This window comes from Streptomyces sp. NPDC006134 (assembly GCF_040628835.1).
Classification (GTDB): Bacteria; Actinomycetota; Actinomycetes; order Streptomycetales; family Streptomycetaceae; genus Streptomyces.
On the sequence record NZ_JBEXTV010000052.1, the window covers coordinates 1 to 57192 of the forward strand.

Annotated in this window: 51 protein-coding genes and 1 riboswitch (1 of these 52 only partly in view); of the genes, 31 read left to right on the forward strand and 20 right to left on the reverse strand. The window is 74.0% G+C overall.

Annotated elements, in window-relative coordinates; all coding sequences use genetic code 11:
• Positions 1 to 116 precede the first annotated feature (116 nt).
• Positions 117 to 884, reverse strand: a complete 768-nt coding sequence (fabI, locus tag ABZ340_RS28035) for an enoyl-ACP reductase FabI (protein ID WP_358784614.1) — start codon at positions 882 to 884, stop codon at positions 117 to 119.
• Positions 885 to 889: 5 nt separating this feature from the next.
• Positions 890 to 1609: a 3-oxoacyl-[acyl-carrier-protein] reductase gene (gene fabG / locus ABZ340_RS28040; protein ID WP_358784615.1), complete on the reverse strand. Its 720-nt coding sequence runs from the start codon at positions 1607 to 1609 to the stop codon at positions 890 to 892.
• Positions 1610 to 1876: 267 nt separating this feature from the next.
• Between fabG and ABZ340_RS28045 the strand changes: the two genes are divergently transcribed.
• From ABZ340_RS28045 to tyrS, 3 genes are all read left to right on the forward strand, one after another.
• Positions 1877 to 3400, forward strand: coding sequence for a TldD/PmbA family protein (locus ABZ340_RS28045; RefSeq protein ID WP_358784616.1), 1524 nt, complete (start codon positions 1877 to 1879; stop codon positions 3398 to 3400).
• On the forward strand, positions 3397 to 4791 hold the full coding sequence (locus ABZ340_RS28050; RefSeq protein WP_358784617.1) for a metallopeptidase TldD-related protein: 1395 nt from the start codon (positions 3397 to 3399) through the stop codon (positions 4789 to 4791). Before ABZ340_RS28045 ends, ABZ340_RS28050 begins: the two co-directional genes overlap by 4 nt.
• Before the next feature lie 78 nt (positions 4792 to 4869).
• The gene (gene tyrS, locus ABZ340_RS28055) at positions 4870 to 6141 is read left to right on the forward strand and encodes a tyrosine--tRNA ligase (RefSeq protein ID WP_358784618.1); all 1272 of its coding nucleotides are present in this window, start codon (positions 4870 to 4872) and stop codon (positions 6139 to 6141) included.
• A gap of 156 nt (positions 6142 to 6297) precedes the next feature.
• On the opposite strand, the gene ABZ340_RS28060 is transcribed toward tyrS, so the two are convergent.
• Positions 6298 to 6576, reverse strand: a complete 279-nt coding sequence (locus ABZ340_RS28060) for a GlsB/YeaQ/YmgE family stress response membrane protein (RefSeq protein WP_358784619.1) — start codon at positions 6574 to 6576, stop codon at positions 6298 to 6300.
• Between the two features lie 246 nt (positions 6577 to 6822).
• On the opposite strand from ABZ340_RS28060, the gene ABZ340_RS28065 reads away from it, so the two are divergent.
• Together ABZ340_RS28065 and ABZ340_RS28070 are read left to right on the forward strand one after the other, a co-directional pair.
• The gene (locus ABZ340_RS28065; RefSeq protein ID WP_358784620.1) at positions 6823 to 7233 is read left to right on the forward strand and encodes a DUF3099 domain-containing protein; all 411 of its coding nucleotides are present in this window, start codon (positions 6823 to 6825) and stop codon (positions 7231 to 7233) included.
• Positions 7234 to 7494: 261 nt separating this feature from the next.
• On the forward strand, positions 7495 to 7725 hold the full coding sequence (locus ABZ340_RS28070) for a hypothetical protein (RefSeq protein ID WP_358784621.1): 231 nt from the start codon (positions 7495 to 7497) through the stop codon (positions 7723 to 7725).
• Here ABZ340_RS28070 and moaA read toward each other — a convergent pair whose 3' ends face one another.
• From moaA to ABZ340_RS28085, 3 genes are all read right to left on the reverse strand, one after another.
• Positions 7726 to 8715: a GTP 3',8-cyclase MoaA gene (moaA, locus tag ABZ340_RS28075; protein ID WP_358784622.1), complete on the reverse strand. Its 990-nt coding sequence runs from the start codon at positions 8713 to 8715 to the stop codon at positions 7726 to 7728. It abuts the gene before it with no gap.
• A 170-nt stretch (positions 8716 to 8885) separates the two neighbouring features.
• A complete protein-coding gene (locus tag ABZ340_RS28080; RefSeq protein WP_358784623.1) occupies positions 8886 to 10505 on the reverse strand; it encodes a cation acetate symporter in 1620 nt (539 codons plus the stop codon).
• The gene (locus ABZ340_RS28085; protein ID WP_358784624.1) at positions 10502 to 10858 is read right to left on the reverse strand and encodes a DUF485 domain-containing protein; all 357 of its coding nucleotides are present in this window, start codon (positions 10856 to 10858) and stop codon (positions 10502 to 10504) included. Before ABZ340_RS28085 ends, ABZ340_RS28080 begins: the two co-directional genes overlap by 4 nt.
• Before the next feature lie 324 nt (positions 10859 to 11182).
• On the opposite strand from ABZ340_RS28085, the gene ABZ340_RS28090 reads away from it, so the two are divergent.
• From ABZ340_RS28090 to ABZ340_RS28120, 7 genes are all read left to right on the forward strand, one after another.
• Positions 11183 to 12715, forward strand: a complete 1533-nt coding sequence (locus ABZ340_RS28090) for a S8 family serine peptidase (RefSeq protein WP_358784625.1) — start codon at positions 11183 to 11185, stop codon at positions 12713 to 12715.
• Positions 12716 to 13129: 414 nt separating this feature from the next.
• Complete coding sequence (locus ABZ340_RS28095) at positions 13130 to 14137, forward strand: CopD family protein (protein ID WP_358784626.1); 1008 nt, start codon at positions 13130 to 13132, stop codon at positions 14135 to 14137.
• 197 nt (positions 14138 to 14334) lie between these two features.
• A complete protein-coding gene (locus tag ABZ340_RS28100) occupies positions 14335 to 15321 on the forward strand; it encodes a DEDDh family exonuclease (RefSeq protein ID WP_358784627.1) in 987 nt (328 codons plus the stop codon).
• 91 nt (positions 15322 to 15412) lie between these two features.
• Complete coding sequence (locus ABZ340_RS28105) at positions 15413 to 15646, forward strand: hypothetical protein (RefSeq protein ID WP_358784628.1); 234 nt, start codon at positions 15413 to 15415, stop codon at positions 15644 to 15646.
• A 48-nt stretch (positions 15647 to 15694) separates the two neighbouring features.
• Entirely contained in the window at positions 15695 to 16489 is a 795-nt protein-coding gene (locus ABZ340_RS28110; RefSeq protein WP_358784629.1) for an SURF1 family protein, read from the forward strand.
• Between the two features lie 189 nt (positions 16490 to 16678).
• Complete coding sequence (locus tag ABZ340_RS28115; protein ID WP_358784630.1) at positions 16679 to 18460, forward strand: glycoside hydrolase family 15 protein; 1782 nt, start codon at positions 16679 to 16681, stop codon at positions 18458 to 18460.
• A gap of 5 nt (positions 18461 to 18465) precedes the next feature.
• Complete coding sequence (locus ABZ340_RS28120) at positions 18466 to 19221, forward strand: SDR family oxidoreductase (RefSeq protein WP_358784631.1); 756 nt, start codon at positions 18466 to 18468, stop codon at positions 19219 to 19221.
• Positions 19222 to 19327: 106 nt separating this feature from the next.
• Here ABZ340_RS28120 and amaP read toward each other — a convergent pair whose 3' ends face one another.
• The 5 genes from amaP to ABZ340_RS28145 all read right to left on the reverse strand — a co-directional run bounded on the left by amaP (position 19328) and on the right by ABZ340_RS28145 (position 21760).
• Positions 19328 to 19915, reverse strand: a complete 588-nt coding sequence (gene amaP / locus ABZ340_RS28125) for an alkaline shock response membrane anchor protein AmaP (protein WP_358784632.1) — start codon at positions 19913 to 19915, stop codon at positions 19328 to 19330.
• Positions 19912 to 20631: a DUF6286 domain-containing protein gene (locus ABZ340_RS28130; protein WP_358784633.1), complete on the reverse strand. Its 720-nt coding sequence runs from the start codon at positions 20629 to 20631 to the stop codon at positions 19912 to 19914. The genes amaP and ABZ340_RS28130 overlap by 4 nt, the downstream gene beginning before the upstream one ends.
• A complete protein-coding gene (locus ABZ340_RS28135) occupies positions 20628 to 21011 on the reverse strand; it encodes a hypothetical protein (RefSeq protein WP_358784634.1) in 384 nt (127 codons plus the stop codon). Before ABZ340_RS28135 ends, ABZ340_RS28130 begins: the two co-directional genes overlap by 4 nt.
• Positions 21008 to 21193, reverse strand: coding sequence for a hypothetical protein (locus ABZ340_RS28140; protein ID WP_358784635.1), 186 nt, complete (start codon positions 21191 to 21193; stop codon positions 21008 to 21010). Before ABZ340_RS28140 ends, ABZ340_RS28135 begins: the two co-directional genes overlap by 4 nt.
• Before the next feature lie 99 nt (positions 21194 to 21292).
• Positions 21293 to 21760 (reverse strand): Asp23/Gls24 family envelope stress response protein, encoded by a 468-nt coding sequence (locus ABZ340_RS28145; protein WP_358784636.1) that lies wholly within the window; start codon positions 21758 to 21760, stop codon positions 21293 to 21295.
• A gap of 87 nt (positions 21761 to 21847) precedes the next feature.
• On the opposite strand from ABZ340_RS28145, the gene ABZ340_RS28150 reads away from it, so the two are divergent.
• Positions 21848 to 22582 (forward strand): nucleopolyhedrovirus P10 family protein, encoded by a 735-nt coding sequence (locus ABZ340_RS28150; RefSeq protein WP_358784637.1) that lies wholly within the window; start codon positions 21848 to 21850, stop codon positions 22580 to 22582.
• Between the two features lie 181 nt (positions 22583 to 22763).
• On the opposite strand, the gene ABZ340_RS28155 is transcribed toward ABZ340_RS28150, so the two are convergent.
• The 6 genes from ABZ340_RS28155 to ABZ340_RS28180 all read right to left on the reverse strand — a co-directional run bounded on the left by ABZ340_RS28155 (position 22764) and on the right by ABZ340_RS28180 (position 30343).
• The gene (locus ABZ340_RS28155) at positions 22764 to 23576 is read right to left on the reverse strand and encodes an enoyl-CoA hydratase/isomerase family protein (protein ID WP_358784638.1); all 813 of its coding nucleotides are present in this window, start codon (positions 23574 to 23576) and stop codon (positions 22764 to 22766) included.
• 144 nt (positions 23577 to 23720) lie between these two features.
• On the reverse strand, positions 23721 to 23942 hold the full coding sequence (locus ABZ340_RS28160; protein WP_029385158.1) for a helix-turn-helix domain-containing protein: 222 nt from the start codon (positions 23940 to 23942) through the stop codon (positions 23721 to 23723).
• A gap of 335 nt (positions 23943 to 24277) precedes the next feature.
• Positions 24278 to 25876 (reverse strand): ABC-F family ATP-binding cassette domain-containing protein, encoded by a 1599-nt coding sequence (locus tag ABZ340_RS28165; RefSeq protein ID WP_358784639.1) that lies wholly within the window; start codon positions 25874 to 25876, stop codon positions 24278 to 24280.
• 358 nt (positions 25877 to 26234) lie between these two features.
• Positions 26235 to 27485, reverse strand: a complete 1251-nt coding sequence (locus ABZ340_RS28170; RefSeq protein WP_358784640.1) for a hypothetical protein — start codon at positions 27483 to 27485, stop codon at positions 26235 to 26237.
• Positions 27486 to 28282: 797 nt separating this feature from the next.
• On the reverse strand, positions 28283 to 29407 hold the full coding sequence (locus ABZ340_RS28175) for an alpha/beta fold hydrolase (protein WP_358784641.1): 1125 nt from the start codon (positions 29405 to 29407) through the stop codon (positions 28283 to 28285).
• A 204-nt stretch (positions 29408 to 29611) separates the two neighbouring features.
• Entirely contained in the window at positions 29612 to 30343 is a 732-nt protein-coding gene (locus ABZ340_RS28180) for a class II aldolase/adducin family protein (RefSeq protein WP_358784642.1), read from the reverse strand.
• Positions 30344 to 30704: 361 nt separating this feature from the next.
• On the opposite strand from ABZ340_RS28180, the gene ABZ340_RS28185 reads away from it, so the two are divergent.
• The 9 genes from ABZ340_RS28185 to cobI all read left to right on the forward strand — a co-directional run bounded on the left by ABZ340_RS28185 (position 30705) and on the right by cobI (position 43641).
• Complete coding sequence (locus ABZ340_RS28185) at positions 30705 to 31973, forward strand: inorganic phosphate transporter (protein WP_358784643.1); 1269 nt, start codon at positions 30705 to 30707, stop codon at positions 31971 to 31973.
• Positions 31974 to 32023: 50 nt separating this feature from the next.
• Positions 32024 to 32245, forward strand: a complete 222-nt coding sequence (locus ABZ340_RS28190; RefSeq protein ID WP_358784644.1) for a hypothetical protein — start codon at positions 32024 to 32026, stop codon at positions 32243 to 32245.
• Between the two features lie 147 nt (positions 32246 to 32392).
• A riboswitch (cobalamin riboswitch) is annotated at positions 32393 to 32535 on the forward strand.
• Between the two features lie 109 nt (positions 32536 to 32644).
• On the forward strand, positions 32645 to 33634 hold the full coding sequence (locus tag ABZ340_RS28195; RefSeq protein ID WP_358784645.1) for a cobalamin biosynthesis protein: 990 nt from the start codon (positions 32645 to 32647) through the stop codon (positions 33632 to 33634).
• On the forward strand, positions 33631 to 35142 hold the full coding sequence (locus tag ABZ340_RS28200) for a cobyric acid synthase (RefSeq protein ID WP_358784646.1): 1512 nt from the start codon (positions 33631 to 33633) through the stop codon (positions 35140 to 35142). The genes ABZ340_RS28195 and ABZ340_RS28200 overlap by 4 nt, the downstream gene beginning before the upstream one ends.
• Positions 35139 to 38789 carry a cobaltochelatase subunit CobN gene (gene cobN / locus ABZ340_RS28205; RefSeq protein ID WP_358784647.1) on the forward strand — a complete coding sequence of 1217 codons (3651 nt, stop codon included), beginning with the start codon at positions 35139 to 35141 and terminating at the stop codon, positions 38787 to 38789. Before ABZ340_RS28200 ends, cobN begins: the two co-directional genes overlap by 4 nt.
• A 169-nt stretch (positions 38790 to 38958) precedes the next feature.
• Complete coding sequence (locus ABZ340_RS28210; protein WP_358784648.1) at positions 38959 to 40953, forward strand: putative cobaltochelatase; 1995 nt, start codon at positions 38959 to 38961, stop codon at positions 40951 to 40953.
• Positions 40953 to 41552 (forward strand): cob(I)yrinic acid a,c-diamide adenosyltransferase, encoded by a 600-nt coding sequence (gene cobO, locus ABZ340_RS28215; protein WP_358784649.1) that lies wholly within the window; start codon positions 40953 to 40955, stop codon positions 41550 to 41552. Before ABZ340_RS28210 ends, cobO begins: the two co-directional genes overlap by 1 nt.
• Complete coding sequence (locus ABZ340_RS28220) at positions 41549 to 42904, forward strand: cobyrinate a,c-diamide synthase (protein WP_358784663.1); 1356 nt, start codon at positions 41549 to 41551, stop codon at positions 42902 to 42904. The genes cobO and ABZ340_RS28220 overlap by 4 nt, the downstream gene beginning before the upstream one ends.
• Entirely contained in the window at positions 42889 to 43641 is a 753-nt protein-coding gene (gene cobI / locus ABZ340_RS28225) for a precorrin-2 C(20)-methyltransferase (protein WP_358784650.1), read from the forward strand. The genes ABZ340_RS28220 and cobI overlap by 16 nt, the downstream gene beginning before the upstream one ends.
• A 23-nt stretch (positions 43642 to 43664) precedes the next feature.
• Here the strand turns inward: cobI and ABZ340_RS28230 are convergent, their stop codons facing one another.
• Entirely contained in the window at positions 43665 to 44393 is a 729-nt protein-coding gene (locus ABZ340_RS28230) for a ZIP family metal transporter (protein WP_358784651.1), read from the reverse strand.
• Between the two features lie 235 nt (positions 44394 to 44628).
• Here ABZ340_RS28230 and cobM point away from each other — a divergent pair, with 235 nt between their 5' ends.
• Genes cobM through cobC form a run of 6 tightly spaced genes read left to right on the forward strand, consistent with a single transcriptional unit; the run spans position 44629 to position 51087 of the window.
• A complete protein-coding gene (cobM, locus tag ABZ340_RS28235) occupies positions 44629 to 45447 on the forward strand; it encodes a precorrin-4 C(11)-methyltransferase (protein WP_358784652.1) in 819 nt (272 codons plus the stop codon).
• Between the two features lie 5 nt (positions 45448 to 45452).
• Positions 45453 to 46694, forward strand: coding sequence for a precorrin-6y C5,15-methyltransferase (decarboxylating) subunit CbiE (cbiE, locus tag ABZ340_RS28240; RefSeq protein ID WP_358784664.1), 1242 nt, complete (start codon positions 45453 to 45455; stop codon positions 46692 to 46694).
• The gene (gene cobJ / locus ABZ340_RS28245) at positions 46691 to 48376 is read left to right on the forward strand and encodes a precorrin-3B C(17)-methyltransferase (protein WP_358784653.1); all 1686 of its coding nucleotides are present in this window, start codon (positions 46691 to 46693) and stop codon (positions 48374 to 48376) included. The genes cbiE and cobJ overlap by 4 nt, the downstream gene beginning before the upstream one ends.
• Entirely contained in the window at positions 48373 to 48996 is a 624-nt protein-coding gene (locus ABZ340_RS28250; RefSeq protein WP_358784654.1) for a precorrin-8X methylmutase, read from the forward strand. The genes cobJ and ABZ340_RS28250 overlap by 4 nt, the downstream gene beginning before the upstream one ends.
• Complete coding sequence (locus tag ABZ340_RS28255) at positions 48993 to 49937, forward strand: sirohydrochlorin chelatase (RefSeq protein ID WP_358784655.1); 945 nt, start codon at positions 48993 to 48995, stop codon at positions 49935 to 49937. The genes ABZ340_RS28250 and ABZ340_RS28255 overlap by 4 nt, the downstream gene beginning before the upstream one ends.
• Positions 49927 to 51087 (forward strand): Rv2231c family pyridoxal phosphate-dependent protein CobC, encoded by a 1161-nt coding sequence (gene cobC / locus ABZ340_RS28260; RefSeq protein WP_358784656.1) that lies wholly within the window; start codon positions 49927 to 49929, stop codon positions 51085 to 51087. The genes ABZ340_RS28255 and cobC overlap by 11 nt, the downstream gene beginning before the upstream one ends.
• Positions 51088 to 51461: 374 nt before the next feature.
• Here cobC and ABZ340_RS28265 read toward each other — a convergent pair whose 3' ends face one another.
• Both ABZ340_RS28265 and ABZ340_RS28270 read right to left on the reverse strand, forming a co-directional pair.
• Complete coding sequence (locus ABZ340_RS28265) at positions 51462 to 52445, reverse strand: SCO1860 family LAETG-anchored protein (RefSeq protein ID WP_358784657.1); 984 nt, start codon at positions 52443 to 52445, stop codon at positions 51462 to 51464.
• Positions 52446 to 52675: 230 nt separating this feature from the next.
• Positions 52676 to 53767, reverse strand: coding sequence for an amidohydrolase family protein (locus tag ABZ340_RS28270; RefSeq protein ID WP_358784658.1), 1092 nt, complete (start codon positions 53765 to 53767; stop codon positions 52676 to 52678).
• 173 nt (positions 53768 to 53940) lie between these two features.
• On the opposite strand from ABZ340_RS28270, the gene ABZ340_RS28275 reads away from it, so the two are divergent.
• The 3 genes from ABZ340_RS28275 to ectB all read left to right on the forward strand — a co-directional run.
• On the forward strand, positions 53941 to 55041 hold the full coding sequence (locus ABZ340_RS28275) for an aminotransferase class V-fold PLP-dependent enzyme (protein WP_358784665.1): 1101 nt from the start codon (positions 53941 to 53943) through the stop codon (positions 55039 to 55041).
• Between the two features lie 344 nt (positions 55042 to 55385).
• Positions 55386 to 55913 carry a diaminobutyrate acetyltransferase gene (gene ectA, locus ABZ340_RS28280; RefSeq protein WP_358784659.1) on the forward strand — a complete coding sequence of 176 codons (528 nt, stop codon included), beginning with the start codon at positions 55386 to 55388 and terminating at the stop codon, positions 55911 to 55913.
• 123 nt (positions 55914 to 56036) lie between these two features.
• Positions 56037 to 57192, forward strand: partial view of a diaminobutyrate--2-oxoglutarate transaminase gene (gene ectB / locus ABZ340_RS28285; protein ID WP_358784660.1) — the 5' portion only. It continues 116 nt past the right edge of the window; the window shows 1156 of its 1272 coding nt (coding positions 1–1156); the start codon lies at positions 56037 to 56039; its stop codon lies off the right edge, out of view.

A 57192-nucleotide genomic window follows, 5' to 3' on the forward strand; every position in this document is an offset into this window, starting at 1 on the left:
GGGCCCCCGGCCCCCGCCCCCCCCCCCCCGCCCGCCGCCGCGCCCGGTGTGCCCCCCCGCGCCCCCCCCCCGGGGGGGGGGCGGGCCCTCGGCGGCAGGCCGGGCGGCGTGTGCGGTCAGGCGCCGATGGCGTGCAGACCGCCGTCCACGTGGATGATCTCGCCGGTGGTCTTCGGGAACCAGTCGCTCAGCAGGGCGACGACACCGCGGCCGGCCGGCTCCGGGTCCTTCAGGTCCCACTCCAGCGGGGAGCGGGAGTCCCACACGGAGGCCAGCTCGCCGAAGCCCGGGATGGACTTGGCGGCCATGGAGCCGATCGGGCCCGCCGAGATCAGGTTGCAGCGGATGTTCTGCTTGCCCAGGTCACGCGCCAGGTAGCGGCTGGTGGCCTCCAGGGCGGCCTTGGCCGGGCCCATCCAGTCGTACTGCGGCCAGGCGTACTGGGCGTCGAAGGTGAGGCCGACGACGGAGCCGCCGTTCTGCATCAGCGGCAGGCAGGCCATGGTCAGCGACTTCAGGGAGTACGCCGAGACGTGCATGGCGGTGGCGACCGACTCGAACGGCGTGTTGAGGAAGTTGCCGCCGAGGGCGTCCTGCGGTGCGAAGCCGATGGAGTGCACGACGCCGTCCAGGCCGCCCAGCTCCTCGCCGACGAGGTCCGCGAGGCGCCCCAGGTGCTCGTCGTTGGTGACGTCGAGCTCGATGACCTTGGTGGGCTTGGGGAGCTTCTTGGCGATGCGCTCGGTCAGCGTGGGCCGCGGGAACGCGGTCAGGATGATCTCGGCGCCCTGCTCCTGGGCCAGCTTGGCCGTGTGGAAGGCGATGGAGGACTCCATCAGCACGCCGGTGATCAGGACGCGCTTGCCCTCGAGAATTCCACTCATGGTGATCAGTGACCCATTCCCAGTCCGCCGTCAACGGGGATGACGGCTCCAGTGATGTACGAGGCGTCGTCCGAGGCGAGGAACCGCACCGTCGCGGCGATCTCCTCCGGCTGCGCGTACCGGCCGAGCGGGACCTGCGACACGATGTTCGCGCGCTGCTCCTCGCTGAGCACCTTGGTCATGTCGGTGTCGACGAAGCCGGGCGCGACGACGTTGAAGGTGATGTTGCGCGAGCCCAGCTCCCGGGCGAGCGAGCGCGCGAAGCCGACCAGACCTGCCTTGGAGGCGGCGTAGTTCGCCTGCCCCGCCGAGCCGAGCAGCCCGACCACCGACGAGATGAGGACGACGCGGCCCTTCTTGGCGCGCAGCATGCCGCGGTTGGCGCGCTTGACGACGCGGAAGGTGCCGGTGAGGTTGGTGTCGAGGACGGACGTGAAGTCCTCCTCCGACATGCGCATCAGGAGCTGGTCCTTGGTGATGCCGGCGTTGGCGACGAGGACCTCGACGGGGCCGTGCGCGTCCTCGATCTCCTTGTAGGCCTGCTCCACCTGCTCGGCGTCGGTGATGTCGCACTTGACGGCGAGGACGCCCAGGTCCGTCAGAGCCGCGGGCGGCTCGCCCGAGCGGTACGTGATCGCGACCTTGTCGCCGGCCTCGGCGAACGTGCGGGCGATGGCGAGGCCGATGCCCCGGTTGCCTCCGGTGACGAGAACCGAGCGGCTCAACGGATCACCCTTTCCCTAGCGGTTTGGTACTCCGCCCGAACACCTGGACGACAGGCGGCGATGACAGGCGGCTTCCCCGAAAACCTATCGGTCGCCGCGCCGCGGCGGACAATCGGGCGCCCACAGTGGCTTACGGGGCTCACTGTCGGGTCCCTACAGAAAAGGCCGGGGTCATCGGGGAAAGGTGTGGTCCGCGGACCGGCCCGCGCGACATGATCGGGGTGTCCGTCAGGTCACGACAGCCCACGACAGCAGGGAGAGACCTCGGTGCCCCATACCATCGACGAAGCCTTCACGGCCCTTCCCCTCCGCGCCCTCGCCGACGCCGCCCTCGCCCGCGCGCGGGCGCTCGGCGCCGAGCACGCCGACTTCCGGCTGGAGCGGGTGCGCAGCGCCTCCTGGCGGCTGCGGGACGCCCGGCCCGCCGGGTCCTCGGACACCACCGACCTCGGCTACGCGGTGCGCGTCGTGCACGGCGGCACCTGGGGGTTCGCCTCCGGTGTCGACCTGACGATGGACGCCGCCGCCAAGGTCGCCTCGCAGGCGGTGGCGATGGCGAAGCTGTCCGCGCAGGTGATCAAGGCGGCGGGGTCGGACGAGCACGTGGAGCTGGCCGACGAGCCCGTGCACGCCGACAAGACGTGGATCTCGTCGTACGAGATCGATCCGTTCACCGTGCCCGACCGGGACAAGGCCGGGCTGCTGGCCGAGTGGAGCGCGCGGCTGCTGGCGGCCGACGGGGTCGACCACGTGGACGCCTCGCTGCTGACCGTCCACGAGAACAAGTTCTACGCCGACACGGCCGGGACCGTGACCACGCAGCAGCGGGTGCGGCTGCACCCGGCGCTCACCGCGGTGTCGGTGGACGCCTCCAGCGGGGAGTTCGACTCCCTGCGCACCCTCGCGCCGCCCGCCGGGCGCGGCTGGGAGTACCTGACCGGCACCGGCTGGGACTGGGACGCGGAGCTGGCCGAGATGCCGGAACTGCTCGCCGAGAAGATGCGGGCGCCGAGCGTCGAGCCGGGCCGGTACGACCTGGTCGTGGACCCGTCCAACCTGTGGCTGACCATTCACGAGTCCATCGGGCACGCCACCGAGCTGGACCGCGCCCTCGGGTACGAGGCCGCCTACGCCGGCACCTCCTTCGCCACCTTCGACCAGCTCGGCAAGCTCCGCTACGGCTCGGAGCTGATGAACGTCACCGGCGACCGCACCGCCGAGCACGGCCTGGCGACCATCGGGTACGACGACGAGGGCGTCGAGGCGCAGTCCTGGGACCTGGTGAAGGACGGCACGCTGGTCGGCTACCAGCTGGACCGGCGGATCGCCCGCCTGACCGGCTTCGAGCGGTCCAACGGGTGCGCGTACGCCGACTCCCCCGCCCATGTGCCGGTGCAGCGCATGGCCAACGTGTCGCTGCGGCCGGACCCGGCCGGAGGGTCGACCGAGGACCTGATCGGGGGCGTGGAGCGGGGCATCTACGTCGTCGGGGACCGATCCTGGTCAATCGATATGCAAAGGTACAATTTTCAATTTACCGGGCAGCGCTTCTTCAGGATCGAGAACGGGCGGCTGGCCGGTCAGCTGCGGGACGTGGCCTACCAGGCGACGACCACCGACTTCTGGGGGTCCATGGCGGCCGTCGGCGGTCCGCAGACGTACGTCCTGGGCGGCGCGTTCAACTGCGGCAAGGCCCAGCCGGGGCAGGTCGCGGCCGTCTCGCACGGCTGCCCGTCCGCTCTCTTCCAGGACGTCACCATCCTCAACACCACCCAGGAGGCCGGCCGATGAGCGCGCCCGCGACCAAGCCGCACGAGATCGTCGAGCGGGCCCTGGAGCTGTCCCGGGCCGACGGATGCGTCGTCATCGCCGACGAGCACTCCACCGCCAACCTGCGCTGGGCGGGCAACGCGCTGACGACGAACGGCGTCACGCGCGGGCGCACGCTCACCGTCGTCGCCACCGTCGACGGACAGGAGGGCACCGCCTCCGGGGTCGTGTCGCGCTCCGCCGTCACCGCCGGCGATCTGGAGCCGCTGGTGCGGGCCGCCGAGGAGGCGGCGCGCGGGGCCGGGCCCGCCGAGGACGCGCAGCCGCTGGTCACGGGGGTGCCGGCGTCGCCCGACTTCGCCGACGCGCCCGCCGAGACGTCGTCGGCGGTGTTCGCCGACTTCGCCCCGGCGCTCGGGGAGGCGTTCGCACGCGCGCGTGCGGGCGGCCGGGAGCTGTACGGCTTCGCCCGCCACGAGCTGGTGTCGACGTACCTGGGGACGTCTACGGGGCTGCGGCTGCGGTGCGACCAGCCCACCGGGACGCTGGAGCTGAACGCCAAGTCGCCGGACCGCACCCGGTCGGCGTGGGCCGGGCGCTCCACCCGGGACTTCAAGGACGTCGACCCGGCGGCGCTCGACGCCGAGCTGGCCGTCCGCCTGGGCTGGGCCGAGCGGCGGGTGGAGCTGCCCGCGGGCCGGTACGAGACGCTGCTGCCGCCGACCGCGGTCGCGGACCTGCTGATCTACCAGCTGTGGTCGGCCTCGGGGCGGGACGCCGCCGAGGGGCGGACGGTGTTCTCCCGGCCGGGCGGCGGCACGCGCGTGGGCGAGCGGCTCAGCAGGCTGCCGCTGACCCTGCGCAGCGATCCGCACGAGCCGGGGCTGGAGACCGCGCCGTTCCTGGTCGCGCACTCCTCCGGCGGCGACCTGTCGGTGTTCGACAACGGGCTGCCGGTCGGTGCCACCGACTGGATCCGCGACGGGGAGCTCACGCGCCTGACGACCACGCGGCACAGCGCGGCGCTGACCGGGCTGCCCCTCGCCCCGGCGCTCGGGAACCTGGTCCTGGAGGGCGGCGAGGACCTCTCCCTGGAGGAGATGGTCGCGGGCACCGGGCGGGGGCTGCTGCTGACCTGCCTGTGGTACATCCGCGAGGTCGACCCGGCGACGCTGCTGCTGACCGGCCTGACCCGGGACGGCGTGTACCTGGTGGAGAACGGCGAGGTGACCGGGGAGGTCAACAACTTCCGGTTCAACGAGTCGCCGGTGGACCTGCTGGGCCGGGCCACGCAGGCCGGGCGCACGGAGAAGACGCTGCCGCGGGAGTGGGGCGACTGGTTCACCAGGGCCGCGATGCCCCCGCTGCGGGTGCCGGACTTCAACATGAGCTCGGTCAGCCGGGGCGTCTGAACCGTCGGTGGCCCCCCATAGACTGGGGGGACCCACCACCACGGGGACCCTGTTCACCGTTCAAGGAGACATACGACCGTGACGGACATCGTCGACGAGCTGAAGTGGCGCGGGCTGTTCGCCCAGTCCACTGACGAGGACGCTTTGCGCAAGGCGCTCGCGGACGGTCCCGTCACCTACTATTGCGGCTTCGACCCGACCGCGCCGTCCCTGCACGTGGGGCACCTGGTGCAGGTGCTCACCCTGCGCCGGCTCCAGCAGGCCGGTCACCGGCCGCTGGCGCTGGTCGGCGGCGCGACGGGCCTGATCGGCGACCCCCGCCCGACCGCGGAGCGCACGCTGAACGACCCGGAGACGGTCGCCGGCTGGGTGGACAACCTGCGCCGCCAGATCGAGCCGTTCCTGTCCTTCGAGGGCGAGAACGCGGCCGTGATGGTCAACAACCTCGACTGGACGCAGGGCCTGTCCGCGATCGAGTTCCTCCGGGACATCGGCAAGCACTTCCGCGTCAACAAGATGCTGACGAAGGAGTCCGTCGCCCGGCGCCTGGAGTCCTCCGAGGGCATCAGCTACACCGAGTTCAGCTACCAGATGCTGCAGGCGATGGACTTCCTCCAGCTGTACCGCCGGTACGGCTGCACGGTCCAGCAGGGCGGCAGCGACCAGTGGGGCAACCTGACGGCGGGCCTGGACCTGATCCACCGGCTGGAGCCCGACGCCACCGTCCACGCCTACGCGACGCCGCTGATGACCAAGGCGGACGGCACCAAGTTCGGCAAGACCGAGGGCGGCGCCATCTGGCTCGACCCGGAGATGACCACGCCGTACGCGTTCTACCAGTTCTGGCTGAACACGGACGACCGGGACATCTCGCGGTACATGCGGATCCTCTCCTTCAGGTCCCGTGAGGAGCTGGAGGAGCTGGAGCGGCAGACCGAGGAGCGTCCGCAGGCCCGGGCGGCGCAGCGGGCGCTGGCCGAGGAGCTGACGACGCTGGTGCACGGGGCCGGTCAGACCGCCGCCGTGATCGGCGCGTCCAAGGCCCTGTTCGGCCAGGGCGAGCTGGCGGAGCTGGACGAGCGGACGCTGGCGGCGGCCCTGTCGGAGGTGCCGCACATCCGGGTCGCCGACCTCGGCGCTCCGGTCGTGGACCTGTTCGCCGAGGTCGGCCTGGTCGCCAGCAAGTCCGCCGCGCGCCGCACGGTCAAGGAGGGCGGCGCCTACGTGAACAACGCGAAGGTGCCCTCCGAGGACGCGGTCCCCGCCCGGGAGGACCTGCTGCACGGGCGCTGGCTGGTGCTGCGCCGGGGCAAGAAGAACCTGGCCGCGGTGGAGGTCACGGGCGCGTAGCGCCCTGGGGGCGGGGGCCGCGCGGGCCGCGGCCTGCGCCGCGGTGCGCCGCGCGGGTCCCCCGCTCCCCCTCCCCGGGCTCTTCCCGGCTCTCCTGCGGCCGGCGGGTGGGCATGTGTCTCACGCCCGCCCGCCGAAGTGCCGTCGTGCGCCGGGTCAGGCTCGCTGCTTGCGCTTGCCCAGCGTCGCCCGGTACAGCGCGTCACCGACAGCGACGATGACGATGGCGGCGACGAGCTGGAAGACGTGGCGCCACCAGTCGATGCCTCTGGTGGCATCGACGCCGGCCGCCCGGGCGATCGCGTTGCCGGCGATCGCTCCGAGTATGCCGAAGAGAGTGGTCAGCCACAGAGGGCTGTGCTGCTTTCCGGGAATGATCGCTTTGGCGAGCAGGCCCAGCACGAATCCGACGATGATCGCCCACAACCAGCCCATGACTGCCTCCTCGTACGGCTTGACGCGAGCATCACCGCCAGTGTCGGGCCGTCACGCGTACGGCGCATTCCGGGGCGGTCCGTACGCGGTACGGCGCAGCCCGTCCGCCCAGGCAGAGGGGTGCCCCGGTCTCGAAGGGGACGCAGGCGCGGCGTAACGTGGGAGCTGTCCGGGACCGGTGTCCCCGAGCGGTCGCGGACGGCTGCGGGGCGGGGAGAGTCCGAGACGGGCGGATGGTGGAATGTGATGCGGAAGCAGCATGCCGGCGGCAACGCCCAGGTGTTCCGGATCACCGGAGCCCGGACGGGCCTGGCGGAGGATGTGCGCGGTCGGCAGCGCCGGTACGTGATCTCGATGTCGGTCCGTACGCTGTCGGTGATCCTCGCGGCCTGCCTGTGGAACGTGGAACGGCACGTCGCGATCGTGGCGCTGGTCCTCGGCGCGGTTCTGCCCTACATCGCGGTGGTGATCGCCAACGCGGGGCGGGAGAACGCGCCTTCACTGCCGTCGACGTTCGTGATGGCGCCGACGCGGCCCATGATCGCGCCGCCGCGGGCGGACGGGAACTCCGCGGAATCCGCCCCGGAATCCGCCCCTGAGGACATCGTGTCCCAACCGGCGCCGGGCACGCGGGGCGAGCCCCATCCCCAGCCGTGACGGCGGCCCGCCGGCCGGCGAAGGTCACCGCTGTATCAAGCTCAAGAAAAGCTCAGATCAATCATGTTGTTCCGGTGCCGGGCGACGGGTGACCCGTGACATACTTCGTAGGCGCTCCGCATCCCCCGTCGGAGCGACGGACCGACGCCGGGCAGCTCCCCCCGTGGCTGCTCGGCGTCGCCTTTTCTCCCTCTTTTCCGGTCCTTCCCGGGCCTTCCCGGGCTTTTCCGGTGTGACCGTACGCGGCTGTGAGACGAACCTGTGAGTGACGAGACCACCCCGATCTGTTCCGCCAAGGGCTGCCGTGCCGCCGCCGTGTGGGTGCTGGCATGGAACAACCCCAAGATCCACACGCCGGAGCGCCGCAAGACGTGGCTCGCGTGCGAGGAGCACCGGGAGCACCTGTCCCAGTTCCTCGGGGTGCGCGGGTTCCTGAAGGACGTGGTCCCGCTGGCGGAGTGGGAGTCCCGTGACGGCGCCCGGGACTCCTAGCTAGCCGCCGATCGCCGACATCGGGCGGTCGGGCTGGACGAACGACGGGTCGTCCAGGCCGGCGCCCGCCTTCTTGCCCCACATGGCCAGGCGCCACAGGCGGGCGATCTCCTCGTCGGGAGCGCCGGAGCGCAGGGCCGCGCGCAGGTCCGTCTCCTCGGTGGCGAACAGGCAGGTGCGTATCTGGCCGTCGGCGGTCAGGCGGGTGCGGTCGCAGGCGGCGCAGAACGGGCGGGTGACGGAGGCGATGACGCCGACCCGGTGCGGGCCGCCGTCGACGATCCAGCGTTCGGCCGGGGCGGAGCCGCGCTCCTCGGCGCCCTCGGGGGTCAGCTCGAAGCGGGTGCGCAGCGAGGCGAGGATGTCCCCGGCGGTGATCATGCCGTCGCGCTTCCAGCCGTGCTGGGCGTCCAGCGGCATCTGCTCGATGAAGCGCAGCTCGTAGTCGTGCTCGACCGCCCAGGCGAGCAGGTCGGGGGCCTCGTCGTCGTTGAGCCCGGGCATCAGGACCGAGTTGACCTTGACCGGGGTGAGGCCGGCCTCGCGGGCGGCGGAGAGGCCCTCCAGGACGTCCTTGAGGCGGTCGCGGCGGGTGAGGGCCTTGAAGACGTCGGGGCGGAGGGTGTCCAGCGAGACGTTGACCCGGTCCAGGCCGGCCGCCTTCAGGGCCGCCGCCGTGCGCTTGAGGCCGATGCCGTTGGTGGTGAGGGACATCCGGGGGCGCGGGCCGAGGGCGGCGACGCGCTCGACGATGCCCACCAGGCCGGGGCGCAGCAGGGGCTCGCCGCCGGTGAAGCGGACCTCCTCGATGCCGAGGGAGGTGACCGCGATGCCGATGAGGCGGACGATCTCGTCGTCCGTGAGCAGGTCGGGCTTGGCCAGCCACTGCAGACCCTCCTCGGGCATGCAGTAGGTGCACCGCAGGTTGCAGCGGTCGGTCAGCGAGACCCTCAGGTCGGTGGCCACTCGGCCGTAGGTGTCGATGAGCACGTGGGCCCCCTCCCTCGACGCGGATCGGTGGAGCGCTTCTCTCCTCCGACACCCGCGAGCCTACGCGACCGCGCCGACAACGACAGCGGCCCGATCCCACGACGTACGGCGCGGCCCCGTCGTAGGGATCTACACACCGATCCTCGACGGGGCCGCGCGCGAGGCGGGTCTCAGTGGGCTCCGGTGCCGGTCAGGGAGCGGACCTCCAGCTCCGCGTACTTGCCGGTGTCCGGCTCCTCCTTGGACAGGACCGTGCCGAGCCAGCCCATCAGGAAGCCGAACGGGATGGAGATGATGCCCGGGTTCTTCAGCGGGAACCAGGCGAAGTCCACGCCGGGGAACATCGCCTTGGGGTCGCCGGAGACCACGGGCGAGAACAGCACCAGGCCGACGGCGACGATCAGGCCGCCGTAGATCGACCACAGCGCGCCCTGGGTGGTGAACCGCTTCCAGAACAGGCTGTAGAGGATCGTCGGCAGGTTGGCGGAGGCGGCGACGGCGAAGGCCAGGGCGACCAGGCCGGCCACGTTCAGGTCGCGGGCGAGGGCGCCCAGGCCGATGGAGACGATGCCGATGAAGAGGGTCGCCCAGCGGGCCGCGCGGACCTCCTCCGCGCCGGTGGCCTTCCCCTTGCGGATGACGTTGGCGTAGATGTCGTGCGCGAAGGACGACGACGAGGCGAGGGTGAGGCCGGCGACGACGGCGAGGATGGTGGCGAAGGCGACCGCCGAGATGGTGGCGAGCAGGATCGCGCCCCAGGTCGAGTCGACACCGCCCAGGTGCAGGGCGAGCAGCGGGGCGGCCGTGTTCCCGGACGGGTTGGACGCGATGATCTCGTCCTGGGAGATCAGCGCGGCGGCGCCGAAGCCGAGCGCGATGGTCATGAGGTAGAAGGCGCCGATGATGCCGATGGCCCAGTTCACGGACTTCCGGGCGGCCTTGGCGTTGGGGACCGTGTAGAAGCGGATCAGGATGTGCGGCAGGCCGGCGGTGCCGAGCACCAGGGCGATGCCGAGGGAGATGAAGTCCAGCTTGGAGGTGCCGGTGGCGCCGTACTGGAGGCCGGGCTCCAGGAAGGCGGCGCCCTTGCCGCTGTTCTCGGCGGCGGTGCCGAGCAGGTCGGAGATGTTGAAGTCGAACTTCAGCAGCACCAGGAAGGTGATCAGCAGGGTGCCGCCGATGAGCAGCACGGCCTTGACCATCTGGACCCAGGTGGTGCCCTTCATGCCGCCGATGGAGACGTACACGATCATCAGGACGCCGACCAGGGCGACGATGAGGATCTTTCCGGCGTCGGAGGTGATGCCGAGCAGCAGGGAGACCAGGACGCCGGCGCCCGCCATCTGCGCCAGCAGGTAGAAGATCGACACGACGATGGTGGAGGTGCCGGCGGCGGTGCGCACCGGGCGCTGGCGCATGCGGTAGGCGAGGACGTCGCCCATGGTGTAGCGGCCGGAGTTCCTGAGCGGCTCGGCGACCAGGAGCAGGGCCACCAGCCAGGCGACCAGGAAGCCGATGGAGTACAGGAAGCCGTCGTAGCCGAAGATGGCGATGGCGCCGGCGATGCCGAGGAAGGAGGCGGCCGACATGTAGTCGCCGGAGACGGCGAGTCCGTTCTGGAAGGCGCTGAACTGCCGTCCGCCCGCGTAGAAGTCGGCGGCGTCCTTGGTCTGGCGGCCCGCCCAGACGGTGATGACGAGGGTGGCCAGGACGAAGACCGCGAACAGGGAGATGATCAGCGGCCGGTGCTCGCTGGCCTCGTTGGCCGCCAGAGTCGTCGCGAGGTTCATGCGCCGCCCTCCATCCGGGACTTGATGGCCTCGGCCTTGGGGTCGAGCTTGGCGGCGGCGTGCCGCGAGTACCACCAGGCGATGAGGAACGTGGTGACGAACTGGGCGAGGCCGAGGACGAGCGCGACGTTGATGTTGCCGAACAGCTTGGCGCCCATGAAGCCGCCGGCGTAGTTCGACAGCAGTACGTACAGCAGGTACCAGGCGACGAAGGCGATCGTCAGCGGGAAGGCGAAGGAGCGGAAGGAACGGCGCAGTTCACCGAAGTCCGCGCTCTGCTGCACCTCGGCGAACTCCTCGGTGGAGGGGAGCCGGTGTTGCTCTTTCGAGGGGGGCGGTGCGTCGGTGGCCACGGAGTCTCCTCGTACGACGGGCATGACGGCTTGGTCCTCACGGTGACGTGGATCACCTGAGCCGGGTCGCGATGGTAGGCGCCCGGGGTGCGATCCGACAGGGGGCACGACGCTGCTCGTGCCCCCTGTCCAACGTCACGGCGCGAGGTGGGTACCGGTTCACGTCCTCGGCGCACTTTCCGAAGTCCTTCAAGTCGCCCCCCGCAAGTCATTGCTGGCCAGCGAGTTCGGGCGATAGCTTCACCCTGCACTACCCGTCATGTACCTGCCCGAGGACCACTCGTGTCTCGGGCCGGTTTCGTTTCCGGATGATGTGGAGACCCCATGGCTCATCTGCCTTCCCGGCGCCGACTCGCCCTCGCCGTCCCGGTCGTGCTGTCGCTGACCGCCTCGCTCGGCTTCCTGCCGGCGGCCGCGTCGGCCGCCCCGGGCGCCGCGCCCGCCGCGCAGACCGCGGACGCGCCGAAGCTGGCGTACGTCGTCAACACGGCGACGGACCACCGCACCATCGCGTCGGTGAGGAAGGCGATCGCGGCGGCCGGCGGCAGCGTGGTGGCCGTGTACGAGAAGATCGGCGTGTTCGTCGTCCACTCGGCCAACCCCGATTTCGGCCGGCAGATACGCACCGCCCGCGGGGTGCAGTCGGCGGGTGCGACGCGCACCGCGCCGCTGACCGCCGCGGGGACGACGGACGAGGGCGCGGCGCAGGTCCTGACGGAGGAGCAGGCCGCGCGGACCGCGCGGGCCTCCGCCGCGAAGACGGGCAGCGAGCCCCTCGAAGCCGACCAGTGGGACCTGCGCGCGATAGGCGCCGACAAGGCCGCGCGGATCAACCCGGGCAGCAGCAAGGTGACCGTCGCCGTCATCGACACCGGCGTCGACGACACCCATCCGGACCTCGCCCCGAACTTCTCCGCCGCCCAGTCCGCCAACTGCGTCGGCGGCAAGGCGGACACCAGCGAGGGCGCCTGGCGGCCGTACACCGCCGACGACTACCACGGCACGCACGTGGCCGGTGAGATAGCCGCCGCCCGCAACGGCATCGGCGTGGCCGGTGTCGCTCCGGGCGTGAAGGTGTCGAGCATCAAGGTGAGCGACCCGGACAACGGCCTGTTCTACCCCGAGAACGTGGTGTGCGCCTTCGTGTTCGCCGCCGACCACGGCGTGGAGATCACGAACAACAGCTACTACGTGGACCCGTGGATGTACAACTGCATGGACGACCCCGACCAGCGGGCCATCGTCGACGCGGTCAACCGGGCCCAGCTGTACGCCCAGCGCAAGGGCACCCTGCACCTGGCCTCGGCGGGCAACTCCAACCACGACCTGGACGCCGACGCGATCGTCGACAAGACCAGCCCCGACGACTCCACGGCGGTCGTCCGCACCATCGACCCGCACGAGTGCTTCGACGTGCCGACCCAGCTTCCGGGCATCGTCACGGTCAGCGCGACGGGCGTGCAGAACGTCAAGTCGTACTACTCCTCCTACGGCCGGGGCGTGGTGGACGTCGCGGCGCCGGGCGGCGACCGGCTCTACCAGCTCCCGGACACCCCGTCGAAGGACGGCCGCGTCCTGTCCACCATGCCGAACAACGGGTACGCCTTCCTGCAGGGCACGTCGATGGCGTCGCCGCACGCCGCGGGTGTCGCCGCGCTGCTGAAGTCGAAGCACCCGCACGCCACCCCCGCCCGGCTCCAGGCGCTGCTGAAGGCCCAGGCGGACAACCCGGGCTGCCCGGCGTCGTACGACCAGAACGGTGACGGCACCCAGGACGCGGTGTGCGAGGGCGGCAAGCGTGACAACGGCTTCTACGGGGCCGGCATCGTCGACGCGCTGCGTGCGGTGACGAAGTGACGAAGTGAGGCACACGCGCGCGTGGGGCCGGGAGCAGCCCGCGCTCGCCGAGGTCCTCGGTGAGCGTGAGGCACACACACACGCGCGTGGGGCCGGGCGGCGACCAGGCCGTGGTTGATGCCTTCCGTGCGGGCACACACACGCGCGCGTGGGGCCGGGGCGAACGGCTGGATGCGCTCACGGGCGCACTCGGTGAGGCACACGCGCGTGGGGCCGGGGTGCGCTCCCGGCCCCGTGTCCGTGCCGGTCCGGTGGCCCCGGCGGGCCGGAGCGGCCGGGACGGGGCGGGGCGGGGCGGAGCGGGACGGTCGCGGGGCGGGGCGCGGCTGAAAACATCCCCCCGGACGGAATGCCGTACCGCCAGTTGTTTTCCTCGACTTGCCCGGTTCTGTGCGAGCTGGTGAAGATCTTGAGGTGACTCTGATAAGACCCACCTCCCGGATAGCCGACGGCGGCGGGCAGGCGCGGCGCTCCGGCACCGGCCGGGCCGCCGCGGCCCTGGTCCTGGTGGCGCTGGCCGCGCTCGTCCCGCTGCTCGGCCCGTCCCCCGCGCTGCACGGGACCGGGGAGGCCGCCGCGCCCGGCACCGGCGGCATAGCCCTGCTGCGCACGGTGCTGTTCGCGGCGCTGAGCGTCCCCGTGGGGGAACTGTTCGTCAACCGGCTGGCCCGGTCCCTCCCCGGCGCTCCCCCGCGCCCGCCCCGCAGCTGGTCCCCCCACGCGGCCGCCGCCGGTGTCGTCGCGGCGCTGGGCCTCGCCTCCGTGGTGGCCACCGGCAACCTGGTGCCGCACAGCTTCGCCGACATCGACGTCGGCGGCCTCTACCAGTCCCGCGACGGCAAGCTGGCGCTCCTGGAGGTCAACGCGTTCCTCCTGGCCGGGCTGTGCGCCGCCTCGCGCCGGCCGGCCTCCCAGATCTGGCCGCTGGCCGCCGTCGTCGTCGCCGAGGCCCTGCGTGCCCACCCCGCCACCGAGCACACGCCGCTGATCGGGTCCGGGCTGACGCTGGTGCACCTGACCTGTGCCTCGCTGTGGGCGGGCGGGCTGCTGCACGCGCTGCGGACGCTGCGGCGGTGGGGCGGCGACGGGCCCGGCGCGGCCCTGCTGGGCCTCTACGCGCGCGTGGCGGCCGTGCTGCTCGCCGCCATCACGGCGACGGGCGTGTGCAGTTCGCTGCGCCGGATGCCGCCGGGGACGATCGCGGACCAGCTGACGGGCACGGCGTACGGGCGCGTGCTGCTCGCGAAGGTGCTCCTCGTGGCGGGCGTCGCCGCGCTCGCCCTGTGGGCACGGATCCGGCTGGGCCGGGCAGCCGACCCGCTCACCGCCTGCTCTCCCGCGCGCGCGGAGGTGGCGGTCCTGGGGCTGGTCGTCGCGGTGTCGGGGCTGCTGACGGCGCTTCCGGTACCGATCCGCTGGTGATCCGGCGCCGCCCGTGAACCACTCGTGAGCCGCCCGCGAACCATCCGCGAACCGCCCGGCGGCCGGACCGCCCCGGGCGGGCGCCGCCGGCGACGCCACCGAAAAGGTACATAGTCGGTCATCGCCGACTCCACGGACACGGGCCGAGGACACCTGAGGGACGGCGCTGTCAGTCGCGGCCCGTATCCTCAGGGACCATGCTCGAAGACCCCACGACCGCAGTGCCCTCTCCCCCGGTGTGGCCGGCCGCGTACCCGCGGGGATACGCGGTCGTCGACGTGGAGACCACCGGCCTGGCCCGCGACGACCGGATCATCTCCGCGGCCGTCTACCGGCTGGACGCGCGCGGCGAGGTCGAGGACCACTGGTACACGCTGGTCAACCCCGAACGCGATCCGGGTCCGGTGTGGATACACGGTCTGACGAGCGAGGTGCTGGAAGGGGCGCCCCTGTTCCAGGACATCGCCGAGGAGTTCGCGGCCCGGCTCGACGGCCGGGTGCTGGTCGCGCACAACGCCGCCTTCGACTGGCAGATGATCGCCCGCGAGTACGCGCGCGCCCGGCGCGAGGCCCCGGTGCGGCAGCGGCTGTGCACCATCGCGCTCTCCAAGGAGCTCGGCCTGCCGCTGCCCAACCACAAGCTGGAGTCGCTCGCCGCCCACTTCGGCGTCGTCCAGCGGCGGGCGCACCACGCGCTGGACGACGCGCGTGTGCTGGCGGAGGCGTTCCGGCCCAGCCTGGCCGCCGCGGCGGCGGGCGGCGTCCGGCTGCCGCTGCACGAGTGCCGGCCGCTGACCGAGTGGTCGGACCGGCCCGCACCCCCCACCGGACGGCAGGCGGGATACGGCGGCTACCGGGCGAACAGCTGGCGCCCCTCCCGCAAGCGGCCCGCGTGCCCCTATCCCAACCCAGGGCGGTACGAAGCGGGCAAACCCCTCAAGCAGGGCATGCGGGTCGCCTTCTCCGGCGACACGTCGACCGAGCGGGAGCTGCTGGAGGACCGGGCGGCCCAGGCGGGGCTGCACGTCGCCACCAGCCTGTCCCGGCTGACCAGCCTGCTGGTCACCAACGACCCGGACTCGGGCACGTCGAAGGTGGTCAAGGCGCGGCAGTACGGGACGCCGATCGTGGACGAGGCGGCCTTCGGCCAGCTGCTGCAGGACGTCGAACCGGCGGACGGCTGAACCGGGCGGAACCCGCGCGGACGGGTGATTGCCGGGCGACTCGCCCGGCGCCCGCTCGCCCGCGCCACGGCGACGGCCCACCCTGTGGCCCATGGCGACATGCGAAGTATGCGGCAACAACTACGGAATGACCTTCGAGGTCCACGCACAGGGCGCGGTGCACGTCTTCGACTGCTTCTCCTGCGCGATCCACCGCATGGCCCCCATCTGCGAGCACTGCCGGGTGCAGATCATCGGGCAGGGCGTCGAGGCCGAGGGCCACTGGTACTGCGGCGCCCACTGCGCCCGCGCCGAGGGGAAGGCGGGCATCGTCGACCGGGTCTGAGCACCACCCGGGTGAGAGCACCCCACGCCCGGGTTGTACCGTCGTGGGGTGTACCGCTTCCTGTTGTCCCGCCAGTGGGTGATCCTCACCCTCGTGGCGCTCGCGCTCATCCCGACGATGATCGAGCTGGGCTTCTGGCAGCTGCACCGCCATGAGCACAAGGTCGCGCTGAACCAGGTGATCGCCGACTCCCTGGCGGCCGAGCCCGTGCCCGCCGAGTCCCTGACCTCGCCCGGTGCCACCGTCGAGCGGGACAAGCTGTACCGCCGGGTGACGGCCACGGGGCACTTCGACACCGCCGACGAGGTCGTCGTACGCCGCCGTACCAACGCGGACGACGAGGTCGGCTACCACGTGCTGACCCCCTTCGTCCTCGACGACGGCAAGGTCCTCGTCGTCAACCGGGGCTGGGTCCCCGCGGACGGCCCGAGCCAGACCGCGTTCCCGAAGGTCCCGGCGCCCCCGAAGGGCGAGATCACCGTCACCGGCCGGCTGATGCCGGACGAGACGACCGAGGACAGCGGCATCAAGGACGTGCGGGGCCTGCCGGACCGCCAGGTCATGCTGATCAGCAGCCGGGAGCAGGCCGAGCGCCTCGGCAGGCAGGTCCTCGGCGGCTACGTCGAGCTGACCGAGCCCGGGCCCGCGGGCGGCTCGCCCGAGCTGATCCCGGCCCCCGACCACGACGACATCGGCCCGCACCTGGCGTACGCCATCCAGTGGTGGCTGTTCGCCGCGGCCGTCCCGTTCGGCTGGTTCGTCCTGGTCCGTCGCGAGGCCCGCGACCGGGCGGGGAAGGCGGCCGAGGAGGAGACCGAGCAGGCGGAACCGGCGACGGTGTAGCCCCGGCCCGCGGCGCCGCCACCGGCGCCCGGCCTCCCGCGTCCGCCCCCGCGTCCGGTTCTCCGCGCCCGGTTCCCCGCGCCCGGCCCCCGCGTCCGGGTTCCCCGCGCCCGGTTCCCTCCGTCCGGTCTTCCCTGATTGCTCCGTCACCCGCCGGGAAGACGGAAACCCGTGCATCCCCGTATACCCGTGCATCCCCGCATAGAGGACTACGCGCTCATCGGCGACGAGCAGACCGCGGCCCTGGTCGGCACGGACGGATCCGTCGACTGGCTGTGCCTGCCCCGGTTCGACTCGGCGGCCTGCTTCGCCAAGCTGCTCGGCGACGAGGACAACGGCCACTGGCGCATCGCCCCCCTGGGCGCCGAGCGCTGCACCCGGCGCGCCTACCGCCGCGACACCCTCGTCCTGGACACCGAGTGGGAGACCGCCGAGGGCGCGGTCCGCGTCACCGACTTCATGCCCCAGCGCGACCGCGCCCCGGACCTGGTGCGCGTCGTGGAGGGGCTGCGCGGCGAGGTCACCGTGCACAGCGTGCTGCGGCTGCGCTTCGACTACGGCTCGATCGTGCCCTGGATGCGCCGCGCCGACGGCCACCGGGTGGCCGTCGCGGGCCCGGACGCGGCGTGGCTGCGCAGCGAGCCGGAGGTCCCCACCCGGGGCCACGACTACGGGACGCACTCCGAGTTCACCGTCGCCGCCGGCGAGAAGGTCGCGTTCGTCCTCACCTGGCACCCCTCGCACGAGCCGCGCCCCGCGCGGATCGACCCGTACGAGGCGCTGCGCCACAGCGTCGACGACTGGCGGGCGTGGGCGGCCCGCTGCCGCTACGACGGCCCGTACCGGGACGCCGTGGTGCGCTCCCTGATCACGCTCAAGGCGCTCACCTACAAGCCGACCGGTGGCATCGTGGCCGCCCCCACCACCTCGCTGCCCGAGGAGCCGGGCGGCGTCCGCAACTGGGACTACCGCTACTGCTGGCTGCGCGACTCGACCCTCACCCTGGGCGCGCTGCTGGCGGCCGGTTACCTGGAGGAGGCGGAGGCGTGGCGCGACTGGCTGCTGCGCGCGGTCGCGGGCAACCCGTCGGACCTCCAGATCATGTACGGGCTGGCGGGCGAGCGGCGGCTGCCGGAGTTCGAACTGCCGTGGCTGTCGGGTTTCGACGAGTCGACGCCCGTACGGATCGGGAACGACGCCGTGAACCAGCTCCAGCTGGACGTGTACGGCGAGGTCATGGACACCCTGTCGCTGGCGCGCCGGGCGGGCCTGCCGAACAAGCCGCAGATGTGGCAGCTCCAGCGCTCTTTGATGAGGTTCCTGCGGACGGTGTGGCGGCAGCCGGACGAGGGGCTGTGGGAGGTGCGCGGCGGGCGCCGCCACTTCGTGCACTCCAAGGTGATGGTGTGGGTGGCCGCCGACCGGGCCGTGCGCACCCTGGAGGAGCACCCGGAGCTGGAGGGCGACCTGGAGCAGTGGCGCGCGCTGCGCGAGGAGGTGCACCGCGAGGTGTGCGAGCGCGGCTACGACCCCGGGCGGGGCACCTTCACCCAGTCGTACGGCTCGCGCGAGCTGGACGCCGCGCTGCTGTTCATCCCGCGCGTGGGCTTCCTGCCCCCCGACGACCCGCGGGTCCTGGGCACCATCGACGCCGTCGAGAAGGAACTGACGCGCGGCGGACTGGTGCGCCGCTACAGCACCGAGGACCCCGTCGACGGGCTGCCCGGCAGCGAGGGCACCTTCCTGGTGTGCTCCTTCTGGCTCGCGGACGCCCTGCACATGACGGGCCGCACCGACGAGGCCGAGGAGCTGTTCGCACGGCTGGTGGGGCTCGCCAACGACGTGGGGCTGCTGGCCGAGGAGTACGACCCGGTGGCCGGCCGCCAGCTCGGCAACTTCCCGCAGGCCTTCAGCCACATCGGCCTGGTGCACACCGCCCTCGCCCTGTTCGGGGACGAGGGGGCAGGATAGGGGCCATGGATCTTGGACTGAAGGACCGGGTGTACGTCGTCACCGGCGCCACCCGGGGCCTGGGCAACGCCGCCGCGCGGGAACTGGTCGCCGACGGCGCGAAGGTGGTCGTCACGGGGCGGGACGAGAAGAACGCCGCCGACGCCGCGTCCGCGCTGGGCCCGAACGCGGTCGGAGTGGCCGCCGACAACGCCGATCCCGAGGCGGCCGGACGGCTGATCGCCGCCGCGCGCGAGCACTTCGGCGCCTTCCACGGCCTCCTGGTCAGCGTCGGCGGTCCGCCGCCCGGCTTCGTCGCCGACACCACCGACGAGCAGTGGCAGGCGGCGTTCGAGTCGGTGTTCCTCGGCGCGGTGCGCCTGGCCCGGACGGCCGCGGCGGAGCTGGAGGAGGGCGGTGTCATCGGCTTCGTGCTGTCCGGCTCGGTGCACGAGCCGATCCCGGGGCTGACCATCTCCAACGGGCTGCGCCCCGGGCTGGCCGGCTTCGCCAAGTCCCTCGCGGACGAACTGGGCCCGCGCGGCATCCGCGTCGTCGGCCTGCTGCCGGGCCGCATCGACACCGACCGGGTACGGGAGCTGGACGGCATGTCCGCCGACCCGGAGGCGACGCGCGCGGCGTCCGAGTCCCGCATCCCGCTGCGCCGGTACGGCACCCCGGACGAGTTCGGCCGCGCGGCGGCGTTCCTGCTGTCCCCGGCGGCGTCGTACGTGACGGGCGTCATGCTGCCGGTGGACGGCGGCGTGCGGCACGGGTTCTAGGGTTCGCCGTCACCCTCCCGGCCGTCCCCGCGACGCGGACGGAGAGGCGACCGGCGGGTCCCGGCCGCCGCCCGGGTCCGACCAGCCGACCGTCCGGCCGCAGCGGTCAGCTGACGCGTTCGGCGCGGTGCCGGACGCCCTTGAGGCGCACCTCCGTCGGCAGGGACGCGAGCCCCGCGGCGTCCCGGGCGTGGGCCAGCGGGCCGGTGGTGAAATCGTGCAGCGCGGTCGCGGGGTCCAGGTGCGGTGCGAGCCGCATCCGTACGCGGGACCGGGGGGCGCCGCGCCGTCCGGTGAGCCGCACGTGCGCGCGTTCCACGCCGTCCGGACGGCCCGCCTCCTCGGCCAGCGCGTCCTCCAGGGCCCGCCCGCGCAGCACCGCGCCCTCGCCGTCGCCGGTGTCGACGAGGACCTCGGTCAGGCGGTGCCGGCGCAGGACCGAGGCCAGCCACCACAGGGCGAGCAGCAGGAGCACGGCGAGCGCGGCGAGGACCACCGGCCACCACCAGCCGGCCTCCCGCCAGCGGGTCCGTTCGGCGTCGTCGAGCAGCACGTCGCGCCGTCCGTCGTGGATCCACCAGGAGGGCGCCGGGGCGCCCAGTCCGACGGCCAGCACGGAGCCGCCGAGGACGGTCAGGACGAGGCCCACGGCCCCGAGCAGGACACGGTTGACGGTGGTGCGCACCGCCCTCACCCCTTCCGTCCGGGCCGCGCCACCCGCACCGACAGGGCGGGCGGGCGGGCCAGCCCGAGTCCGTGCACCGCGTCGGTGAGCGCGGTGTCCAGGTCGGCGCGTACGGCGTCCGGTTCCCGGAAGTGCGCGACCGCGCGGACCTTCGCCTTCCGCCGGCGCATCCGCACCCGGGCCGACTGCACGCCGGGGACCTCCACGGCCCGGTCGCGCAGCACCGTGGCGGCGGCGTCCCGGTGGAGTGCGGCGCGTACGTCGGGACGGGTGCGCCGCATCGGCAGCAGGTCCCGCAGGCCGGGGGTGAGGGCCAGGAGCAGCAGCCAGAGCCCGAGCGCGGCGGCGACGCCCGCGCCGGTCAGCACCCAGGTGTCCTCCAGGGGCCGCCGGGCGAGCTGCCGGGCCAGTTCCCGGCGCCAGGCCATGGCGGGCCGGTCGGCGCGCACGGCGGCGATGTCGTACAGGAAGGCACCCGCGAGGACCAGGAGCAGCAGGGCGACGATGCCGGCGGGGACGCGGCGCGCCGACCAGAAGCGGCCGGCCCGCCCGGGGGACTCGCCGGATGCCGGGGCGGGCGGCTGCCCGGGGCCCGCCGCCTTTTCCAGGTCCGGCGGCCGCGCGGTGCCCTGAGTGCCTGGTGCGCCCTCGGTGCCTTGTGTGCCCTCAGTGCCTGGTGTGCCCTGGGTGCTTCGTGTGCCTTGGGTGTCCTGAGGTTCGGTCATCGCGTCCTCCCCTGTGCCGCGCCGTGTTCCGGTGCCGGGTGCAGCCGCTCCACCAGGACGGCGACCTCCGGCACCGTCATGCCCGTCAGCGTGCCCACCCGCTCGACGACCCGGCGGCGTACCCGGCCGCAGCGGGCGCCGATGTCACCGGGGTAGCCGAGTTCGACGTGGACGCGGACCCGGGCCGTGTCGCGGTGCACGACGACGGTGGCGCGGGGGCGCGACGCGTCCGGCGGGAGCTCGCCCACCGCCTCGCGCGCCGCCTGGGCGGCGATCTTCGCGACGACCCGGTCGGCGATCGTGGTGGCACCGCGCTCCCCGGGCGGGACGGCGGTCAGGGGTTCGCGGAGCTCACCGGCCCCCGTGCTCACGCCGGTCACCGCCGGCGGTCGTCACGCGCGCGGAAGAAGTCGCCGAGCTCCCAGTCCCCCTCCAGGAACCGGCCGACGGCGAGACCGACGGCCCCCAGGGCCGCCACCAGGAGGAACGCGCCGAAACCGCCGAAGTATCCGGCGAAGCCCAGCGCCATTCCGGCGATCATGCCGACCGCGGCCATGCTCATGGTGCGCTCCTCAGCTCCTCGAGCCGTTCGGGTGTTCAGGTGTTCGGATGTTCGGGCAACGGGTGGGGCGGCGGGGTCGGGCGGTCGCTCGGCGAAGGATCACTGGAGCCGGGGCTCCGGTTCCTCTTCCTCCTCCTCGTCCGGGAGCTTGACGTCGCTCACCGCGATGTTGACCTCGACCACTTCCAGGCCGGTCATCCGCTCCACCGCCGCGATCACGTTCTCCCGCACGTCCCGGGTGACGTCGGAGATCGACACGCCGTACTCGACGACGATCTCCAGGTCGAGCGCGGTCTGCTTCTCGCCGACCTCGGCCTTCACGCCACGCGTCACCGACTTGGACCCGCCGGGCACCCGGTCGCGCATGGCTCCGAAGGTGCGCGACATGCCGCTGCCCATGGCGTGCACGCCGTCGACGTCGCGTGCGGCCATCCCGGTGATCTTCTCCACGACACCGTCGGCGATGGTGGTCCGCCCGCGGGTGCCGGGGGCTCCCCCGCCCCGCCTGCCGCCCTGCGTCCCGACCGCCCCGCCCGGGTCCTGGTTCCGTTCCGTGGTCTCGCTCATCGCCGTACGTCCCTTTCGGTCGTCGTTCTCCGACCACGGTAAGCGGGGTTCCGCGACCGCGCGCCCGGGATGCGGCAGGCTGAAGGAATGACGACGGCGAACCGGTTGACGCAGGCGGTACGGGAGCACCTGGGGCTCGGCAGGTTCCTGCCCCTGGGCGGGCCGCGGGACGGCGCGTGGATCACCGAGCGGGCGGTGCGGGGTGTGCTGCGGGATGCGGCGCGGGAGGTGACGGGCGTGCGCGTGGGCGGCCTGCGGGTCGCGCCCGCCGATCCGGACGCCGCGGACGAGCCGGTCGTACCGCCGCCGCCGAGCGGCCTGCCACCCGGGCCGCTGCGGGTGTCGGCCGACTGCGCGGCGACGGTGTCCGAGCCGCTGCCGGTGATGGCCGCCCGCCTGCGCGCGGCGCTCGCGGCGGCGGCGACGCGGCGGCTCGGCCTGACGGTCGAGGAGGTGGACCTGCGGGTGACCGGGCTGCTGGAGGAGACGGACACCGAGGCCGCGCCGCCGGAGGAGACGGCGCGCGAGGAGGGCGCGCGGGGGGCGCCGGCCGCCGTTCCGGTGGAGGGCGACGAGGGCCGGGCGGCGGCGGCCGCGCTGGCGGTCGCGGGCGTGACCCGGCTGACGGCCGCGCTGGGCCGCCCGGTCCGCATCGCCGAGCGCGCGCGGGAGGCGGCCCTGGCGCGCCGGTACGTCCGGCTGGAGTGCGCGGTGGGCGCGGACCACCGGACCGTGGACGTGGCCCGGCGGGTCCGCGCGGCGGTGTCGGACGCCCTGCCGGATCGCCCGGCGGTGACGGTCCTGGTGACGGCGGTCGACTGACGGGGACCGCGGGTCCGGGCGGCCTCGCCCCGGCCCCCGTCGCGTCGGCCCCTGCCCCTTCGGGCTCCGGCCGGCCCTTCGGGCCCTGTCGGCTCGGGCGCCGTCACTGCGGGCGCCGGGGTGACGCCGTCACCCCGGATGCCGTCGCCTCGGGGCTCTGCGGCCCGGGGTCCGTCCCGGGCTATTCGCCGAGGCCGGCCAGGTCCCGCAGGCGGCGAGCCTGGGCGGCCCGCTCCGCGGCGCGCTGGGCCTCGTAGTCCCGGTCCAGCGCTCCTTGCAGCAGGGCCTTGGTCTCGATCACGGCGTCGCGCGGCGCGGCGAGGACCGCCGACGCCAGGTCGCGCACGGCACCGTCGAGCTGGTCGGCGGGCACCGCGAGGTTCGCCAGCCCCGTGCTCACGGCCTCGTCGGCCGGGACGAACCGTCCGGTCACGCAGATCTCCAGCGCGCGGGCGTATCCGACCAGCCCCACCAGCGGGTGCGTTCCCGTCAGGTCGGGGACGAGGCCGAGGCTTGTCTCGCGCATGGCGAACTGCGCGTCGTCGGCGACGACACGCAGGTCGCAGGCGAGCGCGAGCTGGAAGCCCGCCCCGATGGCGTGTCCCTGCACGGCGGCGATCGACAGGATGTCGCCGCGCCGCCACCAGGTGAACGCCTCCTGGTACTCGGCGATGGTCGCGTCCAGCTCGGCGTCTCCGCCGCGCGCGAGGTCGAGGAACGACGGCTCGCCGTCGAAGCCCTCGGGCGTGAACGCCTGCCGGTCGAGCCCGGCCGAGAAGGACTTGCCCTCGGCCCGCAGCACGACGACACGCACGGACCCCGGCAGCCGCCGCCCGGCCTCGGTGAGCGCCCGCCACAGGGCGGGGCTCTGCGCGTTGCGCTTGGCCGGGTTGGTCAGCGTCACCGTGGCGATCGCGTCGTCGACGGTGAGCCGTACGCCGTCCTGATCGAGAACGGGGCTGTGTGAACCGTGATCCTGTGCGGGCGAAGCCATGGGGCGCCTCCGATGGGTGCACTCGTCCTGAGGGCCGTACGGAACTCCGTACGACCTCCCTAAGTGACTGCACAGTAACCACCCGGCCGGCCGGGAGACCGACCGGGTGGCCACCATCGAAGCCGAGGGGCCGCCCGGGGTAGATCAGGCCGATGGGGCCTTCTTGCCCCGTGTCGCCCCGCCACGCCCTCGCAGCGTGACTCCCGATTCACTGAGCATGCGGTGCACGAAGCCATACGAGCGGCCGGTCTCCTCGGCCAACGCCCGGATGCTCGCACCGGCGTCGTACTTCTTCTTCAGGTCTGCCGCGAGCTTGTCGCGCGCGGCGCCGGTCACCCGGCTGCCCTTCTTCAGAGTCTCGGCCACCCGTGCCTCCTCATGGGAAGTGCGCTCTGGTCTCCTCATGATCACCCCTCCGGGGCCTGATGGCCACCCATTCGGCAAGGTCTGTGAGACAAGTCCGTGACGACGGGAGCGCGTACCCACATACGGAATGCCCTATTCCGCACGCGGGCGCCCGTGCGGCCGAACGGATTGTTCCGCGAAGTGGCAGGTCAGAGAGGCGCGACGGCCGGCCCTTCGACAGGAGAGGGGCCGGCCGTGCGATCGGTGTAGGACACACCTCGGTATGAGGAGATCTCACACAGATGATGGATCACGGATCGGCCGAATGATCCATACGCAGGGGATCGTCCGTTCGATCAAGCGAGGGCGACGAGGTCCGCGTAGTCGGCGCCCCACAGGTCCTCGACACCGTCCGGCAGCAGGATGATCCGCTCCGGCTGGAGCGCCTCGACGGCGCCCTCGTCGTGGGTGACCAGCACGACCGCGCCCTTGTAGGTGCGCAGGGCGCCGAGGATCTCCTCGCGGCTGGCCGGGTCGAGGTTGTTGGTGGGCTCGTCGAGCAGCAGCACGTTGGCGGAGGACACCACGAGGGTGGCCAGCGCCAGACGGGTCTTCTCGCCGCCGGAGAGGACGCCGGCCGGCTTGTCGACGTCGTCGCCGGAGAACAGGAACGAGCCGAGCACCTTGCGGACCTCGACGAGGTCCATGTCGGGGGCGGCGGAACGCATGTTCTCCAGGACCGTGCGGTCCGGGTCGAGGGTCTCGTGCTCCTGGGCGTAGTAGCCGAGCTTGAGGCCGTGACCGGGGATGACGGCGCCCGTGTCGGGCTGCTCGACGCCCGCGAGCAGGCGCAGCAGGGTCGTCTTGCCGGCGCCGTTGAGGCCGAGGATGACGACGCGGGAGCCCTTGTCGATGGCCAGGTCGACGTCGGTGAAGATCTCCAGGGAGCCGTACGACTTCGACAGGCCCTCGGCCGTCAGCGGGGTCTTGCCGCAGGGCGCGGGCTCGGGGAAGCGCAGCTTGGCGACCTTGTCCTGCTGGCGGACCTCCTCCAGGCCGGACAGCAGCTTCTCGGCGCGGCGGGCCATGTTCTGCGCGGCGATCGTCTTGGTGGCCTTGGCGCGCATCTTGTCGGCCTGGGCGTTGAGCGCGGCAGCCTTCTTCTCGGCGTTCTGCCGCTCGCGCTTGCGGCGCTTCTCGTCGGCCTCGCGCTGCTGCTGGTAGAGCTTCCAGCCCATGTTGTAGATGTCGATCTGGGCCCGGTTGGCGTCCAGGTAGAACACCTTGTTGACGACCGTCTCGACCAGGTCGACGTCGTGGGAGATCACGATGAAGCCGCCGCGGTAGGTCTTGAGGTAGTCGCGCAGCCAGACGATCGAGTCGGCGTCGAGGTGGTTCGTCGGCTCGTCCAGGAGCAGGGTGTCCGCGTCCGAGAACAGAATCCGGGCCAGCTCGACGCGGCGGCGCTGACCGCCGGAGAGCGTGTGCAGCGGCTGGCCGAGCACCCGGTCGGGCAGGTTGAGCGCGGCGGCGATGGTGGCGGCCTCGGCCTCGGCGGAGTACCCGCCCTTGGTGAGGAACTCCGTCTCCTGGCGCTCGTACTGCTTCATCGCCTTGTCGCGGGTGGCGCCCTTGCCGTTGGCGATGCGCTGCTCGTTCTCGCGCATCTTGCGGATCAGGACGTCGAGGCCGCGCGCGGAGAGGATGCGGTCGCGGGCGAGCACGTCGAGGTCGCCGGTGCGGGGGTCCTGCGGGAGGTAGCCGACCTCACCGGAGCGGGTGATGGTGCCGGCGGCGGGGATGCCCTCGCCGGCGAGGCACTTGGTGAGGGTGGTCTTGCCGGCGCCGTTGCGGCCGACGAGGCCGATGCGGTCGCCCTTGGTGACGCGGAAGGTGGCGTTTTCGATGAGGACGCGGGCACCGGCGCGCAGCTCGATGCCGGAAGCGGAGATCACGGACAGACTCCTGGGCGGTGGGGAGGGCGGGATGGGCGGCTGAGGACGGTCCCGCCGTCTAATGCGCGAGGAGAATGGCCATGGGGCCAGTCTAACTGGGGTACGCAAGCACTTTTCCCGGCCACGGCGTCGCGGGCCGTCGGCGGGGGCGGGCGCAGGACCGGCGGCGGGCCGGAAACCGGGCTTTTCCGTACCGGCTCCCGGGGGTTTTCCGTACGGCTCACGAGGCTTTCCCGTACGGCTCACGGAACTTTTCCGTACGGCTCACGAGGGAGTGATCGGCTCGAAGGCGCCGGCGGCCGTTCCGGCGAGCCGATACGCGCTCCCCCGGGACACGGGCCTGAGAGCCGGGGCCGGGTCAGGTGCCGCCCGTGTGCACCTGGAACGCCGCCCGGCGCACGGCCTTGGCCAGGGCCGGGTCGGGGTGCGCGGCGGCCAGTGCCACCAGGACCTGCACGGTGCGGGGGTGGCCGACGGCCCGCACCTCCTCCAGCAGCGCCGGGACGGTGGGCTGGATCGCGGACTCCAGGTGCCGCACCAGCATCGGGGCCTCGCCGTGGTCGGCGACGGCGGCGGCGGTGTCGACCCACAGCCACGTGGCCTCCTCCCGGGTGAGGACCTCGTGGGCGTCCTCCGGGTCGGCCCCGTCGTGCTCGGCCAGCCACAGCAGGGCGTAGGGCCGCAGCGTCGGCTCGTCGAGCACGGCGCGGACGTCGGGCTCGGCCGGGGCGCCGACCACGCGCAGCGCCTCGAAGGCGAGGCCGCGCAGCAGGGCGTCGTCGCCGCGGGCGGCCGCGAGGAGCTCGGTGACGGCGCTGCCGACGGGGCGGGCGGCGAGCCAGGCCCGGTACTCGGCGCGGGCCGCGTTGGGGCGGAGCTGGGCGCAGCCGCGGAGCATGTCCTCGGCGGACTGCTCGATGTTCCCGGCGGGGCTCTGCGCGGCGACGCAGATCTGCTCCAGCTTGACCCAGACCGCCCAGCTGCCGAGCGGGGTGAGCGTGGCCTGCCCGTCACCGTAGGTGAGGGCGCCGACCGAGGCGAGGGCGCGCAGGGCCCAGTCCAGGAGCGGGGCGAGCGGGGTGTCGCCGCCGGGGGCGGGGGCCTCGGGCTGGGGGTGCGGACCGTAGGAGACCTCGCAGCGCTCGGTGCGCAGTTCGGTGACGCGCTGCTCCAGGAGGTCGAGGAGCTGCGCCAGGGGGACGGGCCCGGCGGACAGCTGGAGGAAGGAGAGCACCTGGGGCATGGCCGAGACGACCTCGGCGACGGTGGCCGGCTCGTGGTCCGAGGGCTCGGGGTAGGCGAGCGACCAGGCGTCGAAGAGGGCGACCCAGCCGCGCAGGGCGGCATTGTCGTCGCGGTCCCAGGCGCGCAGCCGCCAGCCGGGGCGGGCGCTGTCGCCGTGCACCTCGACCAGACCGGCCAGGCGGGCGATGTCCCAGTCGGCGCGGACCTGAGCGACGGTCAGGTCCAGCTCGGCCGCCGCGCGTTCGGCGGTCGCGTCGGAGAGCGTGGCCTTGCCGTCGGAGGAGGCGCCCGCCCGGCCGGGGCCGAGGGCGGCGTCGGCCCAGCGGGCGACACGGACCGCGCCGGCCAGACCGGAGCGAGCCATTCTGGCCAGCTCCGACCGGGCCGGTGTGCCCTCCGGGGGGCGCGGTGCGGGGCGGCGCGGGTGCCGCTGGTTCACGGCTCTGGGGGCGGCGGCCAGGGGTCGCGGGCGGACGAGTCGAAGCCTGGAGTCGCGCGGGATACGGGACGTCACGGGTGCAGTCTTCCGGTTGACGGTCCGAAAACCCAAACGGAATGTCACGACGGGCGAGGGGGATGGCCAACGCAAGCATGCGGGGAGGGGTGTGGGCGAGGCCCGGGCCGGGGGGCGAGGCCCTAAGCGGAATGGCTGGAAACGGGCTGGGGCCAGTGGGGCGCGAGGGCGCGGAGGGGTGACCGGGGCGAAGGACCGATGGTGTGCCGTCGCCGTTCGGTGGCATGGGGAGGCGCGGGTGGGTTCGGGCGAGGGCGGGTGGGTGCAGGCGGGTGTGGGTTGATTCAGGCTGGTATGGGCGGATAAGGGTAGTACGGGCGCATTCAGTGCGATTCGTCGCATTCAAGCGAGTACGGGTTGATTCAGGCAGGTGCGGGCGTCCGGGCCGGTGATCAGCGCGGCCGAGTGGCATCGTCGGGCAGGTGGCGACAGTCGTGCGCCGTGGAGGGGCGCGGGGCGTACGCCGTGGAGGGGCGCGGGGCGTACGCCGTGGAGGGCGGAGGGCGAGAGGCGTGCGCCGTGCGTGAGGCCGGGCCGCGCTCGGCCGCCTTCGACGGACGCCCGCGCGGAAGCCGGACGGCGGCCGACGGGCGACGGGCGACGGGCGACGGCAGGCGGGCAGCGGACCGGTCGACGGTCCCGTGGGCTCACATCAGCGGGACGAGGAAGCGCCGCAGGGCCTCTTCGTAGGGGTCGGGGGCGGCGTTCCACATGGCCGCGTGCGGGGCCTGGGCGACCGTGCGGAGGGAGACCAGGCGGGGGCGGGCGGCGGCGAGGCGGCGTGAGAGGTGCAAGGGAGCCACCGTGTCGTCCGGGCCGTGGAAGATCAGGGTCGGGACCTCGAGGTGGTCGCGGTCGGCGTCGGCGACGCGGTCGGCGTGGAGTCCGGCGCGGCCCCGGGCGGCGCGGACCGCGAGCGGCAGCAGGGCCCCCGGCGTGTGCCGGGCCGCGGCCAGGGAGCGCAGGGTGGTCTCCCAGCTGAGGACCGGGGAGTCCAGGACGAGTCCCGAGATGCGGTCGCGCACCCCGGAGTGCTCGGCGGCGCGCAGGGCCATGGTGGCGCCGGTGGACCAGCCGAGCAGGACGACCTGCCGGGCGCCGTACCGCAGCGCGTAGCGGATCGCCGCGTCCAGGTCGCGCCACTCGCTCTCACCGAGGTGGTTCAGGCCGTCCGGCGGCCGGGGCGCGCCGAGGTCGCCGCGGTAGGAGAGGGCGAGCACGGGCAGGCGCAGGCCGTGCAGGAGGCCCATGAGGTTCAGGGCGTGTTCCCGGGTGGTGCCCAGGCCGTGCACGGCGATCACCCAGGTGTCGCGGGAGGACGGCACGAACCAGGCCGGCAGCGAGCCGAGCTCGCCGGGGATGTCGACGTCGGCGTGGTCCAGGCCGAGGGCGGTGCCCGGGTCGCCGACGTACAGGTTCGGGGTGAGCCACGCCTTGTCGCCGGGCCGCAGGGTGCCGTGGGTGACGCGTTCGAGGCGGCGTACGACGGTGTCGGCGGGGTGCCGGGCCGCGTCGAGGACGGGGCCCACGACCGCGTGGGAGCCGTCGCCGGCGAGGCCGTAGCGGCCGGGCCGCAGCGCGGCCAGGTCCCGGGTGAGCGTGATCTGCCCGGCGGCGGTGCCGTGCACGGTGAGCCGGGGTTCGGTGGGCAGGGGCCGGCCTGCGGGCGCCTTGAGCGCGGCGTCGCTGGCGAGCCGGCCGGCGACGACGCTCGCCGCGCCGGCGGCCAGGGCTGCGGTGACGGCGGTGGCCGTTGCGGTGACGGTGCGCACGTCCTCCAGTGTCCGGGCGGAACCGGTGACCGGCCAGTGGGCGGGCGGCTGGGGGTGACGGGGAGGAGACAGCGGCCGGGAAGGGACCTGAGGGGGATCGGCGCGCGGGGGCGTACGGGCGGTGCGGGGAGGGGGAGGAAGGGGAGGCAGGAGGCAGGAGGCAGAGGAGGGAAGGTGGTGGCGGTCGCCTCCGGGGGCCGGTCGTCAGCTCTTCTGGCCGTACCCCCGCAGCTTCTCGCCGACCTCGGCGAGTTGTTCCTCCGTCAGCAGGGACGGTGTCAGGCCCGGGACGGAGGAGGCGGTCAGCCACAGGCGGCACATCCACTCCAGCTGGGCGGTGCGGTCGTATGCCTGGTCCAGGGTGGCGCCGTGGGTGAGCGTGCCATGGTTCCGGAGGAGGCAGCCGGAGCGGCCGGCGAGGGCGTGGAGCATGTTCTCGGCCAGCTCGTCGGTGCCGTACGCGGCATACGGGGCGACCCGGACGGGGCCGCCGAGGGCGGCGGCCATGTAGTGGATCGGCGGGAGCTCCCGGACGAGCGTGGAGACGGCCGTCGCGTGCACGGCGTGGGTGTGGACGACGGCGCGGGCGCCGGTGGTGCGGTACACGGCGAGGTGCAGGGGCAGCTCGCTGGTCGGGACGAGGGTGCCGAGCACCTGGCGGCCGTCGAGGCCGACGCCGGTGACGTCCTCCGGCGTCAGCCGGTCGTACGGCACTCCCGACGGCGTGACCAGGACGGTGTCGCCGACGCGCACCGAGACGTTGCCGGACGTGCCGACCACCAGCCCCTCGGCCGCCGTCCGCCGGGCCGTGGCGACCAGGGCCTCCCAGGCGCGCGCCTCCTCGGGGCGGACGCACCTCCCCCCGGCCTCCCCCGCACCTCGCGCCCCCACCCGGGCGTCCCCCGCGTCCTGCCGGTCCCACGACTGCTCGGTCATACCGCGATCCTCCCAGGTGCCGTCCGGTCCGTCCGCCGGGCGGGGGCATCATGGGCCGGAAGACCGGCGTCCGGTGCGCCGCGCGCCGGCCGGCGTGGGCCTTCCGGCGGTACGGAGGCGGCGGGCGCCCGCCGGGTGACCAGGATCTCCTCGGCGGGTCCGCGGACCGGCCGGGGAAGCTCGCCACCGGCGCCCGAGCCCGCAACCGGAGGGCCGCCACGGTGCGAGCCGGACACGGCCGGCGCAAGAGGGGGCGGCGGCCCCGCTTCCGGACACCACCGCGCTCCCCCGAGTTCATCTTCCGTTCACCCTCGTTACCTACGTTCGAGCAGCCAATGACCTCGAACGATTGCCTGGGTAAATGGAAAGCTTCTCGCTGATCCTCGCGATTGTGGTGGTAACCGCACTCGCGTTCGATTTCACGAACGGTTTCCACGACACCGCGAACGCGATGGCGACCACCATTTCGACCGGTGCCCTGAAGCCCAAGGTCGCGGTGGCCATGTCCGCCGTCCTCAACCTCGTCGGCGCCTTCCTGTCCGTGGAGGTCGCCAACACCATCTCCAAGGGGCTCGTCGACGAGAGCGGCATCCGCCCCGAGGTCATCTTCGCCGCCCTGGTGGGCGCGATCCTCTGGAACCTGCTGACCTGGCTGGTCGGGCTCCCCTCCAGCTCCTCCCATGCCCTCATGGGCGGCCTGGTCGGCGCCACCGTCGCCTCGGCGGGCTTCGGCGCGGTCCACGGCGACGTGCTCGTCACCAAGGTGCTCCTCCCGGCCGTCGCCGCCCCGGTCGTCGCGGGCCTGGCGGCCCTGGTCGCCACGCGGCTGACGTACACCCTCGGCAGGAAGGCGGACGGCCAGGCCGCCAAGAAGGGCTACCGCGCCGGGCAGATCGCCTCCGCCGGGCTGGTGTCGCTGGCCCACGGCACCAACGACGCGCAGAAGACGATGGGCATCATCACCCTGGCGCTGGTCGCCGGCGGCGCCCTGGCCCCCGACTCCGACCCGCCGATGTGGGTCATCCTCTCCGCGGGCCTGGCCATCGCGCTCGGCACCTACCTCGGCGGCTGGCGCATCATCCGCACCATGGGCAAGGGCCTGACCGACCTCCGGCCGCAGCAGGGCTTCGCCGCCCAGACCAGCGCCGCCACCGCCATCCTGGCCTCCTCCCACCTGGGCTTCTCCCTCTCCACCACGCACGTCGTCTCCGGCTCGGTGATGGGCGCGGGCCTCGGCCGCAAGGGCGGCGTCGTGCGCTGGTCCACGGCGACGCGGATGTTCGTCGCCTGGGGCCTGACCCTGCCGGCCGCGGCTCTGGTCGGCGCGCTCGCCGAGTGGGTCTGCGGCTTCGGCGACTGGGGTACGGCGCTCGTCGCGGTCTTCCTGGTCGCCTCCAGCGCCGCGATCTGGAAGATCTCCCGCCGCGAGGTCGTCGACCACACCAACGTCAACGACACCGAGAACGCCGACAACACGGCGGACGCCGAGCCGGCCGGTGTGGTCACCACCGCGATCGCCGCCGTGACCCCGCCCCCGGCGGGCGCCGCCGAGGAGCTGACCGCCACCATCCCGGCCCAGCTCTCCGCCGCCCCCGACGCCAAGGCCCCGTCGGCCGCCACCCCCGTCTGAGCCCGCGCTCACCCGGTACGAAACTCACCCGGTACGAAGGAAGAAGCAGGATGAAGATCGACTGGGCAGCCCTCGGCTCCGTCTTCGGGGTCAGCCTCGTGGTCACTGTGGCCCTGGTGGCCCTGTTCACCCTGGGCATCGCCGGACTCTCCCGCCGGGAGCGGGCCGCCGCCCAGGGCGGCTCCGCGGCCCTCGCGGTCACCGGCGCCTACGCGTGCTTCACGGCCTGCGCGGCGGCGGTGGCGTACGGGATCTATCTGATCGTCGCCTGACCGCCGCCCGGCCGGCGGCGCGCACGCGCGCACAGCGGGGTGCGGGACGGACCACCGTCCCGCACCCCGCTTCCGCGTGCCCGGCGCACACCCCCCGCGTGTGGGCCTCCGCACACTCCCCCTGCGCAGGTCAACGGCAAGTTGACGGGTGTTCGCGGGCCATGGTGGACTTCCTGGGCCATGTACGGCGGCAGGAGAGGAAGCCCGGTGTGAATCCGGCGCGGTCCCGCCACTGTGACCGGGGTGGAGACCCCGGGAGCCAGGAACTCTCACCGCCGGTCTCGTCGAACCAGGGCGTGGACACCCTGAGTGAGGACACAACGCGATGCTCGGCTGCCGTTCGAGGTTCAGTACCAGGTCTCTTCCTGCCTTCCCCGACCGTGTGACCGGCTGAGCTCCATGCGTGCCGAACGCGTTTTCGCGTACGGCGCCGCCGCGGGCCTTCTCGGCGACCTCCTCCTCGGCGATCCCCGCCGCGGGCATCCGGTCGCCGCGTTCGGCCGTGCCGCCGGTGCCGTGGAACGTGTGCTGTGGCGGGACCACCGCGGCCGGGGCGCGGTGCACACCGCCGTGTGCGCCGGTGGCGCCGTGGCGCTCGGTGCCCTCGCCTCCCGCGCCGTACGCCCCTGGCCCCTCGCCTCCGTCGCGCTGACCGCCACCGCCACCTGGGCCGTCGTCGGCGGCACCTCGCTCGCGCGCGAGGCGCGTGCCGTCGGGCGGGCACTGGAGACGGGCGACGTCGAGGCCGCCCGAGCGCGGCTGCCGCATCTGTGCGGGCGCGATCCGCAGGCCCTGGACGCCGACGGGATCGCGCGGGCCGTCGTGGAGTCCGTCGCCGAGAACACCTCCGACGCGGTGGTGGGCGCCCTGGTGTGGGGCGCCGCCGGCGGGGTTCCGGGCCTGCTCGGCTTCCGGGCCGTCAACACCCTCGACGCCATGGTCGGCCACAAGTCGCCCCGGTACCGCCGCTACGGCTGGGCCTCCGCCCGTCTCGACGACCTCGCCGGCTGGCCCGGCGCGCGGCTGACCGCCGCCCTCGCCGCCGTCGCCGGCGGGAATCCGCGCGGCGCCGTACGGGCCTGGCGGGCCGACGCCGGCAAGCATCCGAGCCCCAACGCCGGGCCCGTCGAGGCGTCGTTCGCGGGCGCCCTCGGCGTCCGGCTCGGCGGGACGCTGTCGTACGGCGGGCGGGTGGAGCACCGGCCCGTGCTCAACGGGGCCGCGGGGCGGGCCGTCCGCGCCGGCGACATCGAACGGGCGGTACGGCTGTCCCGGCGCGTGAGCTGGCTGGCGCTGGGCGCGTGCGCGGGCGCGCGGCTGCTGACCTCGCGCCTGGTGTCGTCGGGTCCGGTGACGTCGCGCCTGCCGAAGAGAGGACACAGGTCATGAGAAGCGGGGGTCTCCTCGTCGCCGGCACCACCTCCGACGCCGGCAAGAGCGTCGTCACCGCCGGGATCTGCCGGTGGCTGGTGCGGCAGGGCGTGAAGGTGGCGCCGTTCAAGGCGCAGAACATGTCGCTGAACTCGTTCGTGACGCGCGAGGGCGCCGAGATCGGGCGGGCGCAGGCGATGCAGGCGCAGGCGTGCCGGATCGAGCCGACCGCGCTGATGAACCCGGTGCTGCTCAAGCCGGGCGGCGAGCAGAGCAGCCAGGTGGTGCTGCTGGGCAAGCCGGTCGGGGAGATGAGCGCGCGCGGCTACCACGGCGGCCGGCAGCAGCGGCTGCTCGGCACGGTCCTCGACTGCCTGGCCGAGCTGCGGGGAACGTATGACGCGGTGATCTGTGAGGGGGCGGGCAGTCCGGCGGAGATCAACCTGCGCCGGACCGACATCGTGAACATGGGCATCGCCCGTGGTGCCGGGCTGCCCGTGGTGGTGGTCGGCGACATCGACCGCGGGGGCGTGTTCGCCTCGTTCTTCGGGACGGTGGCGCTGCTCGCCCCGGAGGACCAGGCGCTGGTCGCCGGGTTCCTGGTGAACAAGTTCCGCGGGGACGTGTCCCTGCTGGAGCCGGGCCTGGACATGCTGCACGGCCTGACCGGGCGCCACACGTACGGGGTGCTGCCGTTCCGGCACGGGCTCGGCATCGACGAGGAGGACGGGCTGCGGGTGTCGCTGCGCGGCACCGTGCGGGAGTCCGCCGTCGCACCGCCGGTCGGCGAGGACGTGCTGCGGGTCGCCGTCTGCGCGGTCCCGCTGATGTCCAACTTCACGGACGTGGACGCGCTGGCCGCCGAGCCGGGTGTCGTGGTGCGGTTCGTGGACCGGCCGGAGGAGCTGGCCGACGCCGACCTCGTGGTGGTGCCCGGCACCCGGGGCACGGTCCGGGCGCTGGACTGGCTGCGGGAGCGGGGGCTCGCGGACGCCCTGCGGCGCAGGGCCGCCGAGCAGCGGCCCGTGCTCGGCGTCTGCGGCGGCTTCCAGCTGCTCGGCGAGCACATCGAGGACGACGTCGAGAGCCGCCGCGGCCATGTGGACGGGCTCGGCGTCCTGCCGGTGCGGGTGCGGTTCGCCCGCGAGAAGACCCTCACCCGGCCGGTGGGCGAGGCCCTCGGCGAGCGGGTCGAGGGGTACGAGATCCACCACGGCGTCGCCGAGGTCACCGGCGGCGAGCCCTTCCTGGACGGCTGCCGGGTCGGCCAGACCTGGGGCACCCACTGGCACGGCTCGCTGGAGTCGGACGGTTTCCGGCGGGCGTTTTTGCGCGAGGTGGCCGCCGCCGCGGGCCGCCGCTTCGTGCCGGCCCCCGACACCTCGTTCGCCGCGCTGCGCGAGGAGCAGCTCGACCGGCTCGGCGACCTGATCGAACAGCACGCGGACACGGACGCGCTGTGGCGGCTCATCGAGTCCGGCGCGCCGCAAGGACTGCCCTTCATCCCCCCGGGAGCGCCCGCATGAGCACAGTGTTGTTGTTGTCGACCGCCGACACGGATCTGCTGGCGGCCCGGGCCTCCGGCGCCTCCTACCGGACCGGCAACCCGACCCGGGTCGACGTCCGGGAGGAGCTGCCCGCGCTGCTCGACGGCGCGGACATCGCCGTCGTACGGCTGCTGGGCGGCAAGCGCGCCTGGGAGGACGGGCTCGCCGCGCTGAAGGCGTCCGGCGTGCCGGCCGTGCTGCTGGGCGGGGAGGCCGTGCCGGACGCGGAGCTGATGGCCGAGTCCAGCGTGCCCGCCGGGGTCGTCGCCGAGGCGCTGAAGTACCTGGTGGAGGGCGGCCCGGCCAACCTGGCCGAGCTGGCCCGGTTCCTGTCCGACACCGTGCTGCTGACGGGCGAGGGGTTCGCCGCGCCCCAGCCGATGCCGGAGTACGGCGTGCACGGCGCGTACGAGCGGCGGGACGGCCGCCCGACGGTCGGCGTGCTCTTCTACCGCGCGCACGAACTGAGCGGCAACACCGCCTTCGTGGACACCCTGTGCGAGGCGATCGAGGCGCACGGCGCCAACGCCCTGCCGGTGTACTGCGGTTCGCTGCGCGGCGCGGACGCCGGGCTGTACGAGCTCCTCGGCCGGGCGGACGCGCTGGTCGCCACCGTCCTCGCCGCCGGCGGCACGCACGCCTCCCAGGCGTCGGCGGGCGGCGACGAGGAGGCGTGGGACATCGGCGCGCTGGCCGACCTGGACGTGCCCGTGCTGCAAGGGCTGTGCCTGACCTCCTCGCGGGCCGCGTGGGAGGAGTCGGACGCCGCCCTGTCCCCCATGGACGCGGCGATGCAGGTCGCCATCCCCGAGTTCGACGGCCGCCTGGTCACCGTGCCGTTCTCCTTCAAGGAGCAGGGCCCCGACGACGTGCCCGTGTACGTCGCCGACCCGGAGCGGGCCGCGCGGGTCGCCGGGATCGCCGTACGGCACGCCCGGCTGAGGCACAAGCCGAACGCCGAGAAGAGGATCGCGCTCGTCTTCACCGCGTACCCGACCAAGCACTCCCGGGTCGGCAACGCGGTCGGCCTGGACACGCCCGCCTCGGCGGTGCGGGTGCTGGACGCGCTGCGGGAGGCCGGGTACGCCGTCGACGGGTATCCGGACAACGGCGACGAGCTGATCCACCGGCTGATCGAGGCCGGCGGGCACGACGTGGAGTGGCTGACGGAGGAGCAGCTGGCCGCCGCGCCCGCGCGGGTGCCGCTGGCCGACTACCGGGCGTGGTTCGAGAAGCTCGACCCCGGGCTGCGGGAGGCCATGCGGGAGGCGTGGGGCGAGCCGCCGGGCTCGCTGTACGTGGACGGCGACGACATCGTGCTGGCGTCCCTGCGGTTCGGGAACGTCGTCGTCATGATCCAGCCGCCGCGCGGCTTCGGCGAGAACCCCATCGCGATCTACCACGACCCCGACATGCCGCCCTCTCACCACTACCTGGCGGCCTACCGGTGGCTGGAGAACAGCTTCGGCGCCGACGCCGTCGTGCACATGGGCAAGCACGGCACGATGGAGTGGCTGCCGGGCAAGGGGCTGGGGCTGAGCGCCGGGTGCGCGCCGGACGCCGTCCTCGGCGACCTGCCGCTGGTCTACCCGTTCATCGTCAACGACCCCGGCGAGGGCACCCAGGCCAAGCGGCGCGGGCACGCCACGGTCGTCGACCACCTCGTCCCGCCGATGGCCCGCGCCGACACCTACGGCGACCTGGCCAAGCTGGAGCAGCTGCTCGACGAGTACGCGCTGGTCAGCGACCTGGACCCGGCGAAGGCGCCGGCTGTGCGGGCGCAGATCTGGACGCTGGTCAAGGCCGCCGAGCTCCACCACGACCTGCACGTCGACGAGCAGCCGGACGACGACGAGTTCGACGAGTTCGTCATGCACATCGACGGCTACCTGTGCGAGATCAAGGACGTGCAGATCCGCGACGGCCTGCACATCCTGGGCGGCGGGCCGGTCGGCGAGCCGCGCGTGAACCTGGTCCTGGCCGTGCTGCGGGCGTCCCAGGTGTGGGGCGGGCAGGCCAACGCGCTGCCGGGCCTGCGGGCCGCGCTGGCCGGGCACTTCGGGCTGGTGGAGAAGGAGCTGCTGGCCGAGCCGGGCGCGCCGGTGAAGGTGCCGGTGGAGCTGACGGACCTGGTGGAGGGCCCGGCGCGGACCGCCGCCGACGCGATCGACCTGCTGGAGCAGCTGTGCCGGCGGGTCGCGGAGGGCATGGAGGAGCGGGACTGGGCGGTCGCGGCCGTACCGGCGCTGGTCCGTGACGTCCTGGGGACCGAACTGCCCGACGCCGTCGCCGTGCTGGAGTTCGCCTGCACCGAGGTCGTGCCGCGGCTCGCCCGCACGACGGACGAGATCGGGCACATCCTGCGCGCCCTGGACGGCGGTTACGTCCCCGCCGGACCGTCCGGCTCGCCGACCCGCGGTCTGGTCAACGTCCTGCCGACCGGCCGGAACTTCTACTCCGTCGACCCCAAGGCGATCCCGTCCCGGCTGAGCTGGGAGGTCGGGCAGTCGCTCGCGGACTCGCTGGTGCAGCGGTACCTGGCCGACACCGGCGCGTACCCGAAGTCCGTCGGCCTGACGGTCTGGGGCACGTCCGCGATGCGCACCCAGGGTGACGACATCGCCGAGATCCTCGCGCTGCTGGGGTGCCGTCCGGTGTGGGACGACGCCTCGCGCCGGGTGACCGGCTTCGAGGTGGTCCCGCTCGCGGAGCTGGGCCGGCCCCGCATCGACGTCACCGTCCGCATCTCCGGCTTCTTCCGGGACGCCTTCCCGCACGTGGTCGGGCTGATCGACGACGCGGTGCGGGCGGTGGCCGAGCTGGACGAGCCCGCCGAGTCCAACTACGTGCGGGCGCACGTGGAGCAGGACACCGCCGAGCACGGCGACCGCCGCCGGGCCACCGCCCGCATCTTCGGCTCCAAGCCGGGCGCGTACGGGGCGGGCCTGCTGCCGCTGATCGACGCCCGCAACTGGCGCTCCGACGCCGACCTCGCCGAGGTGTACGCGGTGTGGGGCGGCTACGCCTACGGGCGCGGGCTCGACGGGCGGGCGGCGCGCGGGGACATGGAGACGGCGTTCAAGCGGATCGCTGTCGCCGCGAAGAACGTGGACACGAGGGAGCACGATCTCGTGGACGCGGACGACTACTTCCAGTACCACGGCGGGATGGTCGCGATGGTGCGGCATCTGACGGGGGCCAGCCCTGAGGCATACGTGGGTGATTCGGCTACGCCGGACCAGGTGAAGACGCGGACGCTGGGTGAGGAGACCCACCGCGTCTTCCGCGCCCGGGTGGTCAACCCGCGCTGGATGAGCGCCATGAGAAGGCACGGCTACAAGGGCGCCTTCGAGATGGCGGCGACCGTGGACTACCTCTTCGGGTACGACGCGACCGCCGGGGTCGTGGACGACTGGATGTACGAGAAGTTGTCGGCCGAGTACGTGTTCTCGCCGGAGAACCGGGAGTTCATGAAGAAGTCCAACCCGTGGGCGCTGAGGGGCATCACCGAGCGCCTGCTGGAGGCGGCGGACCGCGGGCTGTGGGCGGAGCCGGACCAGGAGACCCTGGAGCGGCTCCGGGCGACCTACCTCGAGCTTGAGGGAGATCTGGAGGGGAACGAGTGATGTCCCTCCGAGCCCCTGCATCGGCGGGGAACACACCCTGCGCCAGATGGCAGCGACCTGCGCCGCCGGACCACCCCCGCATCGGCGGGGAGCACGTATCAACGATCGCAGCGCGGCGCGTGACGCTCGTACCTCCGCGCCTTGACTCACCCGAAGGAGTGATCACCGCGTGAGCACGCCCTACCCCTTCACCGCCGTCGTCGGACAAGACGACCTGCGGTTGGCTCTGCTGCTCAACGCGATCTCACCGCAGGTGGGTGGCGTTCTGGTGCGCGGGGAGAAAGGGACCGCGAAGTCCACGGCCGTCAGGGCTCTGGCCTCGCTCATGCCGGAGATCGAGGTCGTGCCCGGCTGCCGGTTCTCCTGCGCTCCAGCGGCTCCCGACCCCCTGTGCCCGGACGGCCCGCACGGGTCTGAGGCCTCGGAGTGGCGCCCCGCCCGTATGGTCGAGCTGCCCGTCGGTGCCTCCGAGGACCGGCTCGTCGGAGCGCTGGACATCGAGCGGGCGCTCGCCGAGGGTGTGAAGGCCTTCGAGCCGGGGCTCTTGGCGCAGGCCCACCGCGGGCTCCTGTACGTCGATGAGGTCAACTTGTTGCACGACCACCTCGTCGACCTCTTGTTGGACGCTGCTGCGATGGGTTCCTCGTACGTCGAACGCGAAGGCGTCTCCGTACGGCATGCCGCGCGTTTTCTGCTCGTCGGGACCATGAACCCCGAAGAAGGCGAACTGCGCCCTCAACTGTTGGACCGCTTCGGGCTGACCGTCGAGGTGGCCGCCTCGCGGGAGCCGGACCAGCGGGTGGAGGTGGTCAGGCGGCGACTGGCCTACGACGACGACCCTGCCGCCTTCGCCGCGCGCTGGGCCGACGAGGAGGCTGCCGTGCGGCAGCGCATCGCGGCGGCGCGGGAGTTGTTGCCGTCCGTGCGGCTGGGGGACGGTGCGCTGCGCCAGATCGCGGCGCTGTGCAGTGCCTTCGAGGTGGACGGCATGCGCGCCGACATCGTGATGGCGCGGACGGCGACGGCGCTGGCCGCGTGGGCGGGCCGGACGGATGTGCTCGCGGAGGACGTGCGGCAGGCGGCGCTGCTGGCGCTGCCGCACCGGCGGCGGCGGAACCCGTTCGACGCGCCGGGCCTGGACGAGGACAAGCTGGACGAGACACTGGAGCAGCACTCCGGGGACGACGGTGGCGACGACGAGCCCGACCCCGACGGTCCCGGTGGCGGTGGGCGGCCCGCCCCGGACAGCGGTCCGCAGGGTGACGGGGGCGACGCCGCGCGGCCGGAGGCCGGTGAGGGCGGTCAGCCGCAGGCGTCCGGCGCGGGCGAACAGTCGGCCGTACGGGCCGCCGAGCCGTTCCGCACCAAGGTGCTGAGCGTGCCCGGTGTCGGCGAGGGTGCCGCCGGGCGGCGTTCGCGGGCGCGGACCGAGCAGGGGCGGACGACCGGGGTCCGCCGGCCGCGCGGTGCCCTGACCAAGCTGCACCTGGCGGCGACCGTGCGGGCCGCCGCCCCGCACCAGCGGGCGCGGGGCCGGTCCGGGCCGGGGCTGGTGGTGCGCCGGGACGATCTGCGGCAGGCGGTGCGCGAGGGGCGCGAGGGCAATCTCGTCCTGTTCGTCGTGGACGCCTCCGGGTCGATGGCGGCGCGGCAGCGGATGAGTGCGGTGAAGGGTGCCGTGCTGTCCCTGCTGCTGGACGCCTATCAGCGGCGGGACAAGGTGGGGCTGGTGACTTTCCGGGGTTCCGGCGCCGAGGTCGCGCTGCCTCCCACCTCGTCCGTGGATGCCGCCGCGGCGCGGCTTCAGTCGCTGCCGACCGGCGGGCGGACGCCGCTCGCGGCCGGGCTGCTCAAGGCGCACGACGTGCTGCGGGTGGAGCGGCTGCGGGACGCGGCGCGCCGGCCGCTGGTGGTCGTGGTGACGGACGGGCGGGCGACCGGGGGTCCGGAGCCGCTGCTGCTCGCTTCGAGGGCGGCGGGGCTGTTCGCGGCCGAGGGTGTCGCCTCGGTGGTCGTGGACTGCGAGTCGGGGCCGGTGCGGCTGGGACTGGCCGGGAAGCTCGCCGGTGAGCTGGGCGGCACCGCCGTCACGCTGGACGAGCTGCGGGCGGACTCGATCGCCGGGCTGGTGAGGGACGTACAGGGGACCAGGAGGGCCGCGTAATGCCGCAGGGACAGCCGAGTGTGATTCCGGACGACGGTCTGACGACCCGGCAGCGGCGCAACCGTCCGCTGGTGGTCGTGCACACGGGCGTGGGCAAGGGCAAGTCGACCGCCGCCTTCGGGCTGGCGCTGCGCGCCTGGAACCAGGGATGGCCGATCGGGGTGTTCCAGTTCGTCAAGTCGGCGAAGTGGAAGGTCGGCGAGGAGCGGGCGCTGCGCGTGCTCGGCGACTCCGGCGAGGGCGGGACCGTCGCCTGGCACAAGATGGGCGAGGGCTGGTCCTGGGTCCAGCGCGACGCGCAGATGGACAACGAGGAGAAGGCCCGGGAGGGCTGGGAGCAGGTCAAGCGGGACCTGGCGAACGAGACGTACAAGCTGTACGTGCTCGACGAGTTCGCGTACCCCCTGCACTGGGGCTGGGTGGACACCGACGAGGTCGTGGACGTGCTGCGGAATCGCCCCGGCACCCAGCACGTCGTCGTCACCGGGCGGAACGCGCCGGAGAAGCTGGTGGACTTCGCCGATCTGGTGACCGACATGTCCAAGGTGAAGCACCCCATGGACGTCGGGCAGAAGGGGCAGAGGGGCATCGAGTGGTGAACCCCTCCTCGTCCGTCCCCCGGCTGGTGGTCGCTGCGCCCTCCTCCGGGAGCGGGAAGACCACCGTCGCCACGGGGCTGATGGCCGCGTTCGCCGCGCGGGGGCTCGCCGTGTCCCCGCACAAGGTCGGGCCGGACTACATCGACCCCGGGTACCACGCGCTCGCGACCGGGCGCGCGGGGCGCAACCTCGACGCGTACCTGTGCGGTCCGGAGCTGATCGCTCCGCTGTTCGCGCACGGCGCGCGCGGCTGTGACCTCGCGGTCGTCGAGGGCGTGATGGGCCTGTACGACGGGGCGGCCGGGGAGGGCGAACTGGCGTCCACCGCGCAGGTGGCGAAACTGCTGCGGGCGCCGGTGGTGCTGGTGGTGGACGCCTCGTCGCAGTCGCGGTCGGTGGCGGCGCTGGTGCACGGCTTCGCGTCCTGGGATCCCGGGGTGCGGATCGGGGGCGTGATCCTCAACAAGGTCGGCTCGGACCGGCACGAGGCGCTGCTGCGGGAGGCGCTGGACGCGTCCGGGGTGCCCGTGCTGGGCGTGCTGCGGCGGGCGCCGCAGGTGGAGACGCCGTCGCGGCATCTGGGGCTGGTGCCGGTCGCCGAGCGGCGTACGGCGGCGGTGGCGGCCGTGGCGGCGATGGCGGCGCAGGTCGAGGCCGGGTGCGATCTGGAGGCGCTGGCGGCGCTGGCGCGCGGCGCGGGCGCGTTGCCGTGCGCGGCGTGGGAGCCGCCGGTGGTCTCCGGCGGGACGCGTCCGGTGGTGGCCGTGGCCGGTGGCGCGGCGTTCACGTTCTCCTACGCCGAGCACGCCGAGCTGCTGACCGCCGCCGGTGCCGAGGTGGTGCCGTTCGACCCGCTGCGGGACGAGGCGCTGCCGGAGGGCACGGCGGGGCTGGTGATCGGGGGCGGGTTCCCCGAGGTGTACGCCGGTGAGCTGGCCGCCAACGAGCCGCTGCGCGAGGCGGTCGGCGAGCTGGCGCGCTCCGGCGCCCCGGTCGCCGCCGAGTGCGCGGGGCTGCTGTATCTGTGCCGGGAGCTGGACGGGCGGCCGATGTGCGGGGTGCTGGACGCCACCGCCCGGATGTCCGAGCGGCTCACCCTCGGCTACCGGGACGCGGTCGCGGTGTCCGGCAGCGTGCTCGCGGCGGCGGGGACGCGGATGCGGGGGCACGAGTTCCACCGGACGGTGGTGGAGCCGGGGGCCGGGTCCGCTCCCGCCTGGGGGGTGCGCGCCCCGCGCCGGCGCGTCGAAGGTTTCGTACAGCGCGGTGTGCACGCGAGTTATCTGCACACGCACTGGGCGTCCGAGCCCGGTGTCGCCCGTCGGTTCGTGGAGAGGTGCCGGACGTCATGAGCGGCGTGAACAGCAGGCTGGTCGGGGTCGGGGTGGGGCCCGGGGACCCGGAGCTGGTGACGGTCAAGGGGGTCAACGCGCTGCGCGCGGCCGAGGTCGTCGTCGTGCCCGTGATGGACACGGGCGAGCGGGGGCGGGCCGAGGCGACGGTGCTGCACTACGTGCCCGAGGAGAAGGTCGTCCGGGTGGTGTTCGCGCTGAACGAGCGCACCGACCGGGCGCGGCGCGAGGCCGCCTGGGACGCGGCGGGCGAGCGGGTGGCCGGGCTGCTGCGGCGGCACGGCAGCGTGGCGTTCGCGACGATCGGCGACCCCAACGTGTACTCGACGTTCACCTATCTGGCGCAGACGATCGCCGGCCTGGTGCCCGGCACGGTGGTGGAGACGGTGCCCGGCATCACCGCCATGCAGGACCTGGCGGCGCGGTCGGGCGCGGTGCTGACGGAGGGGACGGAGCCGCTGACGCTGGTGCCGGTCACCGCCGGGGCGGCCGTGCTGAAGGAGGCGCTGAACGGGCCGGGGACGGTCGTGGCCTACAAGTTCGGCCGGCAGGCGGGCGAGGTCGCCGCGGCGCTGCGGGAGACCGGGCGGCTCGGCGACGCGGTGTGGGGGTCGGCGCTCGGGCTGGAGGAGGAGTCGATCCGTCCGGCCGCCGAGCTCGACGGTGCTCCGCTGCCGTACCTGTCGACGCTGATCGCGCCCGCCCGGCGCGACGGCGGGCGCGGCGGCAAGCTGTGAACCGGCCGGCCCGGGGTCCGGGCTCACTCGGCGACGCCCACCACCAGCCAGATGAACGCCGCTCCGGCGACCGTGCACAGCAGGGTCGAGCGGGCGGGGTGCGCGTGGTGGGCCTCGGGGAGGATCTCGGCCGCGGCGAGGTAGAGCAGCACGCCGCCGAAGAGGCCGAGGTAGGCGCCGAGGGCTCCTTCCGGGATGGTGAACAGCAGCGTGGAGGCCGCGCCGGCCACCGGCGCCACGGCGTCCGCGGCCAGCATCGCGATCGCCTTGCGCCGCGCGTTGCCGTACAGGCGGGTGAGTGTGTACGTGTTGAAGCCGTCGGCGAAGTCGTGCGCGACGACCGCCAGGGCGACCGCGACGCCCATGCCGCCGCCGACCTGGAAGGCCGCCCCGATCGCCACGCCGTCCATCGCGCTGTGGCCGACCATCGCGGCGGCGGCCGTCAGGCCCACCTCGGGCGCGCGGTGGCCGTGCTCCCCGGCGCCGTGCGCGGCGCGGCGGGCGGCGAGCAGCCGTTCCACCAGGTGGGCGAGGAGGAAGCCGGCGACGAACAGCAGCAGCGCCTCCGGCACGCCGAACACCTCGCCGCCGGCCGCCTCCAGGGCCTCCGGCAGCAGGTCCAGGCCGACCACGCCGAGCATCAGCCCGCCGGCCAGGCCCAGCACCAGGTGGCGGCGGTCGGTCACGCGCTGTGCCGTCCAGCCGCCGGCCAGCGTCATCAGGAACGCGCCGAGCGCGACGAGGACCGCCATGGGCCCTTGCTATCCGATCACCGCGTGGTCGCGCACGTCCGCCACCGGCAACCGCAGTACTCGTAGGACTTCGCCGCACCCGGCCGCACGCGCGGCGCTTCCGGGAACCCGCCGCATTTTCGAGAACCCGCCGCGCTTTCGGGAACGCGCGGCGCTTTCGGGAACGCGCGGCGCTTTCAGGAGCTCGCAGCTCTTTCAGGATCTCGCAGGACTTTCAGGAGAGGACCGATTCCCCATGGCCGATGCCCCCGCCGGCAAGGTGACCTTCGTCGGTGCCGGCCCCGGCGCCGCCGATCTGCTGACGTTCCGGGCCGCGCGCGCCATCGCCGAGGCCGACGTGGTGATCTGGGCGGCGAGCCTGGTGCAGGCGGAGGTCCTCGGGCACGCGCGCGAGGACGCGGAGATCCTCGACTCGGCGACGATGTCGCTGGAGGACGTCGTCGCCGTCTACCGCCGCGCCCACGCACAGGGCCTGAGGGTGGCCCGCATCCACTCCGGCGACCCGGCGCTGTGGGGCGGTACGCAGGAGCAGCTGGACCGGTGCCACGAGATCGGCATCGCCACGGAGGTCGTGCCGGGCGTGTCGTCGTTCTCGGCGGTGGCCGCGCTCGCGCAGCGGGAGCTGACCATCCCGGAGGTCGCGCAGTCGGTGGTGCTGACCCGGCTGGGCGGCGGCAAGACGCCGATGCCGCCCGGCGAGGAGGTCCGGGAGTTCGCCCGGCACGGCACCACCATGGCGGTCTTCCTGTCGGCCGCCCGCAGCGGGCAGCTGGTGCGGGAGCTGCTGGAGGGCGGCTACCCGACGACCACCCCGGTCGTCGTCGCCTACCAGGCGACCTGGCCGGAGGAACTGGTCGTGAAGTGCACGATCGGCACGCTGGAGGAGACCGTCAAGGAGCACAAGCTGTGGAAGCACACGCTGTTCCTGGTCGGCCCGGCGCTCGACGCGCACGGCACCCGCTCGCACCTGTACCACCCCGGTCACTTCCACGGCTACCGCAAGGCCGACCCCCAGGCCCGCCGGGCCCTGCGCGAGCGGGGTGCGAGCACGTGAGCGCGGTGATCACCGTCGTCGGTACGGGGACGGGGGCGGCGCGCGCCGAGGACGTCGCCGGGGCGGACCTCGTCGTCGGCGGGCGGCGGCACCTGGACGCCGTACGGCTGCCCGAGGCGGCCGAGCGGGTGGTGCTCGGGCCGCTGGCGCCCGCGCTGGACACCGTCGCGCGGTACGTGGAGGAGGACCGGCGGGTGGTGGTGCTGGCCTCCGGTGATCCGGGGTTCTTCGGGATCGTGCGGGCGCTGGCCGAGCGGTTCGGCGCCGAGCGGCTTCAGGTGCGGCCCGGGGTGTCGTCCGTGGCCGCCGCGTTCGCGCGCATCGGGCTGCCGTGGGAGGACGCCGTGGTGGTCAGCGCGCACGGGCGCGACCTGCGGACGGCGGTCGCCGTGTGCCGGGCCCGGCCCAAGACGGCCGTGCTGACCGGGCCGGGCGCCGGTCCGGCGGAGCTCGGGGCGGCGCTGGAGGGCACCGGGCGCGTCCTGGTGGTCGCCTCCGCGCTGGGCGACCCGGAGCGGGAGCGGGTGGAGCGGGTGACGCCCGCCGAGGCCGCCGCCCGCGACTGGGGCGGCGCGGTCAGTGTCGTGCTGTGCCTGGACGAGGCGCGGGCGCTGGGCCCGGTGCGGACGGTGGCGGGGCCGGGGGCCGGGCCCGCCGGGTGGGCGCTCCCGGAGTCCGCGTTCGCCCACCGCGACTCGATGATCACCAAGTTCGAGGTGCGGGCGCTGGCCCTGGCCCGGCTCGGGCCCCGCCTCGGCGACCTGGTCTGGGACGTCGGCGCGGGCTCCGGCTCGGTGGCCGTGGAGTGCGCGCGGCTCGGTGCCGCCGTCGTCGCCGTGGAGAAGACCGCCGACGGCGTGGAGCGGATCCGCGCCAACGCCGCCGCGCACGGCGTGGACGTGCGCGTGGTGCACGGGCGGGCGCCGGACGCCCTGTCCGGCCTGTCCCCCCTCGACGACCCGGACGCCGTGTTCGTCGGGGGCGGCGGGAGCGAGCTGCCCGCCGTCGTCGCGGCGTGCGCGCGGCGGGCCCGGCGCACGGTGGTCGTGGCGATGGCCGCGCTCGACCGGGTGCCGGCCGCGCGCGCCGCGCTCACCGCCGCCGGGTTCGACTGCGACGGCGTGCTGCTGCAGTCGTCGCGGCTCGCGCCGCTGCCGGGGGACGTGACCCGGCTCGCGGCGGCCAACCCCGTCTTCCTGCTGTGGGGCACGCGGCCCCACGCCCATACCGAAGGAGTTCCCCAGTGATCGGCCTCATCTCCGCCACCGCGGCGGGAGCGGCGGCCCGGGACCGGCTGGCCGCGGCCTGGCCGGACCGCACGCGCGTGTACGACGGTCCCGTCGCGGATGCCGTACGGGCCGCGTTCGCGCAGTGCGAGCAGCTCGTGTGCTTCCTGGCCACGGGTGCCGTGGTCCGGCTGGTGGCGCCGCTGCTCGGGGACAAGCGGACCGACCCCGGTGTGGTGTGCGTCGACGAGGGCGGGCGGTTCGCCGTGCCGCTGGTCGGCGGGCACGGCGGCGGCGCCAACGACCTCGCGCGCGCGGTGGGCGAGGTGCTGGGCGCGCAGCCGGTGGTGACGACGGCGACGGACGCGGCCGGCCTGCCCGGCCTGGACACCCTCGGCCTGCCGGTGGAGGGCGACGTCGCCGCCGTGTCGCGGGCGCTGCTCGACGGCGAGGCGGTCGCGCTGCGGGCCGAGGTGCCCTGGCCGCTGCCGCCGCTGCCGGTCGCGGACGACGGCCCGTACACCGTCCGGGTGACGGACCGTCTGGCCGGGCCCGCCGAGCGGGAGGTGGTGCTGCGCCCGCCGACCCTGGTCGTGGGCGTCGGCGCCTCCCGGGGCGCGCCCGTCGAGGAGGTGCTCGCTCTGGTCGAGGACGCCCTGCGGGACGCCGGCCTGTCCGCGGCGTCGGTCGCCGAGCTCGCCACCGTGGACGCCAAGGCCGAGGAGCCGGGCATCGTCCAGGCGGCCGAACGGCTCGGGGTGCCGCTGGTGACGTACTCGGCGGAGGAACTGGCGGGCGTGGCGGTGCCCAACCCGTCCGGCGCACCGCTCGCCGCCGTCGGCACCCCCTCGGTCGCGGAGGCGGCGGCCCTGCTGCGCGGGGGCGAACTCCTCGTCCCCAAGCGGAAGTCGTCCGCCTCTCCCGCGATGGCGACCTGTGCCGTCGTACGGCGGCCGGGGCGCGGGCGGCTCGCGGTGGTCGGGCTCGGGCCGGGCGCCCGCGACCTGCTCACGCCGCGCGCGAAGGCGGAGCTGCGGCGCGCGTCGGTGCTGGTCGGGCTGGACCAGTACGTCGACCAGATCCGCGACCTGCTGCGGCCCGGCACCCGCGTCCTGGAGTCCGGGCTCGGCGCCGAGGAGGAGCGGGCCCGCACGGCCGTGGCCGAGGCGCGGCGCGGGCACGCCGTGGCGCTGATCGGCAGCGGGGACGCGGGCGTGTACGCCATGGCCTCGCCCGCGCTGGCCGAGGCGTCCGACGACATCGACGTGGTCGGGGTGCCGGGCGTGACGGCGGCGCTCGCGGCCGGGGCGATCCTGGGGGCGCCGCTGGGCCACGACCACGTGTCGATCAGCCTGTCCGACCTGCACACGCCGTGGGAGGTCATCGAGCGGCGGGTGCGGGCGGCGGCCGAGGCCGACCTCGTCGTGACGTTCTACAACCCGCGCAGCCGGGGCCGCGACTGGCAGCTGCCCAAGGCGCTCGCGATCCTCGCCGGGCACCGGGAGCCGGCGACGCCGGTCGGGGTCGTCCGCAACGCCTCGCGGCCCGACGAGTCCAGCCGGGTCACCACGCTCGCCGCGCTGGACCCGGCGACGGTCGACATGATGACGGTCGTGACGGTGGGCAACACCGCGACCCGCGAGATCGCGGGCCGCATGGTGACGCCGCGCGGCTACCGCTGGCAGGAAGGACCCACCCGGTGAACCGTGTCGTGCACCCCATCGAGCAGGAGTCCTTCCGGCGGCTGCGCGCCCGCCTGGACACCTCGCACTTCCCGCCGCTGACCCGGGCGGTGGTGGAGCGGGTCATCCACTCCGCGGCCGACCTGGAGTACGCGGACGACCTCGTGATGGCCGAGGACGACCTGGTGGCGGCGCACGCGGCGCTGCACGCCGGGGCGCCCGTCGTCGTGGACGTGGAGATGGTCGCGGCCGGGATCACGCGCCGTGAGACCGTGTGCCGGCTGAAGGACGCGGTCGCGGGTCCCGGGCTGACCCGCTCCGCGCACGCGATGCGGCTGGCGTACGAGCAGGTCGGCCCCGGCGCGCTGTGGGTGATCGGCTGCGCGCCGACCGCCCTGGAGGAGCTGCTGACCCTGGACGTCTCCCCCGCGCTCGTCATCGGGCTGCCCGTCGGGTTCGTCGGCGCCGCCGAGTCCAAGGCGGCGCTGCGCGAGAGCGGGCTGCCCGCCGTGAGCAACGTGTCCGAGAAGGGCGGCTCGGCGGTCGCCGCCGCCGCGCTCAACGCCCTGCTGTACCACCCCGTTTCCCCCGCGAAGCCGGAAGAACCGGAAGAACCGGAAGAACCCGAGGAGAACCTGTGACCACCCCGCCCGCCCTGCTCATCGCCGGCCACGGCACCCGGGACGACGCCGGAGCCGAGGCGTTCCGCGACTTCGTGCGGGAACTGGGCCGCCGCCACCCCGAACTGCCCGTCGCGGGCGGCTTCATCGAGCTGTCCCCGCCGCCGCTGGGCGAGGCCGTCGCCGAACTGGTCGAGCGGGGGGTGCGCCGGTTCGCCGCCGTCCCGCTGATGCTGGTGGCCGCCGGGCACGCCAAGGGCGACATCCCGGCGGCGCTGGCCCGCGAGAAGGAACGCCACCCCGGCATCTCGTACACCTACGGGCGCCCGCTGGGCCCGCACCCGGCGCTGCTGAGCGTGCTTCAGCGGCGGCTGGAGGAGGCGGTCGACCCGTCCTGGGACCGGTCCGAGGTGACGGTGCTGCTGGTGGGGCGCGGGTCGACGGACCCGGACGCCAACGCGGAGGTGTTCAAGGCGGCGCGGCTGCTGTGGGAGGGCCGCGGGTACGCGGGCGTGGAGACGGCGTTCGTGTCGCTGGCGGCGCCGGACGTGCCGAGCGGCCTGGACCGGTGCGCGAAGCTGGGCGCCGGGCGGATCGTGGTCCTGCCGTACTTCCTGTTCACCGGCATCCTGCCGGACCGGGTGCGCAAGCAGACCGAGGAGTGGGCCGCCGCGCACCCGCAGGCCGAGGTGCGGTCGGCGGACGTCATCGGGCCCGAGCCGGAGCTGCTGGACCTGGTGTGGGAGCGGTACGAGGAGGCCGTCGAGGGCGATCTGCGGATGAACTGCGACTCCTGCGTGTACCGGATCGCGCTGCCCGGTTTCGAGGACAAGGTGGGGATGCCGCAGCAGCCACACTTCCACCCCGACGACGACGGCCACCATCACCACGGGTCCCACGGGCATCATGGATCCCACGGGCACCACCACGGCCCTGGGCACACGCACTCCCATGCGCACTGACGGGGACGGCGGCGGGACCGGTCTGCGGCACCACGGGGACGCCGACGGGACCGGTCTGCGGCACCACGGGGACAACGACGGACCCGACCTGCGGCACCACGGGGACAACGACGGACCCGACCTGCGGCACCACGGGGACGCCGAGGTCCGTGACGGCGGCTCCGCGCTGGTGGACCTCGCGGTCAACGTGCGCGCGGACACGCCGCCACCGTGGCTGCGCGCGCTCCTCGCCGACTCGCTCGGCTCCCTCGCGGCCTACCCGGACGGGCGGGCCGCGCGGGCGGCGGTGGCGGCGCGGCACGGGCTGCCGGTGGAGCGGGTGCTGCTGACGGCCGGGGCGGCGGAGGCGTTCGTGCTGCTGGCGCGGGCGCTGAAGGTGTCCCGGCCGGTCGTGGTGCACCCGCAGTTCACGGAGCCGGAGGCGGCGCTGCGGGACGCGGGGCACACGGTCGGCCGGGTGGTGCTGCGGGAGGCGGACGGCTTCCGGCTGGATCCGGCGGCCGTGCCCGAGGACGCCGATCTGGTGGTCGTCGGCAACCCGACCAACCCGACGTCCGTACTGCATCCCGCCGAGGCGATCACCGCGCTCGCCCGTCCCGGGCGGACGCTGGTGGTGGACGAGGCGTTCATGGACGCGGTGCCGGGCGAGCGGGAGGCCCTCGCCGGGCGCACGGACGTGCCGGGGCTGGTGGTGCTGCGCAGTCTGACCAAGACGTGGGGGCTGGCCGGGCTGCGGATCGGGTACGTGCTGGCGGCACCGGAGACGGTCGCGGATCTGGAACGGGCCCAGCCGCTGTGGCCGGTGTCCACGCCCGCGCTCGCGGCGGCCGAGGCGTGTGTGGGGCCGCGGGCGCTGGCGGAGGCCGCCCACGCGGCCCACCGCATCGCCGCCGACCGGGCCCACCTCGTCGCCGGGCTCGGGGAACTGGCCCCCGCGGGGCTGCGGGTGGTCGAGCCCGCCGAGGGCCCCTTCGTCCTCGTCCGGCTGCCGGGAGCCGCCGCCGTACGGCACCGGCTGCGCGACCTCGGGTACGCAGTCCGGCGCGGGGACACCTTCCCGGGGCTCGGCGCGGAGTGGCTGCGGCTGGCGGTCCGGGAGCGGGCGACGACGGACGGCTTCCTGGCGGCGCTGCGGCGGGCGATGGGCTGAGCTCCCGGCGGGCGGTTGGCCCCGCGCACTGCGGCGGCCCGGCGGGGGCCCGGCACTGCGGCGGCCCGGCGGGGGCCTGGCACTGCGGCGGCCCGCCGGTGGCCTGGCACTGCGGCGGCCCGCCGGTGGCCTGGCACTGCGGCGGCCCGCCGGTGGCCTGGCACTGCGGCGGCCCGGCGGTGGCCGGTGAGTGGCGGGCCCGCCGGGTGGACCGTGAGCGGCGGCGACTCGCGGACTGAGCCAGCGAGCGGCGAACCCACCGGACGAGCCGGCGAACGGCAGGACCCGCCGGGCGAACCGGCGAACGGCAGGGCCCGCCGGGCGGGCCGGTGCACCACGGGGCCCGCGAGGCAGGCCGGTGAGTGGCGAGGCCGTCAGCCGCGCCTGCGTCGCCGGGCGAGGGTGACGGCTCCGCCGCCCGCCACGAGCAGCGCGAGGGCGCCGCCCGCGACGTACGGCGTCGCCGAGCCGCCGCCGGTCTCGGCGAGCCCGGCCTCGGCGGGGGCGCCCTGCGGCCTGAGGCCGGAGGCGGGTTCCGTGGCCGGCGCGGACGGCTGCCCGGCCGGAGCCTCGGAGGCCGCCGGAGGTTCCGCGGGCCCGGCCGGGGCCTCGGAGGCGGCCGGCGGTTCCGCGGGCGCGGACGGCGTCTCGCAGGCGGCCGTCGCCAGGGTGACCGTGCCCTCGACCTCGGCCACGTTCAGCTTCAGCGGATCGACGGACACGGTGAGTTCGAGGGCGGTCGCGGCGGCCGTACGGGAGGTCGTCTTCCGCTCGGCCAGGTCGAGCCGGACCTCGCCGACGCCGGGGACCCGTACGCGCGTCGTCCCGCCGGTGGTCAGGGTGACCTTCTTGCCGAGGACGGTCACCGCGCCCGGCAGGTGCGCGTCGGCGACCGGCGGCTTCCCGGCCTCGCAGGTCGCCCGGGACGTGACCTTCTCGGCCTCGACGAGGGACAGCAGCGGCAGGCCGGGCAGGTGGACCCTGGCGTGGGCGAGCTCGGTGCGGCCCTCGGCCTTCTCCGCGGTGACCGTCGCCGTCGCGTCCGCCACCTCGGCCCGCAGGACGCTGAAGGGTTTCCCGCCGTCGACGCCGTCCAGGCGCGCCGTGAGCGCGGTCTTCCGGGCGCTGTGCGGGGCCCGGACCTCGTTGAGGGAGACCGTGAGCGGGACCTGCACGGTCTTGTGGAGCAGGGACACGTCCAGCGCGGTGCGCAGGACGGCGGCGCTCGCCCGACCCTCGTCGCCGGTCGCGTGGGCGGGGCCCGCGCCGGCCAGGACCGCGGGACCGGCGGCCAGGGCCGTGGCCGCCGTGAGGGTGACGAGGCGGCGTGCGGGCGTGCGGAAGGTGTTGCCGTTCAAGGTGGTGGGACCCCCGGAGAAGAGGAAGAGGACAGACGTACGGACGTACGGGCGTGCGGATGCACGGACGTACGGGAGACACGCGTGGGACACGTGCTCGGGACCCGGCAAGAATGTCTCCGCCCGCGGCCAACCGTCAGCGTTCCGGGGGCACTTCACTCCATCGTGGCGTTTTGGCGAGCGTGTTCGAGTGACGCGGCACGGGTGTTCCCCGGCGTCACCCGCGTCGGCTATCCGACGACCCGCCCGTTCAGCACCACCCGGCGCGGAGCGGCGAGCACGCGCACGTCCGCGCGCGGGTCCTCGTCGTACACCACCAGGTCCGCCGGGGCGCCCTCCTCCAGGCCGGGGCGGCCCAGCCACTGCCGGGCGGCCCAGGTCGTCGCCGACAGCGCCACCAGCGGGGGGATGCCGGCGGTGACGAGTTCGGCGACCTCGGCCGCCGCCAGGCCGTGCGGGAGGGAGCCGCCCGCGTCGGTGCCGACGAAGACGGGGACACCGGCGTCGTAGGCGTTGCGCACGGTGTCGTAGCGGCGCTCGTGGAGCCGGCGCATGTGGGCCGCCCAGCGGGGGAACTTGGCCTCGCCGCCGTCGGCGAGCCGCGGGAAGGTGGCGATGTTGACGAGGGTGGGGACGATGGCGACGCCCCGCTCGGCGAACAGGGGGATCGTGTCGTCCGTCAGGCCGGTGGCGTGTTCGACGCAGTCGATGCCGGCCTCGACCAGGTCGCGCAGGGAGTCCTCGGCGAAGCAGTGGGCGGTGACGCGGGCGCCCAGGCGGTGGGCCTCGGCGATGGCCGCCTCGACGGCACCGCGCGGCCAGCAGGCCGACAGGTCGCCGAGGTCGCGGTCGATCCAGTCGCCGACCAGCTTCACCCAGCCGTCGCCGCGCCGGGCCTCCCGGGCGACGTACGCGACGAGGTCCTCGGGCTCGATCTCCCAGGCGTAGTTGCGGATGTAGCGGCGGGTGCGGGCGATGTGCCGCCCGGCCCGGATGATCTTCGGGAGGTCCTCGCGGGCGTCGGTCCAGCGGGTGTCGGAGGGCGAGCCCGCGTCGCGGATCAGGAGGGTGCCCGCGTCGCGGTCGGTCAGCGCCTGCTTCTCGGCGACGTCCCGCTCGACCGCGCCGTGCTGGTCGAGGCCGACGTGGCAGTGCGCGTCGACCAGGCCGGGCAGCGCCCAGCCCTCGACGGTGCGGACGTCGCCGGCCGTGGCGGGACGGTCGTACGAGATCCGGCCGTCGACCACCCACAGCTCGTCGCGGACGTCCTCCGGCCCGACGAGCACCCGCCCCTTCACGTGCAGCACCGCGCGATCGCTCATGTCCCGCACCTTAGACGGTGGGTGGGAGGGCGCCGGAAGGGCCGGCCCCCGGACGTCCGGCCGCAAGGGCACCACGGCGGACGGAACTCCGGCCGCGGGGGTGGAGCGGGCTGCGGCTAGTCTCGACTCCGTCCGTTTCCGTACCACCTGCCGTGAGCGAAGAGAGCACCGCCGTGACCCACCCCTTCCTGGACCTCGCCCCCCTGAGCGCCGACCGCTTCGCCTCGATCGAGGACCGGGTGGCGCGGCTGCTCGGCACCGATCAGGACGTCGTGATCATGCAGGGTGAGGCGCTGCTGCCGCTGGAGGGCGCGATCCGCGGGACGGCCGGCCCCGGCACCACCGCGCTGAACGTGATCACCGGGCCGTACGGCCAGACCTTCGGCGACTGGCTGCGGGACTGCGGGGCCACGGTGTACGACCTCGCCGTCCCGTTCCACACGGCGGTCACCGCCGACCAGGTCCGCCAGGCCCTCGCCGAGCACCCGGAGACCGACTTCGTCTCCCTGGTGCACGCGGAGGCGGCGACCGGCAACACCAACCCGGTCGCGGAGATCGGCGAGGTGGTGCGGGAGCACGGCGCGCTGTTCTACCTGGACGCGGTCGCCTCCGTCGGGGCCGAGCCGGTGCTGCCGGACGCGTGGGGCGTGGACCTGTGCGTCATCGGGGCGCAGAAGGCGATGGGCGGCCCGGCGGGTGTGTCGGCGGTGTCGGTGAGCGAGCGGGCGTGGGCCCGGATGGCGGCCAACCCGCGGGCGCCGCGCCGGTCCTACCTCTCGCTGCTGGACTGGAAGGAGCGCTGGATCGACGGCGGGCGCAAGGCGCTGCTGCACGCGCCGGCGCAGCTGGAGATGCTGGCGCTGGAGGCGTGCGTCGAGCGGATCGAGGCCGAGGGGCTGGAGTCGGTGATGGCGCGGCACGCGTCGGCCGCGGCGGCCACCCGGGCGGGGGCGCTCGCGCTGGGCGGCGGCCTGGAGCCGTACGTGTACGACGCCCGGGACGCGGCGCCGGTCGCCACCACGCTGCGGGCGCCGTCGGGCGTGGTCGCCTCGGAGCTGGTGGCGCGGGCCCTGCGGTCCGACCCCACGCTGCCGCTGGCGGCGGGCGGGGGTGCGCTGGCCAAGGAGATGATCCGCGTGAACCACTACGGGCCGGACGCCACGCCCGGGGCCGTGCAGGGCAGTCTGGCGGCGCTGGGCTCGGCGCTGGCCGAGCAGGGGCTGGACGTGGACCTGGAATCCGCCCGGCGGGCCGTGGAGGGCGCCTGGAAGTAGGCCCGGCCACACCGAATTCACGGCATTTTCGGAATTCATCCGGAGCACAATTCCACAATTCTTTTCGGAGTAGCTTCCCGTCTTCTTCTGCCCGCTTTCCCCGAGGCTAAACACGTGGATTCGGTGAACGCCGATCGACGCGGTTCGGGCAGATCTCGTGAAGGTGACACGGGTGTGACGCGTTACACATCACGCCCGTTTCGCCCCCTATTTTCCGGACAGAACGCCACATATCTCCGGTCTGTCACGCAGACACCCGCGCCCGCGCGATAACACGGAACGCGCCTGCGCGTAACCCCGCCCGGCGATGCAATTTCGAATTCCGCTGGGTAAATTCATTTCGCATGACTGCCGCACAAGCAGACCTACAAGCAGACCTGCAGATCGACTCTCCGACGGTGGCGGACGGTGCCGCGCTGTGGCGTATGGCCAGGGATTCGAAGGTCCTCGACCTGAACTCGTCGTACAGCTATCTGCTGTGGTGCCGGGACTTCGCCGCCACGTCGGCCGTCGCCCGCGACGAGCGCGGGGAGGCGGTCGGCTTCGTCACCGGCTACGTGCGGCCGGACCGCCCGGACACGCTGCTCGTGTGGCAGGTGGCGGTGGACGAGGCCCGTCGCGGACGCGGGATCGCCGCCGCGCTGCTCGACGGGCTGGCCGCGCGGGTCGTGGCGCAGCGCGGGCTGTCCGCCGTGGAGACCACCATCACGCCGGGCAACACCGCCTCCGAGCGGCTGTTCACCTCGTTCGCCGAGCGTCACGGCGCCCGGCTGGAGCGCGAGGAGCTGTTCGGCACGGCCCTGTTCCCCGACGGCCCGCACGAGCCCGAGGTCCTGTACCGCATCGGCCCCCTGTCCGCCTCCTCCTTCTGACCCGCCGCACCCGGCCCCCGCCTTCCCCTCCCCCTCTCCTTCTCCCTCCCCGGCACCACACCGGTCCCTGTCGTCCGTGCCGGACTCCCCCACCGACCCTCACCCGACGAGGAGCGATCCGACGTGACCATCACCCAGCCCGACCTGAGCGTCTTCGAGACCGTGGAGTCCGAGGTGCGCAGCTACTGCCGCGGCTGGCCCACCGTCTTCGACCGTGCGCAGGGCAGCCGCATGTACGACGAGGACGGCCACGCGTACCTGGACTTCTTCGCCGGCGCCGGCTCACTCAACTACGGCCACAACAACCCCGTCCTGAAACGGGCGTTGATCGACTACCTGGAGCGGGACGGCGTCACGCACGGCCTCGACATGTCGACCACCGCCAAACGCGCCTTCCTGGAGTCCTTCCAGAACTTCGTCCTGCGCCCCCGCGACCTGCCGTACAAGGTCATGTTCCCGGGGCCGACCGGCACCAACGCCGTGGAGGCCGCGCTGAAGCTGGCGCGGAAGGTGAAGGGGCGCGAGTCGATCGTGTCGTTCACCAACGCCTTCCACGGGATGTCGCTGGGCTCGCTCGCCGTGACCGGCAACGCCTTCAAGCGGGCCGGCGCCGGCATCCCGCTGGTGCACGGCACGCCGATGCCGTTCGACCACTACCTCGACGGCAAGGTGCCGGACTTCCTGTGGTTCGAACGGCTCCTGGAGGACCAGGGCTCGGGCCTCAACCACCCGGCCGCCGTGATCGTCGAGACCGTGCAGGGCGAGGGCGGCATCAACGTCGCCCGTGCCGAGTGGCTGCGCGGCCTCGCCGAGCTGTGCGAGCGGCGGGACATGCTGCTGATCGTCGACGACATCCAGATGGGGTGCGGCCGTACCGGCGCGTTCTTCTCCTTCGAGGAGGCCGGGATCACACCGGACATCGTCACCGTCTCCAAGTCGATCAGCGGCTACGGACTGCCCATGTCGCTGTGTCTGTTCAAGCCCGAGCTGGACGTGTGGGAGCCGGGCGAGCACAACGGCACCTTCCGCGGCAACAACCCCGCGTTCGTCACCGCCACCGCCGCGCTCGGCGCCTACTGGGCCGACGGCGCGGCGATGGAGAAGCAGACCCGCACGCGCGGCGAGCAGGTCGAGCAGGGCCTGATCGCCATCACCGAGGAGAACCTCGCCGACGTCAAGGAGTACCGGGGCCGCGGGCTGGTGTGGGGCCTGGAGTTCCACGACAAGGAGCGGGCGGGCCGCGTCGCCCGGCGCGCCTTCGAACTCGGTCTGCTGGTCG

Bases quoted from the DNA above. Each gene is read 5' to 3' on its own strand.
- fabI (WP_358784614.1), bottom strand. From the start codon at position 884: ATGAGTGGAATTCTCGAGGGCAAGCGCGTCCTGATCACCGGCGTGCTG.
- ABZ340_RS28050 (WP_358784617.1), top strand. From the start codon at position 3,397: ATGAGCGCGCCCGCGACCAAGCCGCACGAGATCGTCGAGCGGGCCCTG.
- ABZ340_RS28060 (WP_358784619.1), bottom strand. From the start codon at position 6,576: ATGGGCTGGTTGTGGGCGATCATCGTCGGATTCGTGCTGGGCCTGCTC.
- ABZ340_RS28065 (WP_358784620.1), top strand. From the start codon at position 6,823: ATGCGGAAGCAGCATGCCGGCGGCAACGCCCAGGTGTTCCGGATCACC.
- ABZ340_RS28080 (WP_358784623.1), bottom strand. From the start codon at position 10,505: ATGAACCTCGCGACGACTCTGGCGGCCAACGAGGCCAGCGAGCACCGG.
- ABZ340_RS28090 (WP_358784625.1), top strand. From the start codon at position 11,183: ATGGCTCATCTGCCTTCCCGGCGCCGACTCGCCCTCGCCGTCCCGGTC.
- ABZ340_RS28100 (WP_358784627.1), top strand. From the start codon at position 14,335: ATGCTCGAAGACCCCACGACCGCAGTGCCCTCTCCCCCGGTGTGGCCG.
- ABZ340_RS28105 (WP_358784628.1), top strand. From the start codon at position 15,413: ATGGCGACATGCGAAGTATGCGGCAACAACTACGGAATGACCTTCGAG.
- ABZ340_RS28120 (WP_358784631.1), top strand. From the start codon at position 18,466: ATGGATCTTGGACTGAAGGACCGGGTGTACGTCGTCACCGGCGCCACC.
- ABZ340_RS28130 (WP_358784633.1), bottom strand. From the start codon at position 20,631: ATGACCGAACCTCAGGACACCCAAGGCACACGAAGCACCCAGGGCACA.
- ABZ340_RS28140 (WP_358784635.1), bottom strand. From the start codon at position 21,193: ATGAGCATGGCCGCGGTCGGCATGATCGCCGGAATGGCGCTGGGCTTC.
- ABZ340_RS28145 (WP_358784636.1), bottom strand. From the start codon at position 21,760: ATGAGCGAGACCACGGAACGGAACCAGGACCCGGGCGGGGCGGTCGGG.
- ABZ340_RS28150 (WP_358784637.1), top strand. From the start codon at position 21,848: ATGACGACGGCGAACCGGTTGACGCAGGCGGTACGGGAGCACCTGGGG.
- ABZ340_RS28155 (WP_358784638.1), bottom strand. From the start codon at position 23,576: ATGGCTTCGCCCGCACAGGATCACGGTTCACACAGCCCCGTTCTCGAT.
- ABZ340_RS28170 (WP_358784640.1), bottom strand. From the start codon at position 27,485: ATGGCTCGCTCCGGTCTGGCCGGCGCGGTCCGTGTCGCCCGCTGGGCC.
- ABZ340_RS28180 (WP_358784642.1), bottom strand. From the start codon at position 30,343: ATGACCGAGCAGTCGTGGGACCGGCAGGACGCGGGGGACGCCCGGGTG.
- ABZ340_RS28185 (WP_358784643.1), top strand. From the start codon at position 30,705: ATGGAAAGCTTCTCGCTGATCCTCGCGATTGTGGTGGTAACCGCACTC.
- ABZ340_RS28190 (WP_358784644.1), top strand. From the start codon at position 32,024: ATGAAGATCGACTGGGCAGCCCTCGGCTCCGTCTTCGGGGTCAGCCTC.
- ABZ340_RS28195 (WP_358784645.1), top strand. From the start codon at position 32,645: ATGCGTGCCGAACGCGTTTTCGCGTACGGCGCCGCCGCGGGCCTTCTC.
- ABZ340_RS28200 (WP_358784646.1), top strand. From the start codon at position 33,631: ATGAGAAGCGGGGGTCTCCTCGTCGCCGGCACCACCTCCGACGCCGGC.
- cobN (WP_358784647.1), top strand. From the start codon at position 35,139: ATGAGCACAGTGTTGTTGTTGTCGACCGCCGACACGGATCTGCTGGCG.
- cobO (WP_358784649.1), top strand. From the start codon at position 40,953: ATGCCGCAGGGACAGCCGAGTGTGATTCCGGACGACGGTCTGACGACC.
- ABZ340_RS28230 (WP_358784651.1), bottom strand. From the start codon at position 44,393: ATGGCGGTCCTCGTCGCGCTCGGCGCGTTCCTGATGACGCTGGCCGGC.
- cobM (WP_358784652.1), top strand. From the start codon at position 44,629: ATGGCCGATGCCCCCGCCGGCAAGGTGACCTTCGTCGGTGCCGGCCCC.
- cobC (WP_358784656.1), top strand. From the start codon at position 49,927: ATGCGCACTGACGGGGACGGCGGCGGGACCGGTCTGCGGCACCACGGG.
- ABZ340_RS28270 (WP_358784658.1), bottom strand. From the start codon at position 53,767: ATGAGCGATCGCGCGGTGCTGCACGTGAAGGGGCGGGTGCTCGTCGGG.
- ectA (WP_358784659.1), top strand. From the start codon at position 55,386: ATGACTGCCGCACAAGCAGACCTACAAGCAGACCTGCAGATCGACTCT.